At 69.1% G+C, this 56,251-nt stretch carries 54 protein-coding genes and 1 pseudogene (1 of these 55 only partly in view); 38 read left to right on the plus strand and 17 right to left on the minus strand.

Annotated features, from left to right (window positions below; genetic code table 11):
- On the plus strand, positions 1-821 hold the 3' portion of the coding sequence (locus Q0V34_RS05635) for an MFS transporter (protein ID WP_297509022.1). 370 nt of this gene lie to the left of the window's left edge; the window shows 821 of its 1,191 coding nt (coding positions 371-1,191); its start codon lies beyond the left edge, outside the window; the stop codon is at positions 819-821.
- Here the strand turns inward: Q0V34_RS05635 and Q0V34_RS05640 are convergent.
- From Q0V34_RS05640 to Q0V34_RS05655, 4 genes are all read right to left on the minus strand, one after another.
- Positions 811-1,221, minus strand: a complete 411-nt coding sequence (locus tag Q0V34_RS05640) for a hypothetical protein (protein WP_297509025.1) — start codon at positions 1,219-1,221, stop codon at positions 811-813. The two genes, Q0V34_RS05635 and Q0V34_RS05640, sit on opposite strands and share 11 nt — an antisense overlap.
- Positions 1,222-1,465: 244 nt before the next feature.
- The gene (locus Q0V34_RS05645) at positions 1,466-1,951 is read right to left on the minus strand and encodes a RidA family protein (protein WP_297509028.1); all 486 of its coding nucleotides are present in this window, start codon (positions 1,949-1,951) and stop codon (positions 1,466-1,468) included.
- A gap of 27 nt (positions 1,952-1,978) precedes the next feature.
- Positions 1,979-2,371 (minus strand): cytochrome c, encoded by a 393-nt coding sequence (locus Q0V34_RS05650; RefSeq protein ID WP_297509031.1) that lies wholly within the window; start codon positions 2,369-2,371, stop codon positions 1,979-1,981.
- A 25-nt stretch (positions 2,372-2,396) separates the two neighbouring features.
- Entirely contained in the window at positions 2,397-3,998 is a 1,602-nt protein-coding gene (locus Q0V34_RS05655; protein WP_297509034.1) for a flavin monoamine oxidase family protein, read from the minus strand.
- 259 nt (positions 3,999-4,257) lie between these two features.
- Between Q0V34_RS05655 and Q0V34_RS05660 the strand changes: the two genes are divergently transcribed.
- Entirely contained in the window at positions 4,258-4,797 is a 540-nt protein-coding gene (locus Q0V34_RS05660) for a GNAT family N-acetyltransferase (RefSeq protein ID WP_297509037.1), read from the plus strand.
- A gap of 62 nt (positions 4,798-4,859) precedes the next feature.
- On the opposite strand, the gene Q0V34_RS05665 is transcribed toward Q0V34_RS05660, so the two are convergent.
- Positions 4,860-7,382, minus strand: coding sequence for a TonB-dependent receptor (locus Q0V34_RS05665; RefSeq protein WP_297509040.1), 2,523 nt, complete (start codon positions 7,380-7,382; stop codon positions 4,860-4,862).
- Positions 7,383-7,662: 280 nt separating this feature from the next.
- Complete coding sequence (locus Q0V34_RS05670) at positions 7,663-8,013, minus strand: hypothetical protein (protein ID WP_297509236.1); 351 nt, start codon at positions 8,011-8,013, stop codon at positions 7,663-7,665.
- 81 nt (positions 8,014-8,094) lie between these two features.
- Between Q0V34_RS05670 and Q0V34_RS05675 the strand changes: the two genes are divergently transcribed.
- The 4 genes from Q0V34_RS05675 (at position 8,095) to phaH (ending at position 12,047) form a co-directional block, all read left to right on the plus strand.
- Positions 8,095-9,078: a YafY family protein gene (locus Q0V34_RS05675; RefSeq protein WP_297509043.1), complete on the plus strand. Its 984-nt coding sequence runs from the start codon at positions 8,095-8,097 to the stop codon at positions 9,076-9,078.
- Positions 9,079-9,087: 9 nt separating this feature from the next.
- Positions 9,088-9,909 (plus strand): 23S rRNA (adenine(2030)-N(6))-methyltransferase RlmJ, encoded by an 822-nt coding sequence (gene rlmJ / locus Q0V34_RS05680; RefSeq protein WP_297509046.1) that lies wholly within the window; start codon positions 9,088-9,090, stop codon positions 9,907-9,909.
- Complete coding sequence (gene chrA / locus Q0V34_RS05685; RefSeq protein ID WP_297509049.1) at positions 9,906-11,189, plus strand: chromate efflux transporter; 1,284 nt, start codon at positions 9,906-9,908, stop codon at positions 11,187-11,189. Before rlmJ ends, chrA begins: the two co-directional genes overlap by 4 nt.
- A gap of 90 nt (positions 11,190-11,279) precedes the next feature.
- Positions 11,280-12,047, plus strand: coding sequence for a phasin PhaH (gene phaH / locus Q0V34_RS05690; protein WP_297509053.1), 768 nt, complete (start codon positions 11,280-11,282; stop codon positions 12,045-12,047).
- Here the strand turns inward: phaH and meaB are convergent.
- On the minus strand, positions 12,044-13,021 hold the full coding sequence (gene meaB / locus Q0V34_RS05695) for a methylmalonyl Co-A mutase-associated GTPase MeaB (protein WP_297509057.1): 978 nt from the start codon (positions 13,019-13,021) through the stop codon (positions 12,044-12,046). The two genes, phaH and meaB, sit on opposite strands and share 4 nt — an antisense overlap.
- Before the next feature lies 1 nt (position 13,022).
- Entirely contained in the window at positions 13,023-13,343 is a 321-nt protein-coding gene (locus tag Q0V34_RS05700; RefSeq protein ID WP_297509060.1) for a YbjQ family protein, read from the minus strand.
- 183 nt (positions 13,344-13,526) lie between these two features.
- On the opposite strand from Q0V34_RS05700, the gene Q0V34_RS05705 reads away from it, so the two are divergent.
- Positions 13,527-13,991 (plus strand): DUF4112 domain-containing protein, encoded by a 465-nt coding sequence (locus Q0V34_RS05705; RefSeq protein ID WP_297509239.1) that lies wholly within the window; start codon positions 13,527-13,529, stop codon positions 13,989-13,991.
- 36 nt (positions 13,992-14,027) lie between these two features.
- Complete coding sequence (locus tag Q0V34_RS05710; RefSeq protein ID WP_297509063.1) at positions 14,028-14,492, plus strand: DUF4112 domain-containing protein; 465 nt, start codon at positions 14,028-14,030, stop codon at positions 14,490-14,492.
- 102 nt (positions 14,493-14,594) lie between these two features.
- On the opposite strand, the gene scpA is transcribed toward Q0V34_RS05710, so the two are convergent.
- Together scpA and Q0V34_RS05720 are read right to left on the minus strand one after the other, a co-directional pair.
- A complete protein-coding gene (scpA, locus tag Q0V34_RS05715; RefSeq protein ID WP_297509067.1) occupies positions 14,595-16,745 on the minus strand; it encodes a methylmalonyl-CoA mutase in 2,151 nt (716 codons plus the stop codon).
- A 3-nt stretch (positions 16,746-16,748) separates the two neighbouring features.
- On the minus strand, positions 16,749-18,140 hold the full coding sequence (locus Q0V34_RS05720) for a methylmalonyl-CoA mutase family protein (RefSeq protein WP_297509242.1): 1,392 nt from the start codon (positions 18,138-18,140) through the stop codon (positions 16,749-16,751).
- A 230-nt stretch (positions 18,141-18,370) separates the two neighbouring features.
- On the opposite strand from Q0V34_RS05720, the gene Q0V34_RS05725 reads away from it, so the two are divergent.
- The 6 genes and pseudogenes from Q0V34_RS05725 (at position 18,371) to Q0V34_RS05750 (ending at position 25,389) form a co-directional block, all read left to right on the plus strand.
- Positions 18,371-19,378, plus strand: a complete 1,008-nt coding sequence (locus tag Q0V34_RS05725; protein WP_297509070.1) for a nitronate monooxygenase family protein — start codon at positions 18,371-18,373, stop codon at positions 19,376-19,378.
- Positions 19,379-19,471: 93 nt separating this feature from the next.
- The gene (locus tag Q0V34_RS05730; protein ID WP_297509073.1) at positions 19,472-20,209 is read left to right on the plus strand and encodes a DUF2793 domain-containing protein; all 738 of its coding nucleotides are present in this window, start codon (positions 19,472-19,474) and stop codon (positions 20,207-20,209) included.
- Between the two features lie 349 nt (positions 20,210-20,558).
- Positions 20,559-21,134 carry a TMEM165/GDT1 family protein gene (locus Q0V34_RS05735; RefSeq protein WP_297509077.1) on the plus strand — a complete coding sequence of 192 codons (576 nt, stop codon included), beginning with the start codon at positions 20,559-20,561 and terminating at the stop codon, positions 21,132-21,134.
- A gap of 3 nt (positions 21,135-21,137) precedes the next feature.
- Positions 21,138-21,224, plus strand: a pseudogene (locus Q0V34_RS05740) (hypothetical protein); the annotation flags it as partial.
- 77 nt (positions 21,225-21,301) lie between these two features.
- Positions 21,302-24,901, plus strand: coding sequence for a hydantoinase B/oxoprolinase family protein (locus Q0V34_RS05745; protein ID WP_297509080.1), 3,600 nt, complete (start codon positions 21,302-21,304; stop codon positions 24,899-24,901).
- An 8-nt stretch (positions 24,902-24,909) separates the two neighbouring features.
- Positions 24,910-25,389: a low molecular weight protein-tyrosine-phosphatase gene (locus Q0V34_RS05750; protein WP_297509083.1), complete on the plus strand. Its 480-nt coding sequence runs from the start codon at positions 24,910-24,912 to the stop codon at positions 25,387-25,389.
- Here the strand turns inward: Q0V34_RS05750 and Q0V34_RS05755 are convergent.
- From Q0V34_RS05755 to Q0V34_RS05770, 4 genes are all read right to left on the minus strand, one after another.
- The gene (locus Q0V34_RS05755; RefSeq protein WP_297509086.1) at positions 25,386-25,874 is read right to left on the minus strand and encodes a hypothetical protein; all 489 of its coding nucleotides are present in this window, start codon (positions 25,872-25,874) and stop codon (positions 25,386-25,388) included. The genes Q0V34_RS05750 and Q0V34_RS05755 overlap by 4 nt on opposite strands.
- A gap of 144 nt (positions 25,875-26,018) precedes the next feature.
- Positions 26,019-26,645 (minus strand): DUF1190 domain-containing protein, encoded by a 627-nt coding sequence (locus tag Q0V34_RS05760; protein ID WP_297509089.1) that lies wholly within the window; start codon positions 26,643-26,645, stop codon positions 26,019-26,021.
- An 11-nt stretch (positions 26,646-26,656) separates the two neighbouring features.
- Positions 26,657-27,070: a DUF350 domain-containing protein gene (locus tag Q0V34_RS05765; protein ID WP_297509092.1), complete on the minus strand. Its 414-nt coding sequence runs from the start codon at positions 27,068-27,070 to the stop codon at positions 26,657-26,659.
- 15 nt (positions 27,071-27,085) lie between these two features.
- Complete coding sequence (locus Q0V34_RS05770) at positions 27,086-27,733, minus strand: YjfK family protein (protein WP_297509095.1); 648 nt, start codon at positions 27,731-27,733, stop codon at positions 27,086-27,088.
- A 156-nt stretch (positions 27,734-27,889) separates the two neighbouring features.
- On the opposite strand from Q0V34_RS05770, the gene Q0V34_RS05775 reads away from it, so the two are divergent.
- The 5 genes from Q0V34_RS05775 to Q0V34_RS05795 all read left to right on the plus strand — a co-directional run bounded on the left by Q0V34_RS05775 (position 27,890) and on the right by Q0V34_RS05795 (position 32,982).
- Positions 27,890-28,561, plus strand: a complete 672-nt coding sequence (locus tag Q0V34_RS05775) for a YjfI family protein (RefSeq protein ID WP_297509098.1) — start codon at positions 27,890-27,892, stop codon at positions 28,559-28,561.
- Positions 28,562-28,585: 24 nt separating this feature from the next.
- Positions 28,586-29,344 carry a PspA/IM30 family protein gene (locus tag Q0V34_RS05780; protein ID WP_297509101.1) on the plus strand — a complete coding sequence of 253 codons (759 nt, stop codon included), beginning with the start codon at positions 28,586-28,588 and terminating at the stop codon, positions 29,342-29,344.
- Complete coding sequence (locus Q0V34_RS05785) at positions 29,344-30,507, plus strand: glutathionylspermidine synthase family protein (RefSeq protein ID WP_297509104.1); 1,164 nt, start codon at positions 29,344-29,346, stop codon at positions 30,505-30,507. The genes Q0V34_RS05780 and Q0V34_RS05785 overlap by 1 nt, the downstream gene beginning before the upstream one ends.
- 204 nt (positions 30,508-30,711) lie before the next feature.
- A complete protein-coding gene (gene pelA / locus Q0V34_RS05790; protein WP_297509107.1) occupies positions 30,712-32,034 on the plus strand; it encodes a pectate lyase in 1,323 nt (440 codons plus the stop codon).
- Positions 32,035-32,118: 84 nt separating this feature from the next.
- On the plus strand, positions 32,119-32,982 hold the full coding sequence (locus Q0V34_RS05795; protein ID WP_297509110.1) for a dienelactone hydrolase family protein: 864 nt from the start codon (positions 32,119-32,121) through the stop codon (positions 32,980-32,982).
- Between the two features lie 139 nt (positions 32,983-33,121).
- Here the strand turns inward: Q0V34_RS05795 and Q0V34_RS05800 are convergent, their stop codons facing one another.
- Positions 33,122-33,772 carry a Crp/Fnr family transcriptional regulator gene (locus tag Q0V34_RS05800; RefSeq protein WP_297509114.1) on the minus strand — a complete coding sequence of 217 codons (651 nt, stop codon included), beginning with the start codon at positions 33,770-33,772 and terminating at the stop codon, positions 33,122-33,124.
- 128 nt (positions 33,773-33,900) lie between these two features.
- Between Q0V34_RS05800 and Q0V34_RS05805 the strand changes: the two genes are divergently transcribed.
- The 14 genes from Q0V34_RS05805 to Q0V34_RS05870 all read left to right on the plus strand — a co-directional run bounded on the left by Q0V34_RS05805 (position 33,901) and on the right by Q0V34_RS05870 (position 48,484).
- The gene (locus Q0V34_RS05805) at positions 33,901-35,961 is read left to right on the plus strand and encodes a toll/interleukin-1 receptor domain-containing protein (protein WP_297509117.1); all 2,061 of its coding nucleotides are present in this window, start codon (positions 33,901-33,903) and stop codon (positions 35,959-35,961) included.
- Positions 35,958-36,359 carry a hypothetical protein gene (locus Q0V34_RS05810; RefSeq protein WP_297509120.1) on the plus strand — a complete coding sequence of 134 codons (402 nt, stop codon included), beginning with the start codon at positions 35,958-35,960 and terminating at the stop codon, positions 36,357-36,359. The genes Q0V34_RS05805 and Q0V34_RS05810 overlap by 4 nt, the downstream gene beginning before the upstream one ends.
- 4 nt (positions 36,360-36,363) lie before the next feature.
- Positions 36,364-38,163 carry an adenylate cyclase gene (locus Q0V34_RS05815; protein WP_297509123.1) on the plus strand — a complete coding sequence of 600 codons (1,800 nt, stop codon included), beginning with the start codon at positions 36,364-36,366 and terminating at the stop codon, positions 38,161-38,163.
- Between the two features lie 231 nt (positions 38,164-38,394).
- Complete coding sequence (locus Q0V34_RS05820; RefSeq protein ID WP_297509126.1) at positions 38,395-38,586, plus strand: hypothetical protein; 192 nt, start codon at positions 38,395-38,397, stop codon at positions 38,584-38,586.
- Between the two features lie 63 nt (positions 38,587-38,649).
- On the plus strand, positions 38,650-39,000 hold the full coding sequence (locus Q0V34_RS05825) for a hypothetical protein (RefSeq protein ID WP_297509129.1): 351 nt from the start codon (positions 38,650-38,652) through the stop codon (positions 38,998-39,000).
- A gap of 307 nt (positions 39,001-39,307) precedes the next feature.
- Positions 39,308-39,607 carry an STAS domain-containing protein gene (locus Q0V34_RS05830; RefSeq protein WP_297509132.1) on the plus strand — a complete coding sequence of 100 codons (300 nt, stop codon included), beginning with the start codon at positions 39,308-39,310 and terminating at the stop codon, positions 39,605-39,607.
- A complete protein-coding gene (locus Q0V34_RS05835) occupies positions 39,604-39,969 on the plus strand; it encodes a response regulator (RefSeq protein ID WP_297509135.1) in 366 nt (121 codons plus the stop codon). The genes Q0V34_RS05830 and Q0V34_RS05835 overlap by 4 nt, the downstream gene beginning before the upstream one ends.
- Positions 39,966-41,930: a chemotaxis protein CheA gene (locus tag Q0V34_RS05840; protein WP_297509138.1), complete on the plus strand. Its 1,965-nt coding sequence runs from the start codon at positions 39,966-39,968 to the stop codon at positions 41,928-41,930. The genes Q0V34_RS05835 and Q0V34_RS05840 overlap by 4 nt, the downstream gene beginning before the upstream one ends.
- Before the next feature lie 16 nt (positions 41,931-41,946).
- On the plus strand, positions 41,947-42,447 hold the full coding sequence (locus Q0V34_RS05845; RefSeq protein WP_297509141.1) for a chemotaxis protein CheW: 501 nt from the start codon (positions 41,947-41,949) through the stop codon (positions 42,445-42,447).
- A gap of 13 nt (positions 42,448-42,460) precedes the next feature.
- Positions 42,461-44,275, plus strand: a complete 1,815-nt coding sequence (locus tag Q0V34_RS05850) for a methyl-accepting chemotaxis protein (protein ID WP_297509144.1) — start codon at positions 42,461-42,463, stop codon at positions 44,273-44,275.
- Between the two features lie 43 nt (positions 44,276-44,318).
- Positions 44,319-46,010 carry a methyl-accepting chemotaxis protein gene (locus tag Q0V34_RS05855; protein ID WP_297509147.1) on the plus strand — a complete coding sequence of 564 codons (1,692 nt, stop codon included), beginning with the start codon at positions 44,319-44,321 and terminating at the stop codon, positions 46,008-46,010.
- Complete coding sequence (locus tag Q0V34_RS05860) at positions 46,007-46,480, plus strand: chemotaxis protein CheW (RefSeq protein WP_367272038.1); 474 nt, start codon at positions 46,007-46,009, stop codon at positions 46,478-46,480. Before Q0V34_RS05855 ends, Q0V34_RS05860 begins: the two co-directional genes overlap by 4 nt.
- Before the next feature lie 54 nt (positions 46,481-46,534).
- On the plus strand, positions 46,535-47,389 hold the full coding sequence (locus Q0V34_RS05865) for a protein-glutamate O-methyltransferase CheR (protein ID WP_297509150.1): 855 nt from the start codon (positions 46,535-46,537) through the stop codon (positions 47,387-47,389).
- 3 nt (positions 47,390-47,392) lie between these two features.
- A complete protein-coding gene (locus Q0V34_RS05870) occupies positions 47,393-48,484 on the plus strand; it encodes a chemotaxis response regulator protein-glutamate methylesterase (RefSeq protein ID WP_297509152.1) in 1,092 nt (363 codons plus the stop codon).
- Between the two features lie 79 nt (positions 48,485-48,563).
- Here Q0V34_RS05870 and Q0V34_RS05875 read toward each other — a convergent pair whose 3' ends face one another.
- Entirely contained in the window at positions 48,564-50,303 is a 1,740-nt protein-coding gene (locus tag Q0V34_RS05875; protein ID WP_297509154.1) for a hypothetical protein, read from the minus strand.
- A 302-nt stretch (positions 50,304-50,605) separates the two neighbouring features.
- Between Q0V34_RS05875 and Q0V34_RS05880 the strand changes: the two genes are divergently transcribed.
- The 4 genes from Q0V34_RS05880 to Q0V34_RS05895 all read left to right on the plus strand — a co-directional run bounded on the left by Q0V34_RS05880 (position 50,606) and on the right by Q0V34_RS05895 (position 54,329).
- Positions 50,606-51,259, plus strand: a complete 654-nt coding sequence (locus Q0V34_RS05880) for a sugar transferase (protein WP_297509156.1) — start codon at positions 50,606-50,608, stop codon at positions 51,257-51,259.
- 332 nt (positions 51,260-51,591) lie between these two features.
- Positions 51,592-52,155 (plus strand): sigma-70 family RNA polymerase sigma factor, encoded by a 564-nt coding sequence (locus Q0V34_RS05885; RefSeq protein WP_297509159.1) that lies wholly within the window; start codon positions 51,592-51,594, stop codon positions 52,153-52,155.
- Positions 52,152-52,787 carry a ChrR family anti-sigma-E factor gene (locus tag Q0V34_RS05890; RefSeq protein ID WP_297509161.1) on the plus strand — a complete coding sequence of 212 codons (636 nt, stop codon included), beginning with the start codon at positions 52,152-52,154 and terminating at the stop codon, positions 52,785-52,787. The genes Q0V34_RS05885 and Q0V34_RS05890 overlap by 4 nt, the downstream gene beginning before the upstream one ends.
- 3 nt (positions 52,788-52,790) lie before the next feature.
- Positions 52,791-54,329, plus strand: coding sequence for a cryptochrome/photolyase family protein (locus Q0V34_RS05895; RefSeq protein ID WP_297509164.1), 1,539 nt, complete (start codon positions 52,791-52,793; stop codon positions 54,327-54,329).
- 35 nt (positions 54,330-54,364) lie between these two features.
- Here the strand turns inward: Q0V34_RS05895 and Q0V34_RS05900 are convergent, their stop codons facing one another.
- Complete coding sequence (locus tag Q0V34_RS05900; protein ID WP_297509166.1) at positions 54,365-54,727, minus strand: CZB domain-containing protein; 363 nt, start codon at positions 54,725-54,727, stop codon at positions 54,365-54,367.
- Between the two features lie 207 nt (positions 54,728-54,934).
- Between Q0V34_RS05900 and Q0V34_RS05905 the strand changes: the two genes are divergently transcribed.
- Positions 54,935-56,188 (plus strand): YdcF family protein, encoded by a 1,254-nt coding sequence (locus tag Q0V34_RS05905; RefSeq protein ID WP_297509168.1) that lies wholly within the window; start codon positions 54,935-54,937, stop codon positions 56,186-56,188.
- Positions 56,189-56,251 lie beyond the last annotated feature (63 nt).

Consider the following 56,251-nt stretch of genomic DNA (forward strand, 5'->3'; position numbering starts at 1 on the left):
GGGCCCAGGCGGGCAATCTCGGCGGCTCGGGCGTGGGCGGCGGTCTGGCGCTGTTTCTCGTCCAGCACGTGGGTCCGCCCGCCGTTTCGGCGCTGGCGCTCGCGGCGATCTGCCTGGCGTGCGCCCTTCTCGCCTGGCGGCTCCCCGCCCTGCCGCGCGCCCACCAAGCCCTGCGCTATGTGAGTCGGCTGCGCGCCGTGGTCGTCGACGTCTGGGCGGTGGCCCGCTCGCGCACCGGCTATCTCGCCCTGGTCACCATGTTGCTGCCGATCGCCTCGGGCGCGGCGCCCTGGGCGGTGATCGCCGGCGAGTGGCGGGCCGGCGCCGATTTGGTCGCCCTGAGCAGCGGTCTGCTGGGCGGCGTCTGCAGCGCGGTCGGGTCGCTGCTGGGCGGGCGTCTATGCGATCGGCTCATGCCCAGGAGCGCCTACGCTCTCTTCGGCCTCTGCAGCGGCGTGATCGCGGCGGTCATGGCGTTCGCGCCGCGCACGCCGACAGTGTTCGTGGTCTTCACCCTGGCCTACGCCGTGATGATCGGGGGCGGCTACGCGGCCTATTCCGCGACGGTGTTGGAGGCGATCGGCCGGCGCTCGGCCGCCACCAATTTCAACCTGATGGCGGCGATCTCGAACGCGCCGATCGCCTTGATGACCAGCTTCGACGGCTGGATGCACGATCGCGCCGGGACCCGCGCCATGCTGTTCGGCGAGCTGTGGGTGCAGGCGCTGGCGGTCCTGTTCATCGCGGGCCTGGCCTTCGCGACCGCGCCCAGACAGTCGCGCGGCGGGGAGATCCGGGCCGTCGACCCGGTCAGGCCCTAGCGTCGGCCGCCTCCTCGCGGGCGGCTTTCTTGACCTCGCGGGCGGCGTCCAGGTTCATGGCGGCGATGCACGGGCCCACCACGAGGTCGGGCCAGATCGAGCGGGTCGGGATGGTCAGAAGCCCCGCGGCGATGATGCCGATATTGGCGATGGCGTCGTTGCGGGCCGAAAGGAAGGCCGCCTTCGACAGGCTGCCGGCCGCGGCGCGGTGGCGCGCGAGAGCGAAGGCGCAGAACAGGTTGACGGCCAGGGCGACGCCGACCATGGCCCGCCGCGCGGCGCTCCAGTTCAGCGCGGCGAGGATCAGGAAATTGACGGCGGCGTCCTCGAAGAAGTCGGCGCTGTCGGCCAGCAGCGAAACCGAGCCTATGCGCAGGGCCACCGCCAGCTCGACCGCCAAATAGGCGAGGTTCGAATAGCGGCCAGGCGGACGGCGGCGCGGAAGTTACGGGCGAGGGTCACGGCCGACCGGTAGCTCCGGAGTCCGACAAAAGAACGGCCGCCTTCCAGGAGATGAAGGCGGCCGAGTCATCGGGAGGAAACGCCCGAAAGGGCTAAGCTGGATATAGCGCGCCGCGCCGGGTTAGACAACGTTGTCAGGGCGCGTTTTCATCACGCCCTGAAATGCGCGGCGCTGGCGACGGCTACTTCTTCTTGACCGCCTGAACCTCGATTTCGACCAGCATCCCCGGCTGCACCAGCGACACGACCTGGCTGGTGATGCGGGCGGGCTTGTTGGGCTGTTCGGCCGTGCCGAAGAAGGTCTTGTAGGCCTCCATCATGCCGGCGAAGTCCATCTTGCCGTCCTTGGCCGGGTCGCCGACCAGCAGAACGCGCATCATCACGACGTCGGCCATGGTCGCGCCCTGGGTCTTCAGGGTCTCCTGGATGCGGCTGAGGACGCTCAAGGTCTGGACCTTGGTGTCGCCGCCGAACATGGCCGGGCCGGTGGCGTCCTTGTTGACCACCGCCGGCGTCAGACCGCTGACATAGATGGTCTCGTAGCCGGCCGGCACGGTGACGACGCTGGCGATGGCGGCCTTGGGATCGCCGCCGCGGACGATGTCCTGGGCGTGGGCGGCGCCGGCGAGGGCGCAGAGGCCGGCGGCGAGGGCGACGAGGCGTTTCATGATCTTCTCCCCTTGGATGTGAGCGATTTAGTGAGCTTGCAGGCCGCGGCCCTTGGCGACGGCCTTGGCGGCGGCGCGGGCGGCGGCGACGTCGGCGGGTTTGACGGCCGCGGCCTTGTTGCCCCACGACGAGCGGACATAGGTCAGGATGGCCGACAGATCGGCGTCCGACAGGTCGTCCTTGAACGATGGCATGCCGGCGCGACCGTTCAGCACGGTGGTCATCACGATCTTCGGATCGCCTTGCACGAAGGCCGAGCCGGCCAGGGCCGGGAAGGCGCCGGGCACCCCCTTGCCGGTCGGCTGGTGACAGGCCGAGCAATTGTCCAGGAACAGCGACTTGCCGTCGGCGAAGGCGATCGCGGGTGTCAAGGCGGCCATGACGAGGGCCAGGCCGGCGACACGGTGAGCGAAGATCATGAATTTCCCCGAGGTTTTTCTTGTCTTAGGCTTTCGAGACGCGGGCGTGGATCTTGCCGATCTGCTGCCAGGCCGACTCGATCGCCCCCGCCTGCCAGCCGCCCAGATAGGAAAGATGTTCGCCGGCCAGGTACAGCCGGCCGTCCGGCTCGCAGAGGATGGGATAGCTGTCCTTACGGCCGGTCTCGCCCCATTCGGCCCAGCCGCCCAGATTGTACTCGGCCAGGTGCCAGCTGAACGAGAAGGCCTTCTCGAAATTGTCGGCGTATTCGGGGAAGACCTTCTGGCCCGCGGCGACGGCGAAGGCGGCGCGCTCGGCGGGGGTCTTGGCGCTGATCTTGGCGGCCTCGCCCCCGAACGCGTAGTAGCCCAGCAGCACGCCCTTCTCGCCCTGCCAGCCCGTGGACGGCAGCGAGATCGAGTTGATCCCGGCCAGGTCCGTATAGATGTGGCCGCCATAGATGTGGTGCTTCTCTTCCCAGAAGCGGGTCTTCATCTGCAGGCCGATCTTGTTGACCGGGGCGTAGGCCACGCCGCTCATCGCCGCCTTGAACGGGGCCGAGGCGTCGAGGTCGATCTGCTTCAGGACGCTCAAGGGAATGGTGCACAGGCAGTAGTCGGCGGTGACCTCGCCCGGCTTGCCGTCGGCGTCCTTGAACGCGACGGTGACCCCGGACGGCGACTGCTTGATCTTCTGAACGACCGCGCCGTAGCGGATCATCGGGCCGACCCGCTTTTCGAAGGCCTTGGCGATCTGGTCCATGCCGCCGGCCGGCTGCAGCATGGTGCGCTGCTGCTCGTAGCCGGTGACCGAGCTCAGGACCTTCCACGCGCCGCTGTCGAGGACGTCCTTGAAGGCGTAGGGCGGCAGCTCCTTGCCGGGGCCTGGATTGACGCCCGCGCCCGGATTCACCGAGAAGCCGCGCCCCTCGGTGCCCTTGTAGGCCAGGTCCTTGGACAGCCGGCCCTCGTTGACGAGGTAGGCGATGAACTTCTCGCGATCGAGGCCGGTCAGCGGCGCGTCGAGCGCGCCGGCGCTGGCGGCCTTGGCGACCAGCTCGGCGGTGTAGCCGCGGATGTCGGCCGCGATCTCGCCCTTGCGGACCGGCTTGCCCGCCAGCGGTCCCGCGCCCTTCTCGAAATAGACATAGGCCGCGTCATTGTCGTTGACGAAGCTCTCCAGCGGCACGCCGAAGGCCTTGGTGTAGTGCAGGGTCGAGCGGTGGTGATAGGGGATCCGCCAAGGGCCGACATTGATGTAGAGCCCGTCGTCGAAGTCGCAGGTCTGTTCGTGGCCGATCAGGTCGGTGTGCTTGAAGCCCTTGCGCGCGGTCTGGCACCGGCCGCCGGCGAACGCGCGGGCCTCCAGGACCTGGACCTGATAGCCCGCCTTGCTAAGTTCGTAGGCGGCGGTCATGCCCGCCAGGCCCGCGCCCAGGATGACGATCTTGGTGTTCTTGGCCCCGCCGGTCAGTTCCGGCGGCCGCTCGGTCGCCGACGCGATGCCGTAGCCCAGCGCCTCCATGCCGGACAGGACCAGGGACATGCCCCCCACCGACGCCAGGCTTTCGAAGAACCTGCGGCGTGTCAGTACGCCCCCCGCCGCAGACGCGTCCAATCCGCTCATCTTATCCCCGCATGTTTGTCGCCCGGCCCGCGCCGTCGACGGCCCCGACGCGGCCTCGTCGCGCCAGACCTCGTCATCTCGAAACCGGAGCCTTCGCGGCGCAATGCATTTCCGGTTCGTCCCGGTCCTGACATGTTAGACGCCTGGCCATTGGGCGCCGCGAGCGGGCATTGTGCGATCGCTGGGCGGGGGCGGGCGATCGGCGGTGACGGCGCGAAATCGCCTTTCGCGCGCGCGTCGGGATGAGGAAGGAGCAGGCATGACCCAATCGAACCTTCGCCTGCGCCTGGCGCGGCCCGAGGACATGTCCGTCCTGTCGGTCCTGATGGATCGCGCGATCGACGAGCTTCTGCGGGACTTCCTGCCGCCCGAGGGCGTCGCGGCCTCGCACGAGGTCATGGGGCTGGACACCCAGCTGATCGCGGACGGCACCTATTTCGTCGTCGAGGACGCGGGCGAGATCGCCGGCTGCGGCGGCTGGAGCCGGCGCGCCACCCTGTTCGGCGGCGATCACTCGGCGGGCCGCGACGCGGCGCTGCTGGATCCGAGGATCGACGCGGCGCGGGTGCGGGCGATGTACACGCACCCCGAGCATACGCGCAAAGGCGTCGGCAGACTGATTCTGAACGCCTGCGAGGACGCGGCTCGGGCGGAGGGTTTCGCGCGGGTGGAGATGGCCGCGACCATGGGCGGCGCACCCCTCTATCGCGCCTGCGGCTATCACGACATCGAACCTTTCGAGGCGGCGACGTCGACCGGCTATAGGGTGCCCCTGATCCGGATGGGCAAGGCGCTCTGACCGCCAAGCGAAAGGGGCGGACCTTTCGATCCGCCCCTCGACTCTTCAGCGCTGTCTTCGCCTCAGAAGGCGAAGGTCAGTCGGCCGTAGTAGTAGCCGCCGTTGATGCCGTAGGGCGAGAACGACGGGTACTGGGTCACGCAGCCGCTGCCGGAGGCGACGCAGGCGGCCTGGAACGCGGCCGAGAACTTGTCCGGATACTTGTTGAACAGGTTGTTGGCCCCGATCGCGGCGGTGACGCCCATCGGGAACTTGTAGGAGAGCTCGGCGTCGGTGATCGCCGTGGCGCCGGCCACGGTGTTCAGCAGCGGGCCGGTGCCCGGATCGCTGAGCGCCTCGGCCTTGCCGTAGAAGGTCTCCGTCAGGCTGAGCGAGACCTTGCCGTAGGTGTAGAGCCCGTTGAGGCCGACCTTGTACTTCGGCGAGCCCTTCTCGAGCAGCGAAGCGGCGTTGCCGGCGAACAGCAACTGCCCCGTCGGGAAGGCGGTGCTGGGCGTCGCCAGCGCGGCGGGCGGCGCCTTGACCTTGGTGATCTTGGTCTGGCTGAAGTTGCCGCTCAGCGTCCAGTCGATGCGGCCATAGTCGCCCAGGTCGGTCGGATAGGCGATCACGACGTCCAGGCCGCGGGTGCGGGTGTCCAGGCCGTTCGAGAAGATGTTGATGCCGGTGCTGGTCACCGTGCTGTCCAGCACGTTGCCGTTGGCGGCGATGGCGGCGTTGACATTGGCGTTGGTGAGCGCGCCGTTGCGGAAGCCGTAGACCGAGCTGGAGCCGAAGATCCGGTCCTTCAGGGTGATCTGATAGGCGTCGATCGTCGCCGTCATCTTCGGGATCGGGTGCGCGACCAGACCGACGCTGTAGTTGGTCGATTTCTCGGGCTTCAGCTTGTCGATGCCCAGCAGGCGCGCGGCGTTCGAGTTCGGCGCCAGCTGCACGAAGGCGCTGGTCGGCGAGACGTTGGTGGCCGAGTAGAACGATTCCGCCAGGGTCGGGGCGCGGAAGCCGGTCGAGATCGTGCCGCGCAGGGCGACCATCTCGTTGAAGTCATAGCGGCTGGTCAGCTTGGCGACCGTGGTGTCGCCGAAGTCGCTGAACTTCTCGTAGCGGACCGCGGCGTCGATCTTCCACGCCTCGACCGGCGTGGCGGCGACGTCGCCGTACACGGCCCAGCTGGTCCGCGCGTGGCCGCCGGCGTCGGTCTTGGAGAAGCCCGGATAGGACTGCGACCCTTCCTTGTAGGTCGAGGCCGCGTCGCCCTGACCGATGCGATAGGTGTCGCGGCGCTGCTCGTAGCCGACCGCGACGTCCAGCGGGGCCGAGAAGCCGACATCGAAGCCGCGCCGCAGATCGATGTTGTTGGTCCACTGGGTGGTCCGCCAGCTGCCGGCGTGGAACGAGGTCGGGGTGAAGCCCTTGGTCGTCAGGGTCGAGGTGTCGGCGTACAGGCTGGCGTTGGCCGAATTCTCGACGCGGACCTCGATGTCGTCCTTGCCGTAGGTCGACGAGACGTCCAGGTCCCAGCCGGCCAGCTTGCCCGACACGCCCAGGGTCAGGGCGTAATCGGTCTCGATGATCCGCTCGCGGGGCGAGAAGCCCAGCGGGAAGGGCCGATCGGCGGCGCCCTGCTTGCCTTGGATGCGGGTGAAGCGACGATAGTTCTCGTAGGCCGAGGCGTCCTTGTGGCCCAGGGTGCCGAACGAATAGAGCTCGAAGTCGGGCGCGAGCTCCACGCCGCCGTTGAACGCGAGGTTGTTCAGGCGATACTCGGCGTCGCCGGAGATCAGGTTCAGATTCGGATAGCCGGGGATCTGGCTCTCGACAGCGTTGTTGGCGGCCGAATAGCTGGGGCTCGCCGGATTGAAGACGCGCTGGTCGGGCAGGCCGCGGTTGGAGAAGCCGTGATATTTGCTTTCCACCGTCAGGTTCAGATAGCTCTTTTCGGTCGGGGCCAGGCCAAGATTGACGGAGCCGCCGGCGGTCTTGCCGCCGCCGTCGATATACTCGCCGCCCGTCGCCGAGATCGAGCCGCCCGACGTATTCTTCTTCAGGATGATGTTGACGACGCCGGCGATAGCGTCGGTGCCGTACTGGGCGGCGGCGCCGTCGGTCAGCACTTCGATGCGGCCGATGCCGGCCATCGGGATGAAGCCGAGGTCGGCGGCGGCGGCGCCCTGGTAGACGCCGGACAGAACGGCGAGGTTGCCGGTGGTGTGGCGGCGCTTGCCGTTGACCAGCACCAGGGCCTGGTTGGGCGACAGACCGCGCAGGCGGGCCGAAAGGGTCAGGTTGGCGGTGTCGCCGCCGAAGGCCTGGGCGTTGAACGAGGGCACCAGGTTCGCGAGGCCGAGGCGCAGATCCACCGCGCCGGTGCGCTCGAGCGTGCTGGTGTCGACCACTTGAACGGGAGCGGGGCTGTCGATGACACGCAGGCCCGTCTGGCGCGTGCCCGTGACAATGACGGTGTCGACCTCGGTCTTGTCGGACGGCGTCGCGGGCGTCGCCGCGAAGCTTGAAGTTGAGTATCCGAAAGTAACGGATAGTACGGAAATACCCGCCAACAGGGCGGGTTTGAAACGTCGAGTCATGAGTAACCCCCTCTTTCTGTTTATTGACGCATGACGATTCCCTTCTCCATGGCGTTCTTCTCCCCGAAATTATGGTTTTTGACGCAAACGCAGGAATAAATCGGATACTGGCCGATCTATTCATGGGGATCGAAGTCGCTGCGTTCGGCAATGGCGGGCTGTCAGAAAAACGCCACAGCCGCGCCGACGCCCGATGGGCGCCGTTTTGCGCGGCGTCGGATCACGGATTTTGAGCAGAAAGCGCGGTTCGGGCCGCGCGAGCCCCCGATACGGGTTTGGCTCAGGCCACCAGACGCAGGGGCTCGGCCATCTCGTCGGTGTCCTCGGTCTCGAACAGCTCGAAGGCCTCTTCCCAGGCCACCATTCGCGAATCCCTCAGTTCGGCGTCGTCGGTGACGCGGACGATTTGGTCCTCGCGATCGTCCCAGACGAGGCCGACGTCGGTGACCCGTTCGGCGTCGCGGCCCAGCAGCAGGAAGATGTCGGCCCGCGCGGCGCGCTCGTGGCTGATGCGGCGCAGGGTGCGGCCGCCGCCGAGGTCCCGATGGATGTCGCCAAAGTCCAGCACGGCCGAGATCATCGCCTGATTGATCGGCGTGACGGCCCAGGGGGAGCAGGCGAAGCGCGACATCGGGGCCATTGGGGATCTCCAGTCTCGACCCCCGCAGATTGTGCGCGCCTTGCGACAGAAACGGTCGTATATCCTGATCCCATGCGACACGAGAAAGCCACCCGCCTTTTGGACCTCGCCCGGATGCTGGCGGGCTCGGCCGAGGGCATGACCCTGGACGAGATGGCCCGGGCGCTGGGCGTGGGCCGCCGCACGGCCGAGCGGATGCGCGACGCCGTCTGGACCGCCTTCCCGCAGATGGAGGCGATCGACGACCCGCCCACCAAGCGCTTCCGTATCCCCTCGGGGCTCGACGGCGTGTTCCAGACCCCGACGGCCGAGGAGCTGGCCGCGCTGCGCACCGCCGCCGACGGCTACAAGGCGTCGGGCGCCGACGCGCGCGCCGCCTCGCTCTACGCCCTAGAGGCCAAGCTCTTGTCGGCGCTGCGCGGCTCGGCGCGTCGGCGGGTGGCGCCGGACGTCGAGGCTCTGGTCCAGGCCGAGACCATCGCCGTCCACGCCGGTCCCAGGCCCTTCGAGGACCAGGCGGTGCTGGCGGCGATCCGCACGGCCATCAAGGGGCTCTCGGCCCTGTCGTTCCGCTACGAGGGCGGCAGCACGCCCGGGCGCACGCGCGAGGTGACGCCGCTTGGGGTGCTGTTCGGCCGCAGCAACTATCTGGTGGCGCTGGAGGGCGAGGGCGGCAAGCCGCGTTCTTGGCGGCTGGATCGGATGAGCGACCTGAAGGTGCTGGATCGTCCCGCGTCCCCGCCGGAGGACTTTTCTCTGCAGGCCTTCGCCGATGAGAGCTTCGGCATCTATCACGACGAGATCCAGGACGTGGTGCTGCGCATCAAGAAGAGCCGCGCCGAGGACGCCCTGCGCTGGCGGTTCCACGCGACGCAGGCGGTGACTCAGGAGGCCGACGGCTCTGTGCTGGTCACCTTCCGCGCCGGCGGCATGCGCGAGCTGTCGTGGCACCTCTTCACCTGGGGCGGCGACATCGAGATCGTCGGGCCTCAGGTCCTCAAGGAGATGATGGTCGCCGAGCTGCGCGAGGCTGGCCGCGCGCACGGGGCGTGGTAGGGACGAGGCATGAACTACCGCCACGCCTTCCACGCCGGCAATTTCGCCGACCTGCACAAGCACGCGATCCTGCTGGCGCTGCTGGCGGCTCTGCGGGCGGAGAGCCCGGCGGTGGCGGTGATCGACACCCACGCGGGTGCCGGGGCCTATGACCTGGCCGGCGAGATGGCGCGGCGGTCCGGCGAGGCCGAGGCCGGCGTCGTCCGCCTGAAGGCGGCCGCCGACGCGCCGTCGGTGTTCGGGCCTCTGCTGGACGCGATCGAAGCTCTGAACAAGGGCGCCTCTGGGAATCTCTACCCCGGCTCGCCTTTGCTGATCGCCCGCGCTCTGCGGGCGCCCGACCGCTACACGGGCTGCGAGCTGCGGTCGGACGATGCTGGCCTGTTGCGCCAGAGCTTGGCGCCGTTCGCGAACGCCCGGGCGCTGGAGGCCGACGGCTTCGGGACCGCCGCCGATCAGGCCGGCAAGGGCGGCCGCGCCGTCGTGGTCATCGATCCGCCGTTCGAGCGGCCGGACGACTACGACCGCATCGTGGCGACGACCCGCGCCGTGCTGGCCCGCGCGCCGGACGCGGCCCTGGCGATCTGGCTGCCGATCAAGGACCTGGAGACCTTCGACGCGTTCGTGCGCGGCATGGAAGCCGTGACCGACAAGCTCGTGATCGCCGAGCTTCGCCTGCGCCCGCTGACCGACCCGATGAAGATGAACGGTTGCGCCATGGCCCTGATCGGCGCGCCGTCCGCGGTCGAGACCGCCGCCGCCGAGGCCGGCGACTGGATCGCGGCACGGCTGGGCGAGCCCGGCGGGCGCTCGCGCGTCTGGCGGCCGTGACCCGCGCGCGCCCCACCTTCGGCGAGGCCCTTGGCGTCTGGCTGAAGGTCGGCCTGCTGGGCTTTGGCGGCCCGGCGGGACAGATCGCGCTGCTGCACAAGGAGGTGGTCGAGCGGCGCGCCTGGGTCGACGAGGACGACTTCGCCCGGGCGCTGGGCTTCTGCATGCTGTTGCCGGGTCCCGAGGCGCAGCAGCTGGCGACCTGGCTGGGCTGGCGCCTGCACGGCGTCCGCGGCGGCGTCGCGGCGGGGCTTCTGTTCGTGCTGCCGGGCCTTGCCGTGATGCTGGGCCTGTCGGCGCTCTATGTCGTTCACGGCCGGTCGGACTGGGCCGCGCCGGTGCTGCTGGGTCTGAAGGCGACGGTGGTCGCGCTGGTTGTGCAGGCGCTGATCAAGATCGGCGGCCGGGCGATCAAGGATCGGCTGACCGCCGGGGCGGCGGCCCTGGCGTTCGTCCTCCTGGCTTTCACGACCGCGCCATTCCCGCTGGTGATCCTCGGCGCGGGCCTGTGGGGCTGGCTCGCGGCGAAGGGGGGCGGCCAAGCGCCTGCCGCGCGGCCCGCGCCTCTGAAGGGGCAAGGCCGCACGGCGCTGATCTGCCTGGCGCTCTGGCTCGCGCCGATCGGCCTGGTCTGGCTGCTGGCGCCGAACTCGACCCTGGCCTGGCTGGGCCTGACCGCGGGCGGCCTGGCGGCGATCAGCTTCGGCGGCGCCTACGCGGCCCTGGCCTATATGGGACGGGCGGCCTCGACGTTCGGCTGGCTGTCGGCGACCCAGATGCTGGACGGCCTGGGCCTGGCCGAGACGACGCCGGGGCCGTTGATCCTGGTCTTCGTATTCATCGGCTTCGTCGGCGCCTTTCAGACCGCGCCGCCGGAGTGGGCTTGGGTGCTGGGCCTGGCCGGCGGCTTAATGGCGGCCTGGACGACCTTCGCGCCGTCGTTCCTGTGGATCTTCGCCGGCGGGCCGTTGTTCGAGCGCTGGGGCCGCGAGCCGAGACCCGCCAAGGCGCTGGGCCTGATCTCGGCCGCCGCCGTCGGCGTGATCGGCCAGCTGGCCCTGTGGTTCGCGATCCATCTCTTGTTTCGCTCTGGCCAGACGATGGAGGTGGCGGGCGCGCTCAGCGTGATGCTGCCCGATGTGGCGAGCCTGGATGTCGCGGCGGCGGGGCTGACGATCCTGGCCCTGATGCTGACCTTCGCCACTCGCTTGCCGATGCTGGCGAGCCTGGCCGTCGTGGTGCTCGCCGGCGTCTTGCTGAAGGTCGCCGGACTAAGTTGACCTCGGGGTAACTTTTTGCGGTTGCGAACGCATTTTCCGTGCTATGCTGCGGTGCAATAAATCGCGGTTGCCAGCCCGACGGAGCGCGCCATGGTTTCCCTGTTCTCCTTTCTTCCCGATTACGCGGCCGACAAGGTCGAGCCCGAGACCGCCCCCCGCGTGGTCGTGGGCGCGGCTTCGCCCCTGTGGCTGATGTTCGGCGGCGCGGCGGCGGCCGGCGCCACCTATTGGTGGTGGGCCAACCGCTGGCGCGAGGCGGTCAATGTCGAGGCGCTGATGGCGCTGGCGCCCGAGCCCGTGTCGCCCGCGATCGAGGATCAGGCGGTGCTCGACGCGCCGCCCGAGCCGATGATCGAGGCGGCGGTCGAACCGGTTCTGGAAACCGTCGTCGAGGCGGCGGGCCAGGCCGAGGCGGCGATGGACACGGCCGAGGAGATCATCGAGGCGACGGCCGATGTCGCGGTCGAGACGGTGATCGCCGCCAACGAGGACATCGCCGAAGCCCTGGTCGAGATCTCGGCCGAGGTCGAACCCAGCGACGTCGCGCCCGTTGAGGCGGCGCCCGTGGAGGCCGTGTCCGAAGAGGCTCCCGTCGAGGCGGTGGTCGAAGCCGCGCCGGCGATCGAGGCCGAGGCGGTGGTCGAAGCGGTTGTCGACGATCTGACCAAGCTGGTGGGCGTGGGGCCCAAGCTCGCCGCCTCGCTGGCCGAGCTGGGCGTCACCAAGTTCAGCCAGATCGCCGCCTGGACGCCGGACGAGCTGGCCTCCTACGACCAGCTGCTGAACCTGAAGGGCCGCGCCGAACGCGACGCCTGGGTCGCCCAGGCCAAGCGCTTCGCGGCGGCTGTCGAAGCCTAGATCCCGAACGCCGCCAGCAGGCGATCGGCGGCCGCCGAGGCTGGGACCTGCCCGGCCCGGACGGCCGCCTCCAACTCGGGCGCCAGCGCCGCCACGGCCGGCGCGGCCTTGAACGCGTCTTCAAGGCGGTCGCGGACCATGGCCCACATCCAGCGGGCGTCCTGATCGGCGCGCCGGGCGGCGCGGGCGCCGTTGGCGGTCATGATCTCGCGGTGACGCTGGATCTGGCTCCAGAGCGCGTCCAGGCCCTGGCCGGTCAAGCCCGAGGCGGTCAGCACCGGCGGCGTCCAGTCCGGATGGGCGGGCGTCAGGATGTGCAGGGCGTTGCGATAGTCCCGCGCCGAGCGCTCGGCCCTGGCCGGGTCGGCGTCGGCCTTGTTGATGACCAGGAGATCGGCCAGTTCGATCAGGCCCTTCTTGATGCCCTGCAGCTCGTCGCCGCCCCCCGGGATCAGGACGGCCAGGAAGATGTCGACCATGTCGGCCACGACGGTCTCGGACTGGCCGACGCCGACGGTTTCGACGATCACGATGTCGAAGCCGGCGGCCTCGCACAGCAGCATGGCCTCGCGGGTCTTGCGCGCCACGCCGCCCAGCGCGCCGCCGGAGGGCGAGGGGCGGATATAGGCGTCGGCCAGGACGCTGAGCCGCTCCATCCGCGTCTTGTCGCCCAGGATCGAGCCGCCGTGACGGCCCGACGAGGGGTCGACCGCCAGCACCGCCACCTTGTGACCGGCCTCGACCAGATCGCAGCCGAAGCGCTCGATGGTGGTCGACTTGCCGGCGCCCGGCACGCCGGTGATCCCGATCCGCTGGGCGCGGCCGGTCAGCGGCATCAGGCGCGACAGCAGCGCGCGGGCGGCGGCCTGGTGGTCGGTCCTGCGGCTCTCGACCAGGGTGATGGCGCGGGCCAGCGCGGCCCGGTCGCCGGCGACCAGGCGTGGCTCCAGGGTGTCGATGTCGAGATTGGCCAAACTAGGACAGGACGACGGCCGTCCCGGAAACCGACACCATCATCATCTGGGCGTTCGGCCCGACGGTGTTGTAGTCGAGATCGACGGCCAAGATGGCGTTGGCGCCCAGCTTCTCGGCTTCCTTGACCAGGTTCTTCATCGCGTCCTCGCGGGCGCGGGCCAGCACGCGCTCATACGACTTCGAATGCCCGCCGATGAAGTCGCGGATGGCCGCCAGCAGGTCGAGCACGACGTTCGCGCCCAGGATCGACTGGGCGTAGATCGCGCCCTTGTACTCCTGAACGGGGCGGCCCTCGATGAAGGGCGTGGTGGTGATCAGCATCCGGGAATCCTGGCGGACAACACGGTTAACTTAGGCGCAAACGCCGCCGTTCGCGAGGGGCTCCCTCGAAACGCGAGACTTTGGATCGGCGTGTTCGCTCGGCGCGGGAATCTGGCCTCCCGGCCCTTTCGGCCCGGCCTGGCTTAAGGCAGATTGGCCGCGTTTACCGCGTTCCGGAGCCGCCTGGTGATCTTCGCGAAGTCGCATGTCGAGCTGCACAACATCCGCAACAATGTCGAGCGGGTGAAGAAGCTGTCGGACAACATCGTGGGCGTCGGGCCGCTGGGCGTCGGGCTGGACGGCCTGCTGACCTGGATCCCCGGCGCGGGGGAACTCTACAGCCTGGGCGCCGGCGGGCTGATCGTGCTGGACGCCGTGCGGGCCCGCGCCGCGCCGATGGTCGTCATCCAGATCGTGGCGATCATCCTCATCGACACCGTGGCCGGCTCGATCCCGGTGGCGGGCAAGGCGATCGACGTGCTGTTCACCGGTCACAAGTGGTCGGCCGACATGCTGACCAAGCACATGGACGACACGATCTATTTCGAAGGCGCCCGCAAGGACGTGCAGGGCACGCAGGAGTATCGGGATCTGCTGGCGCGTATTCAGGCCGGCAAGGAAAAGCGCCGAGTGGTGTTCCTCGGCTGATCGCAACGACGTTAGGGCGGAGGCGTTGAGCAGGGCATGACCGACGACATCTCCGTCTCCTCCGACTACGCGGACCTTCATGCCGATCGTCGCGCCAAGGCCCACCGCGCCTGGCGCTCGGCCGAAACCGTCAAGCGGGTTTCGGACCGGCTGATCGGGATCGGACCGATCGGTCTGGGCCTCGACGGCGTGCTGGCCTGGGTGCCGGGCGCGGGCCTTGTCTATGGCCTCGGGGCCGGGGCGCTGCTGATGGTCCACGGCTTTCAGGGCGGCGCGTCGGCGGCGACGCTGCTGCGCATGGCGGCCTATCTGGCGATCGACAACGCGTCCGACACCGTGCCCGTCGTGGGCTGGGCGATCGACACGGTGTTCCCGGGCCACCTGATGGCCGCCAAGGCCCTCCAGAAGGACATCGAGGCGCGTCACGGCCTCCCCGAGGAGGTCGCCTTCGAGCGGTCTAGGAAGAAACGCGGGTTCTTCGGCCGGAAGCGGGCCGGCTAGCGGATCGGCGGCAACTCGGCGAGGCAGAGCGAGGCGGCCGGGAGGACGAGGGCGTTCATGGCGCGGAACCTGCCACGCGGCGCCCTCACCCGACAGATGATCCTAAGCCGCCGCCTGCGTGTACCCCAGCTGCCGGTTCAGCTGATCCAGGAGCTCGATCGCCGCCTCCGCGATGACCGTGCCCGGCGGGAAGATCGCCGCGGCGCCGGCGTCGCGCAGGGCCTGGAAGTCCTGGGGCGGGATGACCCCGCCCACGACCATCAGGATGTCGTCGCGGCCCTGCTTGGCGAGTTCCGCCTTCAGCTCGGGCGCCAGGGTCAGGTGACCGGCGGCCAGGGATGACGCGCCGACCACGTGGACGTCGTTCTCCACCGCCTGACGGGCGGCCTCGGCCGGGGTCTGGAACAGCGGGCCGATATCGACGTCGAAGCCCAGGTCGGCGAAGGCGGTGGCGATCACCTTCTGGCCCCGATCGTGGCCGTCCTGGCCCATCTTGGCGATCAGGATGCGCGGGCGACGGCCGTCGGCCTGCTCGAACGCCTCGACCATGGCCTTGGCGCGGGCGGTGGTCGGATCGTTCCCGGCCTCCTTCATGTAGACTCCCTGGATCGACTTGATCTCGGCGCGGTGGCGGCCGAACACCTTCTCCAGCGCGTAGCTGATCTCGCCGACCGTCGCCTTGGCCCGGGCGGCGTCGACGGCGAGAGCGAGCAGGTTGCCGTTACCGCGCGCGCCGTCCTCCAGCGCCTGCAGGGCCGCCTCCGTCGCGGCCGGATCGCGCTCGGCCTTCAGACGGGCCAGCTTCTCCAGCTGCGCGGCGCGCACGGCGCTATTGTCGACCTTCAGGACCGGGATGTCGTCGGCGACCTCGGGCTTGTAGCGGTTGACGCCGACCACGCTCTGCTTGCCGCTGTCGATGCGGGCCTGGGTGCGGGCGGCGGCCTCCTCGATGCGCAGCTTGGGCAGGCCCTGCTCGATCGCCTTGGCCATGCCGCCCAGGGCCTCGACCTCCTCGATGTGGGCCAAGGCCTTGACCGCCAGGTCGTGGGTCAGCCGCTCGACATAGTAGCTGCCGCCCCAAGGGTCGGCGACGCGGGTCGTGCCGCTCTCCATCTGCAGGAAGAGCTGGGTGTTGCGGCTGATCCGGGCCGAGAAGTCGGTCGGCAGGGCCAGGGCTTCGTCCAGGCTGTTGGTGTGCAGGCTCTGGGTCTGGCCGTTAACGGCGGCCATGGCCTCGACGCAGGTGCGGGCCACGTTGTTGAACACGTCCTGGGCCGCCAGCGACCAGCCGGAGGTCTGGCTGTGGGTGCGCAGGGAGAGCGAGCGGTCGTCCTTGGGATCGAACTCGCGCTTCATCAGGCGGGCCCAGAGCAGGCGCGCGGCGCGCATCTTGGCCACTTCCATGAAGTAGTTCATGCCGATCGCCCAGAAGAACGACAGGCGCGGCGCGAACTGGTCGATGCTCATGCCGGCCGCGACGCCGGCGCGGGCGTATTCGATGCCGTCGGCCAGCGTATAGGCCAGTTCCAGGTCGGCCGTCGCGCCGGCCTCCTGCATGTGGTAGCCGCTGATCGAGATCGAGTTGAACTTGGGCATGTTCGCCGAGGTGAAGGCGAAGATGTCCGAGATGATCCGCATCGAGGGCGCGGGCGGATAGATGTAGGTGTTCCGCACCATGAACTCTTTGAGGATGTCGTTCTGGATCGTCCCCGAGAGCTTGTCGGGGCTGACGCCCTGCTCCTCGGCCGCGACGATATAGAGCGCCAGGATCGGCAGCACCGCCCCGTTCATGGTCATCGACACGCTCATCTTGTCGAGCGGGATGCCGCTGAAAAGCGTGCGCATGTCGAGGATCGAGTCGATGGCGACTCCGGCCATGCCGACGTCGCCCTTCACCCGCTCGTGGTCGCTGTCATAGCCGCGGTGGGTGGCGAGGTCGAAGGCCACCGACAAACCCATCTGACCGGCCGCCAGGTTGCGGCGGTAGAAGGCGTTGGAGTCCTCGGCCGTCGAGAAGCCGGCGTACTGCCGCACCGTCCACGGGTTGGTGACGTACATCGTCGGGTAGGGGCCGCGCACGAACGGCGCGACGCCGGGATAGCCGCCGGTGAAGTCGAGACCCTTGATGTCGTCGGCGTCGAAGGCCGGCGCGACCGCGACGCCCTCGGGCGTGGCCCAGGCTTCGCCGTCGGGGGCGGGAGCGGCGGGAGTTTCGACGAAGTCGATCGTGGTGAAGTCGGGAAACTGGCCCATGGCTCAGGCCTCCTCGAAGGCGGCGGCGAAGCGCACCGGGGTCAGGGCGGGGCAGTGGCTGTCCGGGCCGGGCAGGCGGACGTCGGGGCCAGCGACCGCGAAGGCGGCGGGATCGGGCGTCTCGACCTCGGGCGGCTTGTCGTCGGCGTTGGGGAAGGCGGTGACCCCCAGGATCTTGCGCGACTTGTCGGCGAAGGCGGCTTCCTGCGCCGCGCGGGTCTTGGCGACGGTGTCGGCCACATGGCCGCTCTCCAGGGCCTTGATGATCCCGCCGGCCGCCTCGATGGCCTGGAAAGCGGCCCAGGCCGCGCGGGCCAGCTGATCGGTCAGGCTGTCGAGGTACCAGGCGCCGCCGGCCGGATCGGCGACGCGGCCCAGGTGGCTCTCCTCCATCAGGACCAGTTGGGTGTTGCGGGCCTGGCGGCGGGCGAAGGCGGTGGGCAGGCCGATGGCGTCGGTGAAGGCGTCCAGCACGATCGCGTCGGCCCCGCCGACCGCGCCCGCGAACCCGGCCGAGGTCAGGCGCAACAGGTTCGTCCAGGCGTCGGCCTTGGCCAGCATCCGCCGCGACGAGCGCGCCTCGATCCGGGCGAGGACGGAGACGCCGCAGGCCTCGGTCAGCCGCGCCCAAAGCGCCTTGGCGGCGCGCAGCTTGGCGACGCCAGTGAAGTATTCGCCGTCCAGGCTGACGCCGAGGACGATGCGGCTGAAGGCTTCTTCCGTCGACAGGCCCGACCGTGTCAGGGCCTTGGCGTAGGCGAGGGCGCTGGCGGTCATCACCGCCAGTTCCTCGACGTTGGAGCCGCCGGCCTCGTGGGCGGCGCGACCGGTCGCCAGGAAGAGGCTGGCCTTGGCGTAGGTTCCGGCCAGACGCGCGCCGACGGTCGCGGCGTTGAAGACATGGCTCTCGATCGGACCGGGGCTGGCGCCGGACTGGGCGAAGGCGCTCAGCGGGTCCAGGTGGAAGGCCAGCGGCGCGTTCGGCGCGGCCTTGGCCAGCGTTCCCAGCCAGTCGGCGGCCTTGGGACCCAGGAAGCCGGCGTCCAGGGCGACCGGCGCGAGATCGAGCAGCACGCCGGACAAGGCCTTCGCCAGGTCCTCGGCCGAGCCCACGGCGATCCCGTTCGCGCCGGTCGGGTCCAGGACCAGCAGCGCCGAGGCCGCGCCGCCTTCCAGGTCGGTCAGGATGTCCTTGGCCGCGCGGGCCGGATCGGGATGGGCGGCGCGCACGCGCAGGTCCCAGGGGCGGTCCGGGTCGCGCGGGCGCAGGTCGCGGGCCACGGCGACTCCGTCCTGGGCGGTGTAGAGCGGCTGGATCGTCAGGCCGTCGGGCGTCATGACCGTCAGCGCCGCCTCGAAGCTTTGGCCCTTGAGGGTCTTCTCGACCAGGGCCATCCAGCGGGCGCGCGTCGCGTCGTCGCCTTGCGGACCAAAATCCTCGGCCAGGGGCGTGGTCGCCTCGGTCAAAGCGTCTCTCTCCTGCACTGCAGCATTATTGTTTTTGATCGTGATGCGCCCCTGCCGCTAGGGCCGTCAAGCCTTGCGCCGGCGCCAAACGAGCGTTTAAGCTGAACGGTGATCATATATTCGGCGACACAAGCCGATCTCCAAAGGGGAGCACTTCCATGGCCCTGCCGCCGATCCTGCGCGACCGCCTGCGCCTGCCCGTCATCGCCTCGCCGCTGTTCATCATCAGCAATCCCGACCTCGTCATCGCCCAGTGCAAGGCCGGGATCGTCGGCTCGTTCCCGTCGCTGAACGCCCGTCCGATCTCGCAGCTGGACGAGTGGCTGCACCGCATCACCGAGGAACTGGCGGCGCACGACAAGGCCCATCCCGAAGCGCCCAGCGCGCCGTTCGCGGTGAACCAGATCGTCCACAAGACCAACAACCGCCTCGAGGAAGACATCGCCCTGTGCGTCAAGCACAAGGTGCCGGTGGTCATCACCTCGCTGGGGGCGCGCGAGGACGTCAACCAGGCGATCCAGTCGTACGGCGGCATCACCCTGCACGACGTCATCACCGACCGCTTCGCTCGCAAGGCCATCGAGAAAGGCGCGACCGGCCTGATCCCGGTCGCGGCCGGCGCGGGCGGCCACGCCGGCACCCTGTCGCCGTTCGCCCTGGTCCAGGAAATCCGCCAGTGGTTCGACGGGCCGGTGGCGCTGTCGGGCTCGATCGCCTCGGGCCGCTCGATCCTGGCCGCCCAGGCCATGGGCGCGGACCTGGCCTATATCGGCTCGGCCTTCATCGCGACCGAGGAGGCCAACGCGGTCGAGGCCTACAAGCAGGGCATCGTCGAGGGCCGCGCCGACGGCATCGTCTATTCGAACCTGTTCACCGGCGTGCACGGCAACTATCTGCGCTCGTCGATCGTGGCGGCGGGCCTGGACCCCGACAACCTGCCGGAAAGCGATCCCTCCAAGATGAGCTTCGGCTCGGGCGGCAACCAGGAAGCCAAGGCCTGGCGCGACATCTGGGGTTCGGGCCAGGGGATCGGCGCGATCGACAAGGTGGTGCCGGCCGCCGAACTCATCGCGCGGTTCGCGCAAGAGTACGAGCAGGCCAAGGCCGAACTAGCGGCCAAGACCGCCCTAACCGCCGGCAATCACTTGGCTTTCGCCGCCGAATAGGCGGGCGGGCCACGGGGACGGCGGCATCTCCGTCCCCGACCTTGGCGGCGCGCCGATGCTGGGAGCGACCTCAAACCCGCTCCCGGAGCCGCCATGTTCGACGACGTCACGCCTCGCCTGGGCCTGCCCTATGTGGCGGCCGCCCAGGCCCAGAAGCATATCCCGATCAACGAGAGCCTGGCCCGGCTCGACGGCCTGGTGCAGCTGGCCGTCGAGAGCCGCGCGGTCTCGGCCCAGCCCGCCGCGCCGTCGAGCGGCGGCGTCTGGATCCTGCCCGCCGCCGCGACCGGCGACGCCTGGGCCGGCCAGCCCGCCGGAACCTTGATGCGCTTCGAGGCCGGGGCCTGGGAAGCGCTCGCCCCGGCCGAGGGCGTGCTGGCCTGGCTGAAGGACGAGAACCAGATGGTCGTCTTCGACGGCGCGGCCTGGACGCCGCTGTCGGCGACGTTCCGGAGCTTGACGGCCGCCGCCTCGCCGGGTCTGGCGACCACGCGGCTGGAGATCCTGGAGCAGGAGGTGTCCCTGTCGGGCGCCTCGACGGCGACCAGTATCGCGATCCCGAGCCGTGCGATCGTGCTGGCGGTCTCGACCCGGACCACGATCGCGGTGACGGGCGCGAGCGCCTACAACTGCGGCGTCGCGGGGGACGCGAGCAAGTTCGGCGGCGCGCTGGGCGTCGCCAAGAACGCCAGCAATATCGGGGTGATCGGGCCGACGGCCTATTACAGCGACACGCCGGTGGTGCTGACAGCCGTCGGCGGCAATTTCGTGGGCGGCAAGGTGCGGGTGGCGATCCACCTGCTCCGCTTCGACGCGCCGGCTTCCATTTAGAGTCTCCTCCCCTTTTTGGGGAGGTGGCCCGGAGGGCCGGAGGGGGCTAGCGCCGAGGCGGCCGCGCTGCCCCCTCCGTCGGCTTCGCCGACACCTCCCCCAGGAGGGGAGGAGAGACGCTCGCTTGACCCAGGCCGTCCCCTCCGCTACACGCCGCGCACCTTTGGGGAGTAGCCGCCCGCGCCTATCAGCGGGCCCCGCCGTCAACATACTTGCTTCTCCGGAAGCATGGCGCGGGGAAGGGAAGCGGACTTGAGCTTCCTTGGCGAGACCAATGGCGCCGATCTCCATCCGGGCCGGGTGGGGCATCGACGCTATTGGCATGCGCCCGGCCCGGAGGATTATTTCAGTGGAAGCTCTGCTCGCCTCGACGCTGGTCGTGGCCATCGCCGAGATCGGCGACAAGACCCAGCTGCTGGCCATCATCCTGGCCACCCGGTTCAAGAAGCCCGTCCCGATCATTCTCGGCATTCTGGCCGCGACGCTGCTGAACCACGCCCTGGCCGCCACGGTGGGCTATTGGGTGTCGGATTTCCTGAGCGGCGCCTGGTTCAAGTGGGCCATCGCCGTCTCGTTCATCGCCATGGCCGGCTGGGCGCTGATCCCGGACAAGGCCGACGACGATGACCAGAAGGAGCCCGGCCGCTATGGCGTGTTCGTCACCACGGCCGTCGCCTTCTTCCTGGTCGAGATGGGCGACAAGACCCAGATCGCCACGGTCGCCCTCGGCGCCAAGTTCCACTCGATCGCCTGGGTCGCCGCCGGCACCACCCTGGGCATGATGCTGGCCAATGTCCCGGCGGTGTATCTGGGCGAGGCGGCGACCAAGATCGTGCCGCTGAAGTACGTGCGGATGGGCGCGGCGTTGATCTTCCTGCTGCTGGGCGTCTGGCAGGCGGCGGAGCTGCTCGGGCTGTTTAAGTAGCTTTCCAGGTGTCATCCCGGCCGTAGCGAAGCGAAGAGCCGGGACCCAGGGGCGGCGCGCACATCGCTTCGTCACCCCCTGGGTCCCGGATAGCCTCTGCGAGGCTTCCGGGATGACACGGATGATAGAGGCGTTATGACGGGTGCGCGAAGGGAGCCGCTCACCTCATGACCGCCACCGACCAACAGCCGCGCGGCTGGGAGTTCTGGATCGATCGCGGCGGCACCTTCACCGACATCGTCGCGCGGCGGCCGGACGGGTCTCTGGTCACCCACAAGCTGCTGTCCGAGAACCCCGAACACTATGCCGACGCCGCGGTCGCCGGCGTGCGGGCCCTGCTGCCAGCGGGCGCGGCGATCGACGCGGTCAAGATGGGCACCACGGTCGCGACCAACGCCCTGCTCGAGCGCAAGGGCGAACCGACGGTGCTGGCCATCACCAAGGGCCACGCCGACGCCTTGCGGATCGGCTACCAGGCCAGGCCCAAGCTGTTCGACCTGCATATCGTCAAGCCCGAGGCGCTCTACGACCGCGTGGTCGAGATCGACGAGCGGGTCAGCGTCGAGGGCGAGATGCTGCGGCCGCTGGACGAAGAGGCCGCGCGGGCGGGGCTTCAGGCCGCGTTCGACGCGGGCTACCGCGCGGTGGCGATCGTTCTGCTGCACGGCTTCCGGTTCACCGATCACGAGGCCCGCGTGGCGGCGATCGCGCGCGAGATCGGCTTCACCCAGGTTTCGGTCAGCCACGAGGTCAGCCCGCTGATGAAGCTGGTCGGGCGGGGCGATACGACCGTGGTCGACGCCTATCTGTCGCCGATCCTGCGCCGGTATGTGGACCAGGTGTCCGGGGCGCTGGGTCACGACACCCGGCTGCTATTCATGCAGAGCAACGGCGGCCTGACCGACGCCCGCGCCTTCCGGGGCAAGGACGCCATCCTGTCCGGTCCGGCCGGCGGCGTGGTCGGCATGGCGCGGACCGCCGCCGAAGCGGGCTTCGAGCGGGTGATCGGCTTCGACATGGGCGGCACGTCCACCGATGTCTGCCACTATGCCGGCCAGTACGAGCGGGCCTTCGAGACCGTGGTGGCGGGCGTGCGCATGCGCGCGCCGATGATGAACATCCACACCGTGGCGGCGGGCGGCGGCTCGATCTGTTCGTTCGACGGCGCGCGCCTGCGGGTCGGGCCGGCCTCGGCCGGGGCGGTTCCCGGGCCGGCGGCCTATCGCCGGGGCGGACCGCTGACCGTCACCGACTGCAACGTGATGCTGGGCAAGCTGCGGCCCGAGTTCTTCCCCAAGGTCTTCGGACCCAACGCCGATCAGCCGCTGGACGTCGAGGCCGTAACGCGCGGCTTTACGGCCATGGCGGCCGAGATCGCGGCGGCGACCGGCAAGGCGATGACCCCGCAAGAGGTCGCCGAGGGCTTCGTCACCATCGCCGTCGAGAACATGGCCAAGGCCGTGCGGCAAATCTCGATCCAGCGCGGCTATGACGTCACCCGCTACGTCCTGGCCTGCTTCGGCGGCGCGGGCGGGCAGCACGCCTGCCTGGTCGCCGACGCGCTGGGCATGACCAAGGTGATGATCCATCCGTTCGCCGGCGTGCTGTCGGCTTATGGGATGGGTCTGGCCGACCTGCGTCTGATCCGCGAGGAGACCGTCGAGCGGCCCCTGGACGCGGCGGACGACCTCGCCGAGCGCGCCAAGGCTCTCGCCGCCGAGGCCGAAGCCGCCTTGCGCGCGCAGGACGTACCGATGGCCTCGATCGAGACCGTCGTCAGCCTGCGCGTGAAGTACGCCGGCACGGACACGCCGCTCGTCGTTCCGCTGGGCGAGCCCGTCGCCGTGCGCGCGATGTTCGAGGACCTGCATCAGCGCCGGTTCGGCTTCATCTCGCCCACGACACCACTGGTGATCGAGACCCTGTCGGTCGAAGCGATCGGACATTCCGACGCCGGTTCGGAACCGGATTTCGAGTCCGGCGCGTCTCGCGGCGCCGCGCCGCTGGCGACCGTCGAGACCCGGATGGCCCGCGCGGTTCATGCGACGCCCGTCTTCGACCGCGAGGCCCTGGCGATCGGCGCCGAGATCCTGGGTCCCGCCATCATCCGCGAGACCACCGGCACCACGGTCGTCGAGCCAGGCTGGCGCGCCGGCGTCGACGGGCGGCTGAACCTGATCCTCGACCGCGTGGTCGCGCTGCCGGCTCGCACTGCGATCGGGACGGAGGCCGATCCGGTGATGCTGGAGGTGTTCAACAACCTCTTCATGGCCGTGGCCGAGGAGATGGGCTTCGCCCTGCAGAACACCGCCTATTCGGTCAATATCAAGGAGCGGCTGGACTTTTCCTGCGCCCTGTTCGACCGCGACGGGAACCTGATCGCCAACGCTCCGCACATGCCGGTGCACCTGGGCTCGATGGGCGACAGCGTACGGGCGATCCGCGAGGCGCGGGCGGGCGATGGCCGGGGGATGAAACCCGGCGACGTTTACATGCTGAACGCCCCCTACAACGGCGGCACCCACCTGCCGGACGTGACGGTGGTCATGCCGGTGTTCGACGCGGCCGGCGCTCTCTTGTTCTACGTCGCCGCGCGCGGCCACCAGGGCGACATCGGCGGGATCACGCCGGGCTCCATGCCGCCGACCAGCCGCACGGTCGAGGAGGAGGGCGTTCTGATCGAGAACTTCCTGCTGGTCGAGGGGGGGCGGTTCCGCGAGGCCGAGACCCGCGCCCTGCTGGCCTCGGGCCGGTGGCCGGCGCGCAATCCCGACCAGAACATCGGCGACCTCAAGGCCCAGATCGCCGCCTGCGCGCGCGGGGCCGAGGCGCTGACCGGCATGGTCGCCGAGTTCGGCCAGGAGGTCGTCGAGGCCTATATGGCCCACGTCCAGGACAATGCGGAGGAGGCGGTGCGCCGAGTCCTGGCGACGATGAAGAGCGGGGCTTTCGCCTATGAGCTCGACGACGGCGCGGTGGTCCGCGTCGCGATCGAGGTCGACCAGGACGCCCGCAAAGCGCGGGTCGACTTCACGGGGACCAGCGGCCAGGTCCCCACCAACTTCAACGCCCCGGCCTCGATCTGCCGGGCGGCGGCCCTGTACGTGTTCCGCACCCTGGTCGACGACGAGATCCCGATGAACGACGGCTGCCTGCGGCCGGTCGAGTTGGTGATCCCGGAGGGCTCGATGCTGCGGCCGCGCTATCCGGCGGCGGTGGTGGCGGGCAATGTCGAGACCAGCCAGGTGGTGGTCGACGCCCTCTATGGCGCGCTGGGGGTGATGGCGGCGGCGCAGGGGACGATGAACAACTTCACGTTCGGGGACGACCGCCGCCAGTACTACGAGACCATCTGCGGCGGCTCGGGCGCGGGGCCGGACTTCGACGGGACCGACGCGGTGCAGACCCACATGACCAACAGCCGCCTGACCGATCCCGAGGTGCTGGAGGCCCGCTATCCGGTGCTGGTCGAGGCCTTCTCGATCCGCCGCGGGTCGGGCGGGGCGGGCGCGCATCGCGGCGGCGACGGGGTGGTCCGCAACATCAGCTTCCGCGAGCCGATGACCGCCACCCTGCTGTCCAACCGCCGCCGCGTGCCGCCGTTTGGCCTGGCCGGCGGCGAGGTGGGCGCTTTGGGCGCAGCGCGGGTCGAACGGGCCGATGGTAGCGTACGGGACCTCCGCGCCACGGACCTCGTGGATGTCGGCGTCGGCGACGTCATCGTCATCGAGACGCCGGGCGGAGGGGGTTGGGGTAGCGTAGCGTAGGTGGCGTGATGGGCGTGGCTTCGGTTCTCTTCGTCTGCATGGGCAATATCTGTCGATCGCCCTTGGCCGAGGGCGCGTTTCGGGCGGAGGCTGACCGGCTGGGCCTGGACGTCGTGGCCGACAGCGCCGGCACCGGCGACTGGCACGTCGGCCACGCGCCCGACCCGCGCGCCGTCGCGGTGGCGCGGCGCAACGGCGTCGACATCAGCGGTCTGCGGGCCCGCCAGGTCTCGCCGCAGGACTTTCGCCGGTTCACCCATATCTACGCCCTGGACCACGACAACCTGCGCGGCCTGCTTCGGATCGCGCCGCCGGACGCCACGGCCGAGGTGGGGCTGCTGCTGAACCTGGTGGAAGGTCACGCGGGACGCGCGGTCGCCGATCCCTATTATGGCGATGACTCCGACTTCGACGTCGCCTGGGCCGACGTGGCGATGGCGGCCCGGGCGCTCGCGCGGCGCCTGGTCGACGAGGGCTGGAGCGCCTAGTGCAGGGTTGGTCGCGACCGAACGGGAGCGGTCGAGGGCTCTTGCGCGTCGAACCGTACCGGCAAGGCCATGCCGTCGTGGGCCAGGGCGGCGTTCAGGAAGCGCGCCATGACCGTGACCGCCTCGGGCGTCACCACCAGGTCCTCCAGCAGCCGGTCCGCGCGGTCGGGCGCGGCGGGGCATAGGCCGCAGGCGACGATTACCCGCTGTTCGTCATCGCCATAGCCGCCGCAGCACGGCGGGGAGACGCACAGGGGCCGCCGCACCTGTCCCTCGATCGCGGTCATCATCAGGATGAAGGCCGTGGCGACGCGCGGCGAGACCAGGGCGCCGGCGCTACGCGACAGCCGCGCGCCGGGCTCCTCGCCCAGCACCCGCGCCGTCACCCACTGACGGAGCATCCACAGCAGGATCCGCTCGCCGTCGGCCAGGCTGACTGGCCCGCACTGGTCCAGGGGCGCGTGGAGGAAGGGGTCGGGTCGCACGCCGGAAATCTCCTCGCCCGGCAGGGGGCCGACACCCGCCGTGAGCGAACCGATCTCGGTGAGCGGCCCGACGCGTTCTTGCGAACACCTCGCAACTAGACGGGAGATCTAGTTGCGAGTCAATCGCAAAATATCGGGTCGCGGCTAGCCCCCGAAGCCGCCCTTGAACCCGCCGCCGTGGGCATAGGCGCGGCCGCCGCCGAAACCGCCGCGCGATACGACCGAGGTGCGGGTCTGGATCTTGGGCGGCGCGCTGCGGATCGCGTCGGGCGGATCGATGCTCTCGCGGGTGATGACCGTGCGGCCGCTGCCATAGTCGCGGCCTAGCCGTCCGCCCCAGGTCGAGTAGTAACCATCGTCGCGGTGATAGAGGCCGGTGCCGCGATAGTAGCCGCCGCCGCCGTCCAGCATCCGACCGATCACGAACCCGGCCAGCAGCGGCCCGAAGACGCTGTGCCCGTCCGATCCGGTGCGCGGCACGCAGTTGCCGACGCCGTAGACGTCCTCGCAGGTCGAGCGGGCCTCGAAGCGGGGGGCGTTCTTCTCGTCGTCCTTCTGGGCGGCGGCGTACGAGGTCTCGCACTGCTGGTCGGAGACCTCGTTGGCGTCCTTGCACTCCTGCAAGGTCTTGTAGCTGAAGGCCTGGACCTGTTCGCCGCGATTGGGATCCCAGCTGGCCTGGCCGCCATGATCCTCGCAGCCGGCCAGGGTGATCGCCGTGGCGCCGGCCAGCATGGTGGTCAGTTGCAGGGACGCGGAACGCTTGCGCATGGCTTTGACCCTCAGGCGGTCATGCAGGCGGCGTTGAGCACGCCGACCGCGATGGAGATGCCGGCCAGATAAACGCCGATCGAGGTCTCGCCGTTCTCGATGCGCGTCTTGACGTCGGGCAGGGCGACCAGGCGCACGCCGGTGAAGGCGGCGATCTGGATGACGCCGGCCAGGGCGGCCCAGGCGGCGAACTCCGGCAGGCTGACCGTGTGGCTGAGCGCCGAAGCCAGGGGCAGGACATAGCCGATCAGGGCCCCGGCCAGGGCGATCGCCGCGGCGACATTGCCCTGCCGGATCAGCGCCTTTTCGTTATAGGGCGTGACCCACTGATAGATGTACTTGAACGCGATGGTGAACAGGCCGGCCACGACGAAGGCCAGCAGGAAAGCGGTCGCGCCGTCCTGAAAGCTGCTGAAGTCGAACATTCCCTTGTTTCCCCCTTAGGCCCTGAACTCGGCCACCGACAGCGGCAGGCCGATCATCGTCTCGTGGCTGACATCCTGGCTGTCCTCGGGTTCAAGGGTCAGGGCCAGCAGCAGTTCCCGCCCGTCGCCGCCGGCGAGGTCGCGGTGGAACAGCATGGTGGTCTGGAACAGGCGGCGGTCCGGCTGGCGGGCGTCGCGCGTGTAGTAGACGTCCTCCCACAGCGTCACCGGATCCTGCTCGGCGGCCTCGTCGCCGAACCACAGGCGGGTGAAGGGCGGCAGGCCCTCGGCCTGGAACGTGCGGGCGCGCAGGCGCTGGGCCCACAGCTCGCGATCGGCCTGGCCCGACGGATAGTCGCTGGACCACGGGACAAAAACGGTGAAGTCGTTGGCCTTCTGGCCCTCGCGGTCGTCCGAGACGACCTGGAAGAGGATTTCGTCGTCCGTGTAGAAGCGGTGCACGAAGGCGCCGTCGTTCAGCTGGATCAGGCCCTGGGCGGTGATCTCCAGCGTGTCGCGGTCGAGCGCGAAGCGGGTCTCGGACCCGAACCGCCGCCAGGCCAGGGGATCCAGGATCACCGTGCGGCCGATCGTGACATTGCGGATGACGGGCAGGGCGGGTCGCGAAGCGTCTTCCTTGCCGCCGAAAAGTTTGCCGAACATCGGGTGTGGCGAGCCCTCGAAAACCTGACCGGACCGCCTATTTGCAGGCGAGGCGGCCGAGCGCCAAAGGCCATGCTTGCCCTTGGAAAACAACGGCCGCAGGATGACGCCGAACCAAGCCTTGTCAAGCGTACATGTTATGCGTACATGTAACGCATGCCCGCTAAGCCCTCGAGAAGCGCCCAGGCCGCCGAAAGAACCCGCGCGTGGCGCGAGGCGCGTCGCAGCGCCGGCTTCGTGAAGATCGAGGTCTGGGCCCCGGCCGCGTGCAAGCCCGACATTCTTTCCGCTGTTCAAGCGATCGTCGTCGAGTCGGTGCGCGGCCCGGCCTTGCAGGCCAATCCCCTTCCTCCAAAAGGCGTCAGACACATGGATTCCGTTATCGACACCGCCTGGACGATCCACTCGCTGCGCGACGCGCTGGCGGAAAGCAGCCTGGTCCGACCCGGCGAGATGACCGCCACCGTCGTGGAGGGCGTCGAGCCGGTGCTGCTGGTGGTGATGCACGAGTTCGGCGACCTGCCGGTCTATGTCAGCGGCGGCTCGCTGCAGCTGGTCGTCTCGACCATCCTGTGGCCTTGCGACGAGCAGCACGACCGGGCGGCGTTCAACGAGTTCCTGCTCAAGGCCCAGAAGATCGTGCCGCTGTCGAACTTCGGCATCACCACGGTGGACGGCCGTGACTATTACGAGCTGATGGGCGAGATTTCGTCCAAGACCACCCTGCAGACGCTGGTGATCGAGCTGCGCACCCTGGCGGCCAACGCCATCGCCGCCGCCAGCGATCTGCGCGACTCCTTCGAGAAAAGCCGCGTCGCGGCCGCCTAAGACCAAGAGACCGGAGACCTATCGATGTCGATCTGGAGCAAGCTGTCGGCCCTGTTCCGCGGCGCCGCGCACGATGGCGCGCAGACCGTGGTGGACGCCAATGCCCTGCGCATCCTGGACCAGGAGATCCGCGACGCCGACAGCGCCCAGGCCAAGGCCCGCGACGAGCTGGCCAAGATGGTCGCCCGTCGCCGCAGCCTGGAGACCGAGGTCGGCCAGCTGACCGATCAGGTCCGCAAGTACGAGTCCTCGGCCCGCGCGGCCATGGCCAAGGGCGATCAGACCCTGGCGCTGGAAGTCGCCCAGCGGATCGCCGACCTCGAAAAGGAAGCGGGGCAGAAGGGCGGTCAGATGACCGAGCTGCGCGCGTCCGAAGAGAAGATGCGGACGATCATCACCCAGACCGACTCCAAGATCGAGGCGCTCCGCCGCGAGATCGAGATGGTCAAGGTCAATGAGAGCGTCCAGAAGGCCCAGGCCGCCGTGATCTCGCGCTCGGGCTCGGCCAGCGGCGTCGTGGGTTCCGCCGCCGACAGCCTCAAGCGCATCAAGGAGCGCCAGTCGGTTCGCGAGGAGCAGTTCCGCCTGCACAACGAGGCCGAGGAGCGCCGCACCGGCGCCGATCTCGACGCCAAGCTGGCCGCGGCCGGCATCCTGCCGGGCGGCGGCGGCGCCGAGGACGTGCTGGCCCGCCTGATGGCGCCGAAGGACGAGGCGCTGCCCGCGCCGATGCTGGCCATCGAGGACAAGGCCAAGGTCGCCAAGGACGGCTCGGACGCCTGATGCGCCGCCTGACCCTGACGCCTCGGCCCGACTGGAAATCCAAGGCCGAGGCGGTCGGCTTCACCTGGCATCACGCCGACGGCCGCCGCTATTGGGACGAGCGCGCCGCCTACGCCTTCACGCTCGAGGAGGTCGAGGGGCATCTCGAGCCCGCGACCGAGGCGCTGCACAAGCTCTGCCTGGACTTGGTCGAGGAGGCGGTCGGCAGCGACGCGCTGATGGCCAGGCTCCAGATCCCGGAAACGGCTCGCGACCTCGTCGCCGCGTCGTGGAAGGCGCGGCATCCGTCGCTCTATGGCCGGTTCGACTTCTTCTACGATGGGGAAGGGCCGCCCAAGCTCTACGAGTACAACGCCGACACCCCGACCAGCGTCTACGAGGCCGCCGTCTTCCAGTGGCTGTGGCTCGAGGACATGCTCCAGCAGGGCCGGCTGCCGGAGACCACGGACCAGTTCAACAGCCTGCACGACAAGCTGGCCGAACGCTTCCGGGAGATTTTCCCGAACGGCGGCTTCGTCCATTTCGCCAGCGATCCCGACTTCGTCGAGGACCGCCAGACGGTGCGGTTCCTGGAGGACATGGCCAGGCTCGCGGGCCTGGAGCCGAAGTTCGCGCCGATGACCGAGATCGGCCTTGACGCCGATGGCCGGTTCGTCGACCAGGACAACTATCTGATCGGCGCGATCTTCAAGCTCTATCCCTGGGAAGACATGCTGCGCGAGCCCTACGCGGCCAATATCGCGGGCTCCAACACGCTGTTCCTGGAGCCGCCGTGGAAGGCGGTGCTGTCGAACAAGGCCCTGCTGCCGCTCTTGTGGGAGCGCCATCCCGGCCACCCGAACCTGCTGGAGACCTATTTCGACGACGACCCCAAGGTCGAGCGCCTGGGTTCCAGCTATGCCCGCAAGCCTCTGTTCAGCCGCGAAGGGGCCAATGTCGAGCTCTGGAAAGACGGCCGCCGGGGCCGGGTGCTGGATCAGGGCTACGGCGCGGAGGGCTGGATCCGCCAGGAACTGAAGCCGCCGCCGAGGTTCGGGACCAACTATCCCGTGGTGGGCTCCTGGGTGGTCGGCGACCAGCCGGCCGGCGTGGGCGTGCGCGAGGACCGCGGCCGGGTGACGCGCGACCGCTCCCGGTTCGTGCCGCATATCATCGAGGGCTGAGGGACCGAGACCCTGACCCTTCGACAGGCTCAGGGTGAGGGTCTCTACTGGCGCCGGCTATCCTTGATCCTCACCCTGAGCTTGTCGAAGGGCGAGGATCACGCGCTGCGGCGAACGACCTGTTTCACTCCCGTAGGAAACCGGTATCATTCCGGCGCTATCAAGGGCCCAACCACCAAGACGCCCCCGGGGAGAGACGTCCAGATGACCCGCAAAGCCGCCATGCTCGGCCTCCTTCTGTCCGCCAGCCTGCTCTCAGGGTCTTTGGCCCCGCCCGCCTTCGCCGGGGTGATCGGCCAGAACACGCCGGCCCTGCCGATCACCGCCGAGCGGATCGCCCAGCTGCCCGCCGCCCAACAGCCGGCGTGGAAGGCCTATCTCGAACGCTCCCAGGCCCAGATGAAGGCCGACCGCGCCGCCCTGGCGGCCGAGCTGAAGCCGGGGCAGACCCCGCCGCCGCCACCTCCGACCGCCCACGGCGAGGGCGAGAGCATGCCGCTGACCAAGGACGCGGCTTGGTACGCAACGCCCGAGGCGCGGCACATCGCCGATGTCATCGTCAGCTTCCAGACCCCCGCCGGCGGCTGGAGCAAGAACCTCGATCGCCGCGGCGCCCTGCGCCTGCCCGGGCAGCCGTGGTTCGCCGACAACAATTCCAAGTATCTGAGCGAGAAAGACTTCGACGCCGCCCGCGACCCCAAGTGGGGCTATGTCGGCACGCTGGACAACAACGCCACCATCACCGAGATGCGCTTCCTGGCCAAGGTGGCGCGGCAAGTCCCGGGACCCGAGGGCGAGGCCTATCGCCAGAGCTTTCTGAAGGGCGTGAACTACCTGCTCGCCGCGCAGTTCCCGAACGGCGGCTGGCCGCAGGTCTGGCCGCTGGAGGGCGGCTATCACGACGCCGTCACCTTCAACGACAACGCCGTCTCCGAGGCCGCCTATCTGCTGACCGAGGTGTCGGAAGCCAAGCCCGACTTCGCCTTCGTGCCCGCCGATCTGCGCGCCAAGGCCGCTCTCGCCGCCAAGCACGGCCGCGAGGTCATCGTCGCGGCCCAGATCCGCATCGACGGCCAGCCGACCATCTGGGGCCAGCAGGCCGACCCGTTCACCCTGGAGCCGGTCGCCGGCCGCAATTTCGAGCCGCCGGCCCTGTCAACCGGCGAGAGCGCCGACCTGCTGTTCTATCTGATGCAACTGCCCGACCCGACGCCCGCCGAGGTCGCCGCCGTGCACGCCGGGATCGCCTGGATGAAGAAGGCCGCGATCGTCGGCTTCGAATGGACCGGCAAGGGCGAGCCGGATGGCCGTCATCTGATCGAGAAGCCCGGCGCCGGCCCGATCTGGGCCCGCTACTACAGCCGCGAGACCCAGAAGCCGGTGTTCGGCGAGCGCGACAAGACCTTGCGCGACAACGTCAACGAGCTCTCGCGCGAGCGCCGCGACGGCTATTCGTGGTTCGGAACCCAGCCCTCGAAGGTGATCCGGCTGTACGCGACGTGGGCCAAGACCCATCCGCTGAACTAGCCGGCGCCGCCGGGCGCAAAGTGGGTAGGCGAACCGATAACGCGGTTATAGCGTGCAGGGCAAAATGCTCAGGAGGAAGCCGCCATGTGCGATGACGAAATCCATCCCGGTCTGATCCAGGACCCCACGATCTCGCGCCGCCGCTTCGGCCTGCTCAGCGTCGCCGTCACGGGGCTCGCCACCGTCGCCCGCGCCGACGAGGCCGTCGAGGAGAAGGACGTCACGGTCAAGACGCCGGACGGCCTGGCCGACGCGGCGCTGTTCCATCCCAAGGGCAAGGGCAAGTGGCCCGCGGTGCTGGTCTGGCCGGACATCTGGAGCCTGCGGCCGGTATTCCGCCAGATGGCGCGGCGCCTGGCGGCGTCCGGCTATGTCGTGCTGGTCCCCAACCTCTACTACCGCGCCAAGAAGGCGCCGGTGATGGAGGGGCCGATGAACTTCGCCGATCCCAAGGATCGCGAGACGATCATGGGTCTGGCCAAGACCGTGACGCCCGCCACCGCCGTCACCGACGCCGTGGCCTTCGTCGCCTTCCTCGACGCCCAGCCCCAGACCGACAAGGCCAAGAAGATCGGCACGCAGGGGTACTGCATGGGCGGGCCGCTGGCGTTCCGGACCGCCGGCTCGAACCCGGGTCGCGTCGGCGCGGTGGCCAGCTTCCACGGCGGCGGCCTGACGGCCGAAGGGCCTGACAGCCCCTACCTGCTGATCCCCAAGACCAAGGCCGACTACCTGGTCGCCATCGCCGACAACGACGACCAGCGCGATCCGTCGTCGAAGGACAAGCTGAAGACCGCGTTCGCCGACGCCAAGCTGAGCGCGACGGTCGAGGTCTATGGCGGGGCCAACCACGGTTGGACCGTGCCCGGCAGCCAGGCCTACAACGAGGCCGCCGCCGAGAAGGCCTGGAGCGGCCTCTTGGCGCTCTACAAGAAGGCGCTCGGCTAGAGCGTGATGGCCGAAAGCGTGAGCGGCTTCGGGGCCAACACGCTCTAAATATTTGAAATCGAGGCTGTTTATCCGTTTCGAAGGATTCCATTCGAAACGGACGGGCTCTAAGCGGATGGTCTCCGAAGGCGGCGGGCCGCTACAGCTCGCCGCCGATCCGCTCGACCTCGGCGGCCAGGGCCGGCAGGTCGAGCACGTGCAGCGTCCGGCCGGTCTGGCGGACAATCTCGAGGCTGGCCAGGCGATTGAGCTCGCGCGTCACCGGCTCGCGCTGGCTGCCCAGCAGGGCGGCGAGCTCGGCGTGGGTGGGGCAGGGGTGGATCGTCGCCTGTCGCCCGTCGCCGCCGGCGGCGGCCGCCATGCGCAGCAGCTCGATGCCGACGCGGCACGCCACCGGCACCGCCGTGGCCTCGAACAACCGATCGGTCAGGCCGCGGGCCAGGGCGGCCATGTCCTCCAGCAGCGCCCGCATGAAGCGCGGCGAATCGTCGAAGAGCCGGCGCACGAGGCTCTGCGGCAGCCGCGCCAGGCGAGAGTCCTCCAGGGCGACGACGTTCACCGAACGCGGCAGGCCGTCGATCGCCGCGATTTCTCCGAAATAGCCGCCGGGGGTGATCCGCCGGTAGCCGACCTCGCGGCCGGACTTGGCGTACTGGTTGGCCAGCAGCACGCCGTCCAGCAGCAGATAGATGCCGCCCTCCTGGTCCCGGCGCTGCAGGATCATCTCGCCCTTGCCATAGCGCAGATGGTCGATCGACGGGGCCAAGCGCTCGATTTCGTCGGGTCGCATGTGTCGAAAAATCTTGTTGTCGCGATAGTCTTTGGATCGCGGCTCGGACGGCGTATGGCTGGATGCGCGCGGGGGCGATGAGGGAATCAGTGTCATCGGGTACGCTCCTGCCGTCGATGGGGCGACGCATGACGAGTCGACAGCGATACAGGGCTTTTATCAGCTACAGCCATCGCGATCGCAAAATCGCCGAGTGGCTGCACCGCGCGCTGGAAACCTATCGCGCGCCGCGCGATCTGGCGAGCGCGGCCGGCGGCGCTTCGACGCACACGCTGCGACCGATCTTTCGCGATCGCGACGAGCTGAGCGCTTCGGGCAATCTCAACCAGGCCATTCGCGACGCGCTGGACCAGTCCGACGCGATGATCGTCCTGTGCTCGCCGGCCTCGGTCGCCTCGCGCTGGGTGGACCAGGAGGTCGCCTATTTCGTGAACGCCGGCGGGGCCGAGCGGGTCATCTGCGTGATCGCCCCGGAGACCGACGCCCGGACCCCGTTGGCCGAGGTTCTGCCGCCCTCGCTGCGCGCGGCCCTGCCGCCGGGCGTCGAGCCCTTGGCGGTGGATCTGCGCCGCGACGCCGACGGCAAGCGGTTGGCGCGCCTGAAGATCGCCGCCCGGCTTCTGGGCGTGAATCTCGACCGGTTGGTCCAGCGCGACGCGCGTCGTCGCGTGCGCCTCATGACCGCCTTCACCGCCGCGGCCTTGCTGATCGCCGCCGGCATGGGCGCGATGACGGTCGAGACCCTCAAGTCCCGACAGATCGCCCGCCAGCAGCGGGACGAGACCGAGGCGCTGGTCGCCTACATGCTCGGCGACCTGCGCGAACAGCTCGAGCCGGTCGGGCGCCTCGACGTGCTCGACGGCGTCGGCGCCCGGGTGCTGGCCTACTACGCCAAGCCCCGAACCGATCGCCTGGACGACAAGGCGCTGGCCCAGCGCGCCAAGGCCCAGACCCTGCTCGGAACGATCCGGGAGCAGCGCGGCGATCTGGCCGGCGCTCAAGCCGCTTTCGGCCAGGCGGCGGCGACGACCCAGGCCCTGGTCGAGCGCGATCCTCGCAACGGCGAGCGGATCTTCGACGAGGCCCAGAACGTCTTCTGGCTGGGTTACGTGGAATGGCGGCGGGGCGACGTGGCGGCGGCCGAGCGCCGTTTCAAGCGCTACGAGGCGCTGGCGCTGCAGCTGGTCAAGCTCGATGCGAACCGGGCCGACTGGCGGGTGGAGGTGGCCTACGCCAACAACAATCTGGGCACCTTGCTCTTCGAACAGGGCCGTCCGGAAGAGGCGGTCGCCGCGTTCCGCCGGGCGCTGGCCGTGTTCGAGGCCGAGGTCGCGCGCGCCCCGACCAAGAAGAACGTGACCGGCGCGGCCAATTCGAGGGCCTGGCTCGCCGACGCCCTGGTCCGCCAGGGCCGGATGCGCGACGCCCTGGTCGAACGCGAAACGGTGTCGACGGTTCTGGCCCGGGCGTCGGCCCAGGCGCCCGACGACAAGCGCTTGCTGGCGCGCGCCCTGGGCGCCGAGCTGGCGCTGGCCAGGCTGGAGCGTGACCTGGGGCGCAAGGCCGCCTCGCAGACCCGGTTCGAGGCGGCGCAACGGCGTCTGGACGATCTGACCAAGCTCGACCCGACCAACGCCCGTTGGCGCGAATATCTGGTCGGCGCCCAGATCGACCAGGCCGATCGTCTCGCGTGGGCGGGCCAAGCCGGGGCGGCGAGGGCGCGGCAGGCCGCCGCCGTGGCGGCCCTCGCCAAGCTGCGGGCCAGCGGCGACTCCAAGGTCTGGACGCCCGACCTGGACGGCCGAACGCTTCGAGAATCGATCATCCTGGCGCAACTGAGCGGGGACCAGGTCCAGGCCCGGCGGCTGGCGGAGTCGCTGCTGGCCAAGCTGAAGACTCTGGAAAGCGATCACGAGGGCGCGGCGGACCGATCGGCCTTGCGCGGCTTCGCCCAGCTCGCGGCCGGTGACCCGCAAGGCGCGATCGCGACCCTGGAGCCGCGGCGGCGGGCGCTGGCGCCCGCCGGGCTCGACACCCTGGCGCGGGCGTATCTGGCGAGCGGACAGCGGGATCGGGCGGGCGAGCTCGTGACGGGCCTCCGGAAAGATGGCTACGCCAACCCCGCCTTTCTTGAGTTCTGGAGAGATTCGCCTCCAGGTGGAGCGACCAGTCGGGAGGTAAATCAATGACGGAACCCAGACCCGCCGAGGTCATCGAGGTGGTGATCGGCCTGCGTGACGATCTCAATTTCATGAACGTCTTCGATCCGGCGAAGCCGAAGCGATTGACGATGAACCTGACGAAACGTTCGGAGCTGATCTTCACGCTGAGCGACCAGTTGATCGCGGCGGGTTGGAAGTTCCAGCAACGCCCGATCGAGGTTCGCCGCGACTTCGGCGTCAATTTCTCGAGCTACGCTTGGCTGCGGCACGCCTACGACGGCGAGCTGGCGCCCTTCACGCGGTTCAAGATCATCTACGAGTGCGCTCGGCTCGGGAACTACGAGTACAGCCTGATGATGACGGACTCGCACGGCCAGAAGATCACGCTGGATCCGGACGTCGAGAACGGCGACGGCCACGGCTGAGGCCTTGGCCAAGGCCATGGTCGCTGATCCGCTTTCCGCCACGACGCCCGCTTGGTCCGAGACTCTCGCGGCGCTGATCCGGCGCGGCGAGATTCTCACCGCCTACGATCAGGCGCGGGCGGCGATCGAGGCCGGCGACAGGTCTCCCGCCGTCGCCTATGCGGCGGTCCTTTGTCTGGCGCGAGCCGGGGCGGCGGACTTCGCGCGGGCCGAATATGTCCGCCTTGGCCTGGCCGATCTGCGGGACGACGCCGATGCGGTGGCGCTCGGCGCCCGCCTGCTCAAGGACGTGGCGCTGGCGTCGCGAGGGCCGCGCCGGATGGCGTTCGCTCGGGCGTCTCTGCGGCGCTACGAAGCCCTGTCCCGACGCTTCGGCGGGCTCTACGGCGCGATCAACGCCGCGACCATGACGCTGGTGGCGGGCGACCAGGACGGCGCCCGGGCCCGCGCCGCCGAACTGCTGAAGATCCCGCCGTCGCCGGGGCTGACCGGCGAGGCGGCCTATTACGAGGGCGCGAGCCGCGCGGAGGCCTGGTTCCTGGCCGGCGACATCGAGGCCGCCCGCGACACCCTGCGGTCGGCCCTCGCCGAGGCGCCCCTGGCCTACGCCGCCCACGCCTCGACGCTTCGACAACTGGAGATGCTGTGCCGCGAGACCGGGCGAGACCTGGATTGGCTGGCGTCCTTCCGACCGCCCGCCTGCGCGCACTTCACCGGTCACATCCTCGACGCGTCCGGCGCGGCGGCCCTGGACGGCGAGGCGCTTCGTGGCCGGATCGCGGCGGTCGTGCGCGAGCGACGCATCGGCTTCGCCTATGGGGGCCTGGCCGCGGGCGCGGACATTCTGTTCGCCGAGGCCCTGCTGGACGCCGGCGCGGAGCTCCACGCGGTGCTGCCGGTGAGCCTGGACTCGTTCATCGAGGTCTCGGTCGCGCCATTTGGCGTGGACTGGGTCGAACGATTTCACCGCTGCCTCTCGCGGGCGACCTCGGTCCGTTACGCCGCCCAGGATCCTTATCGCGGCGACGAGCAGGTGTTCGCCTATTCCAGCCAGTTCGCCATGGGCTGCGCGGTGCTGCGCGCCCAGACCCTGTCGGCCGAGGCCGTGCAACTGGCCGTGTGGGACGGACATGCCGCGCCCGGGCCATGCGGCGTCAGCGCCGACCTTGATCATTGGGCGCTCGGCGGCCGTTCCCAGGCGATCATCCCCGTGAGCCGCCCGGCCCCTCGGACGGTCGCCGAGGCGAGCGCGGAGCGCCGGGCCGGCCAGCGGGCCATGAAGGCGATGCTGTTCGCCGACGTGCAGGGCTTCGGCGCGCTGCGCGACGATCAGATCCCGGCCTTCATCGAGGGCGTCATGGGGCGCATGGCCGACACCGTCGGCGGCTTGGACGGGCCTCCGCGACATGTCGAGACCTGGGGCGACGGCCTCTTTCTGGTCTTCGATCAGCCGATCGACGCGGCGTTGGCGGCGCTCGCGCTGCTCGAGTCCCACCGGACGCTGGACCTTCGCGCCTTGGGTCTTCCCCGCAACCTTGGCCTGCGCATCAGCGGGCACTACGGCCCGGTGCACCTCAGAACCAACCCCTTGACCAAAGCCCCGGCGGTGATGGGCGCCCATGTCGTGGTCGCCGCGCGGATCGAGCCCGATGTCGCGCCGGGATCGGCCTATGTCAGCGAGGCGCTGGCCGGCGCGTTGGCCACGCTCCATGGCGAGCGCGTGCGCTGCGGCTATGTCGGACGGACCCAGGCGCGCAAGGGCTTCGCCGCGACGCCGGTCTTCAGCCTCTCCCGCGCGCGCTGAGGCATCGCCTAAACCCTTGCGGTAGAAGCCTTCGCGCGTCTCGATGTGAAAATCCGCACATCCAAAACGGCCCTCGCCGAACAAGGTTGGACCGTCGACCGCGACGGGCGCCCGCTTCCTGGAACAGCCCATCGCCGGCCGCGTGAACCGACTGGGGACCTGGCCACCCGCCGGCCAGGTCCTCCCTTTCAACTCGAGGTCGGCCCGACCGACCAGATCAGGAGCCGCGCCGTGCCTTTCGACGATATTCTCACCGACGGCGCGAGCGCGACGCCGGAAGTCAGCAAGACCTTTCTGCGCCACGCCCTCAACGTCTGGGCTCGGGAGAACGGCGTCGCCGAGGATCACCTCGCCGGCCTTGTGCATCAGATCCTGGACTTCGCTCAGGACTCCATTCGGGACGTGAGCCGTCTCGACGCCTGACCCGCCGCGTTTGGGGCCGCGCGCCCGCTTTCGCGCCGACGGTTCGGTCTAGCGGAGACAAGTATGCTTACGGTTCTGAGCGTGTTCGATAACCCGTTCATCCGGCTTCTGGCCGAGATCCTGGCGGTGGCTCTGGTCCCCGCCTTCGTTTTCCTGACCCTGCGGCTACTGGACGCGGAGGCGCGTCTGGGGCGCGCGCGTAGCCAGGCGGCCGAACTGACGACCGATCGCGACCGGATCCTGGCCGAGCTGGCCCTGAGCCGCGAGCGCCTGGCCGAGGCCCGTCAGGCCGCCGGACGCGCCCAGGCCGAGGCGGCCGAGCGGGAGATCCGCCTCAAGGCCCTTCTGGTCCAGGATCGCGCCGTCGGCGAGACGCGCTCGATCCTCGCTTCGCCGCGCAATCCCGGCCACTGACGCACGACGTCCGCCGAGGCGCGGACGCGAGCAAAGAGCGCCGGCGCCCGCGCGGCGCGGCCGGCCTATCGTCTAGAAAACCCATAGCTTGATCGCCGTGAGGAGCGGGTTCGAAAGAGCCTCGCGCGCCGTGGCGAAATGTCGCGATCTATAGGTCCCCCAGGGACGGAATGTCGCAGGTCGGAGACCGCAATTTTTACCTGAATTTAATCGCCAAAATCGCACGCTCAGGGCGAGATATAATTTCGAATTTCCAAAACTATATCTTCTTTGGGGCGGTGTAGTGTCGAAAAATTCAAAATTATACTTGAAATTCTCTGACGACGTGACCGTCGCCAATATAGCGGTTGCGTATGACAGGATCTGCTCGGTATTCGAGTGTGACGGCGACGTCGAGATCGACGTCGACGAGCTCGGCGAAGCGGATCTGACCTTCGTTCAACTGCTCGAGTCCGCCCGGCGCGCCGCCGCCGAAGAAGGCCGCCGGCTCGATCTGAGCCGTCCCGCGCACGGCGCCCTACTGCAAGTCCTTCAACGGGGCGGCTTCCTGGATCCCGAGGACCGGGATCGATCCGAATTCTGGCTTCACGGGGCGAACTCACAATGACCGCGATCCTTACCGTCGACGACTCGGCCAGCATCCGCGCGGCCATCAAGATCGCCCTCACCGGCGAAGGCTATAACGTGTCCGAGGCGTCTCATGGCGCGGAGGGCCTCGATAAGGCCTCCGCCGGCGGCTTCGACCTAATCGTCACCGACCTGAACATGCCGGTCATGGACGGCCTGACCATGATCCGGGAACTGCGGCGGCGTCCCGCCGGCGCGGGCGTGCCGATCCTGTTCCTGACCACCGAATCCGACGGCGAGGTCAAGGCCCAGGCCAAGGCCGCCGGCGCCACGGGTTGGCTGACCAAGCCGTTCGATCCCGACCAGCTCGTGCGCGTCGTTCAGAAGGTCCTGGCCAAATGAGCGGCCTCGATCCCATCGAGACATTCCGCCAGGAAGCCCAGGATCTGCTGGAACAGGTCGAGCAGGGTCTGCTCGACCTGGCGCGTCGTCCCGGGGATCGAGGGCTGATCGACGCGGTGTTCCGCGGGCTGCACACCCTGAAGGGCTCCGGCGCCATGTTCGGCTTCGACGCCCTGGCGGCCTTCACCCACCATTGCGAAACCGCCTTCGACCGCGTCCGCAAGGGCGAGGTCCCGGCCTCGCCACGACTGGTCGCCGCGGTGCTGGCGGCGCAGGACCACATGCGGGCCCTGGCCGAGAGCCGTCCGGTCGTCGACGGCGCCGGCGAGGCGCTGCTGGCCGAACTGCGCGCGGCGGTGGAGGGCGGCGAGGCCGAGAGCGCCGCTCCCGCGCCGGTCGCTCCGGGTCTCAACACCTTCCGGATCCGCTTCAGCCTGCCGGCCGACGCCCTGGTCAACGGCGCGCGTCCGCTGCCCTTGCTGGACGAGCTGCGGGACCTGGGCGAGGCCCGCGTGCGGGCCATCACCGATCAGGTGCCGCCGCTGGGCCAGTTGGTCCCCACCGAGTGCCGGCTGGCGTGGGAGGTCCTGCTGACGACTCAGCACGGCCGCGACGCGATCGACGACGTCTTCATCTTCGTGATCGACGAGATGACCCTGGAGGTCGAGGACCTGACCCCGGTCGCGGTCGTGGCCGAGGACGCGCCCGTCCTGGAGGCCGGCGTCGCCAGTCCCGACATGCCGCCAGCCGCCAACGCCGCGGGCGAGACCGGCCGCGCGCAGAAGTCCGGCGACACCGTGCGGGTGCCGGCCGAGCGGCTCGACGAGATGATGGACCGGGTCGGCGAGCTGGTCATCGCCCAGTCCCGCCTGAAGCAGCTGGCGGCCTCCAGCAGCGACGTCGCCCTGCGCGCCGTGGCCGAGGAGATCGAGCGCCTGGCCTCTGAGATGCGCGACACGATGATGATCGTGCGCATGGTGCCGATCGCCCAGCTGTTCGGTCGCTTCCGCCGCCTGATCCACGACCTGGAACGCGACACCGGCAAGCAGATCGAGCTGCTCACCGAGGGCGAGACGACCGAGCTGGACAAGACGGTGATCGAGCGTCTCGCCGATCCGCTGATCCACCTGATCCGCAATTCCGCCGACCACGGCCTCGAAGGCGCCGAGCAGCGGCTGGCCGCCGGCAAGCCGGCCGTCGGCAAGATCATGCTGGCCGCGCGCCAGTCGGGCGCCGAGGTGGTGATCACCATCACCGACGACGGCCGGGGCGTGGATCGCGCCCGCGTCCGCGCCAAGGCCGAGGAGAACGGCCTGATCCAACCGGGTCAGACGCTGAGCGACAACGAGCTGCTGCAGTTGATCTTCGCGCCGGGCTTCTCGACCGCGGCGGCGATCACCAACCTGTCCGGCCGTGGCGTCGGCATGGACGTCGTCAAGAAGACCATCGAGGGCCTGCGCGGGTCGATCGAGATCAGCAGCACCCCCGGCGAGGGCTCGGTGGTCTCGCTGCGCATCCCGCTTACCCTGGCGATCATCGACGGCCTGCTGGTTCGCGTGGGCGCCGGTCGCTACGTGATCCCGCTGGGCACGGTCGAGGAGTGCGTCGAGCTGACGCCCGCCCAGGACGCCCGCTCCACCGGCCGCAGCCTGATCACCCTGCGCGACGAACTGGTGCCGTTCATCCGCCTGCGCGAACAGTTCGCGACAGGCACGCCGCCCGATCCGCATCAGAAGATCGTGGTGGTCTCAACCGGCCGCGAACGCGTGGGTCTGGTCGTCGACCAGATCCTCGGCGACCACCAGACCGTCATCAAGCCGCTGTCCAGCTTCCACGCCGACATCGGCGCCTTCTCGGGCGCGACGATCCTCGGCGACGGCGGCGTGGCTCTGATCATGGACATCCCCGCCCTGGTGGCCGCCGGTCAACGCCAGGACGCGCAACTGCGCGCCGCAAGCTGATCGGGGAGCAAGGACAATGATCGCCGATATGTCCCAACAGTCGATCGAGGCCCTGACCTTCGACCTGCGCGGCGAGACCTTCGCGCTCGAGGCGGGTCTCGTACGCGAGGTGCTGGACCTGTTGCCGGAGACCGTGGTGCCCGGCGCGCCGAGCTTCGTGAGTTCCGTGATCAACTTTCGAGGTCGAGTCATTCCGTTGGTCGATCTGCGTGTCGCCTTCGAAATGGACGTCGCCGCCCCGACCATCGACAGCCGTATCGTGGTCATCGAGTACGACGTCGCCGGAGAGCCGATGCTGATCGGCCTGCGCGCGGACAAGGTCCACGAGGTTACCTCGATCGACCGCGCGATCACCGAGGATGTCCCGCGCGTCGGCCTCAGGTGGCGCTCCGAGTTCATCCAACTGCTGGCGAGGCGGGACGGCGACGTGATCATCATCCCCGACCTGGATCGCATCTTCGCGGTCGGGGCGCAGGTCTCCAGCGTTGTGGCGTCTCCCCTTCCATCCTTAGCTTGAGCCGAGGTTCACCGTGCGCTTGACGATCAAGTTAAAGCTTATCGCGACTTTCGCCGTGCTCATCGCGATGATGGGGGCCGTGGTCTTCGTCGGCATCAGTCGAATGTCGACGCTTAACAGCGCGATCTCTGACTTAATCGCCGGGCCGGTCGTCAGTTTGAGCGCGGCGCAGACCCTCGATGGCGATCTCGGCCGCATGCTGCGCTACGAGAAGAACATGGCCCTCACCGAGGACCTGGAGCTGACTCGCAAGTTCGACGCCCAGTCGACTGAAATGGCGGCCAAGATCGACGAGGCGGTTCGCAGGGAGAGCGCCCGCGCCGAAGGCGAGGCGAAGGCCGACTGGAGCGACGTCGCGGCGAAATGGGCGGAATACAAGGCGATCAACGCCCAGGTGCGGCAACTCGGCCTAGCCAACCGCAACGCCGAGGCCGGCGCGCTGTCGATCAACCGGTCGCGCGTCGTCGCCAACAGCCTGACAGAGTCCCTGGTCAAGATCGTCGACCTGAACAAGGCGGCGATGAAGAAGGCCGACCAGGACACCAACTTCATCTACGCCAACGCGCGAAACACGCTGATCGCCACCGCCGTCTTGGCTTTGCTGATCGCCTTCGCGGGCGCGGCCTGGATCTCGCTGATCATCACCCGAGGCTTCAAGCAGATCACCGAAGCCTTGGACGCGGTCGCCATCGGCGACCTGAACCAGGAGGTTCGCGTCGCGGCCGACGACGAGATCCGCGACCTCGTCAATACGGTCAACAGAATGACCGCCAACCTGCGCGCCTCGGCGGAGCTGGCCGACAAGGTGTCGGAGGGCGATCTCACGGTTCAGCCCAAGCCGCTCTCCGATAAGGACACGCTGGGCCTGGCGCTGGAACGGATGGTCGAGCGTCTGCGCGGCGTCGTCGCCGATGCGATCTCGGCCTCCGAAAACGTCTCTTCCGGCAGCCAGGAACTGTCGGCGACCGCCGAGCAGATGAGCCAGGGCGCCAGCGAGCAGGCCTCGGCCGCCGAGCAGGCCAGCGCCTCGATGGAAGAGATGGCGGCCAACATCAAACAGAACGCCGACAACGCCAGCCAAACCGAAACCATCGCCCGCAAATCGGCGATAGACGCGGAAACGTCGGGTCAGGCGGTCGGCAGCGCGGTCGACGCCATGCGGACCATCGCCGAGAAGATCTCAATCGTTCAGGAGATCGCACGTCAGACGGATCTGCTGGCCCTGAACGCCGCCGTCGAAGCCGCTCGCGCTGGCGAGCATGGCCGGGGTTTCGCGGTGGTCGCCTCCGAAGTCCGCAAGCTGGCCGAGCGTTCGCAGGCCGCCGCCACCGAGATCAGCACGGTGTCGTCCGACACTGTAAAGGCGGCGCAGTCGGCCGGCGAGATGCTGACCGCGCTGGTGCCGAATATCCGCAGGACCGCCGAACTGGTCTCGGAGATCAGCGCCGCGTGCCGGGAGCAGGACATCGGCGCAAGCCAGATCAACCAAGCCATTCAGCAGCTGGACAAGGTCACTCAGCAGAACGCTTCGGCCTCCGAGCAGATGTCCACGACGTCCGAGGAACTCGCCGCTCAGGCCGAGGAGCTGCAGACCTCGATCGGCTACTTCCGCCTATCGAACACCGCGCAACTCGCGCGCAGGCCAGCGCCGGCGGTCGCCCCCGTCGTCCGGCTGCCCGCCAAGGCCGCCAAGCCGGCTAGCGCCAAGCCAACGCGCAAGACCGCGCCCCGCGCCGTGGCCGCCCAACAGGCTCGCGCCCAGGGTTTCGCGCTGGATCTGAGCCAGGGCGGCCCCGACGCCGACGACCAAGACTTCACCGGATACTGATCGGCGGGACGCCGAACGCGGACCACGAGAAGGGAAGAGAACCATGCGCTTCACGATCAAACTGCAGCTCGGCCTCGCTTTTGGGCTGATCATAGCGTTGTTGGTTACCTCCACCCTGTTCAGCCTCGGAAGCCTTTCGACGGCCAATCGCGAGATGAACGCCATGGTCGAGGGGCCGGCCGTCCGTCTGCAGGTGGCGCAGCAGATGAACATTCACATGCTGAACGTGGTCCGGTTCGAGAAGAACATGGTCCTGGTCGACGACCCTGAGCAGGTGAAGAGCTTCGAAGCCTCGATCGAAAAGGAAAAGACCGCCTTCCAGGCGCTGTTGACCAAGGTCGAGGGCATATCCACAGCGGAGGATAAGGCGAAGTGGCAGGCGCTCGGCGGCGCCTGGGAACGCCTGCTCGCCGCGCACGCGCAGGTTTACGACTTGGCGCTCGCCAACAAGGACGCTGCGGCGACGGCGGTCTCGATGAACGATGGGCGCAAGGCCGTGACCGACGCTTCCAGCCTGGTGCAGGAATTGGTCGATATGTCCCAGGCTCAGCTCAATGGCGCCACTGACAGGGCCGAGAGTCAGTTCGCTCAGATCCGCAACAGCTTGATCGGACTGGCGATCGTGTCGCTGCTGGTCGCTGTCGCCGCCGCGATCTATATCGCCAGGGTCGTCGGCAAGGGCCTCCATCGCGCGACCGAGGCGGTGCGCGCCGTCGCGGACGGCGACCTCAACAACACGATCGCCATCGAAACGCGCGACGAGATTGGCGAGCTTCTAGGCCACCTGAACATGATGATCGAGCGCCTGCGGGGCGTGGTCGGCGACGCCGTCGCGGCCTCGAACAACGTCTCGACCGGCAGTCAGCAGCTCTCGGCGACCGCCGAGCAGATGAGCCAGGGCGTCTCCGAGCAGGCCGCCGCCGCCGAACAGGTTTCGGCCTCGATGGAAGAGATGGCCGCCAACATCAAGCAGAACGCCGACAACGCCAGCCAGACCGAGAAGATCGCCCGTCAATCGGCTCGCGACGCCGAGGTCTCGGGCCAGGCGGTCGGCAACGCGGTCGAGGCGATGCGGACCATCGCCGAGAAGATCTCGATCGTGCAGGAGATCGCGCGCCAGACCGACCTTCTGGCCTTGAACGCCGCGGTCGAGGCGGCCCGGGCCGGCGAGCACGGCCGCGGCTTCGCGGTCGTCGCCTCGGAGGTGCGCAAGCTCGCCGAGCGTTCGCAGGCCGCCGCCACCGAGATCAGCGCGGTGTCCTCCGACACCGTGAAGGCGGCCCAGCAGGCCGGCGAGATGCTGACCGGCCTCGTGCCGAACATCCGCCGGACGGCCGAGCTGGTCGCCGAGATCAGCGCCGCCTGCCGCGAGCAGGACATCGGCTCCAGCCAGATCAACGAGGCCATCCAGCAGCTCGACAAGGTGACCCAGCAGAACGCCAGCGCCTCGGAAGAGATGTCGGCGACCTCCGAGGAACTGGCCGCCCAGGCCGAGGAGATGCAGGCCTCGATCGCCTATTTCCGCACCGAGGCGGCGGCGACGCATCGTCCGCCGGCGCGCAAGCCCGCGCCGCCGGTCAAGCGCGCGCCGCCGGCGGCGGGGACGAGCGCCCGCAAGCCGATGGCGCGAACCCCCGTCGCCGCCCAGCAGGCGCGCGCCGCCGGTTTCGCTCTCGACCTGACCAGCGGCGGCCCCGACTCCGCCGACGCCGACTTCAAGGAGTACGCCTCGTGATCGGCTCGTCCGAAAACCAATTCGTCACCCTGGGCCTCGGCGCCGAGGTCTTCGCGGTCCCCGTCGCCTACGTCCGCGAGATCCTGGACTACGCCAAGCCCTTCGGGATCCCCGATGGCCCCGCCTATTTGCTGGGCCTGACCGATGTTCGCGGGCGCGGCGCCCCGACCCTGGACCTGCGCCTCAAGCTGGGCCTGCCCGCGGTTCCGCCGGACGGCGCGACGCGGATCCTGGTGGTGGACGTGCCGGTCGAGGAGCGGACCTTGTCGCTGGGCCTCGTCGCCGATCGCGTGATCGAGGTCATCGCCATCGCGGACGAGCAGATCGAGGCCGCGCCGGACATCGGCGTGCCCTGGCGCTCGGACTACATCCGGGGCGTGGTGCGCCGCGACAGCGGGTTCGTGGTGATCTTCGACCTGGGCCGGCTGCTGACCAGCCAGGACGCCGCCTACATCGCCCAAGCCGCCTGATCGCCCAAGCCTCGCGGTCGCTAAGATCGCCGAGGATCCAAGTCGAGGATTTCCGTGTCGCAAGCCGCTCTCGCCCTGCAGCCGGTCGCCCCCGGCGACCCCCTCAGCGCGCGAAACTTCGCCCGTCTGGCGGAGTTCATCCACAGCTACAGCGGCATCAAGATGCCCTCCAACAAGCAGACGATGCTGGAGGGCCGCCTGCGCCGTCGCATGCGGGCGCACGGCATGGACGACGTCAACGCGTACTGCCGATTCCTGTTCGAAGAGGGCGGCCTGGACGGCGAGACGACGTATCTGATCGACGCGGTCACGACGAACAAGACCGAGTTCTTCCGGGAGCCCGTCCACTTCACCTTCATGGAGAAGACGGCCCTGCCTCGGCTGGCCAAAAGCCGTGGGCACATCAATGTCTGGAGCGCCGCGGCGTCGACCGGCGCCGAGGCCTACACCCTGGCCATGGTGCTGGACGAGTTCCGTCACGCGCATCGCGTCGACTATTCGATCCTGGCCACCGACATCTGCACCGAGGTGCTGGACCAAGCCATCGCGGGTCGCTATCCGGAAGCGATGATCGAGCCGGTGTCGACGTCGCGTCGCCAACGTTACGTGATGCGCGCCAAGGACCCGGGTCGCGGCGAGGTCCGGATCGTTCCGGGGCTCCGCAGCAAGGTCGCCTTCGGCCGTCTCAACCTGATGGACGAGACCTATCCCGTGGAGCGGGAGATGGACATCATCTTCTGTCGCAACATCCTGATCTATTTCGATAAGCCCACCCAGGCCAAGGTCCTGACGCGCCTTTGCCGTCACCTCGCGCCCGACGGCTATCTGTTCCTGGGGCACTCGGAGTCGATCGTCGGGATCGACCTGCCGGTTCGACAGGTCGCCAACACCATCTTTCAGAAGGGTTAGGCCTTGGCGGCGAAAGTACGCGTCCTGATCATCGACGACTCCGCCACGGTCCGGCAGACCCTGGCGTCGGTGCTGGAGTCCGATCCGCTGATCGAGGTCATCGGCGTCGCCTCCGATCCGTTCGTGGCCGCCCGCCGGATCCGCGACGAGATTCCCGACGTCATCACCCTCGACGTCGAGATGCCGCGCATGGACGGGATCACCTTCCTGCGCAAGCTCATGGCCCAGCATCCCATTCCGGTGGTGATGTGCTCTTCGCTGGTCGAGGCCGGGTCCGAGACCCTGCTGCAGGCTCTGGAAGCCGGCGCGGTCGACATCGTCCTCAAGCCGAAGATGGACGTCGCCGAACACCTGCTGGAGTCGCGGATCCGCATCTGCGACGCCGTCAAGGCCGCCGCCAGCGCGCGCGTCACGGGGGCGCGCCGCGCGCCTATTCCCGTCCCCCGCGTCGGACGCGACCCCGAGAAGAAGCTGACGGCGGACGCCATGCTGCCGCCGCCCACGGGCAGGGCGATGGCGCGGACGACCGAGACGATCGTCTGCATCGGCGCCTCGACCGGCGGCACCGAGGCCTTGCGCGCGGTCCTGGAGCAATTGCCCCCCGACTCGCCCGGCATCGTCATCGTGCAGCACATGCCCGAGAAGTTCACCGCCTCGTTCGCCAAGCGGCTGGACAGCCTCTGCGCCGTATCGGTCAAGGAGGCCGAGGACGGCGACACCGTGCTTCGCGGCCGCGTGCTGATCGCGCCGGGCAACAAGCACACGCTGCTCGAGCGCAGCGGCGCGCGCTACTTCGTGTCGGTGAAGGACGGCCCGCTGGTCACGCGCCACCGGCCGTCGGTGGACGTGCTGTTCCGTTCGGCGGCGAAGTCCGCGGGCTCGAACGCGGTCGGCGTCATCATGACCGGCATGGGCGACGACGGGGCGCGCGGCATGAACGAGATGAAGCAGGCCGGGGCCTTCACGATCGCGCAGGATGAAGCTACCTCGATCGTGTTCGGCATGCCCAAGGAGGCCATCGCCATGGGCTGCGTCGATCGCGTCGCGCCCCTGCAAGCCCTGGCCAAGGAAATCATCAAGGCCTCGTCGCGCTAAGCGGCTGGGCCCCGCCGGGGCCCGCCCCGCGCGCCCCTAAAACTAGCCAGCGTTACAGCCTCGGCGGGTTATCGGCGGGTCAGAAGAGGACGTCTTCGTCCTGGGCGGCCTCGGCGGCGTCGGACGCTTTGGTCGTGGGGACCTGGCTCAGCCCGGCCGTCACGGCGGCGTGGACGTCGCGCTCCTGGACCATGGTGTAGCTGCGGGCCAAGGTCGCCAGCATCGGCGACAGGACCGGCATCAGATCGTCAACGTCGGCCTCGGAGGCCGATCGCTCAAGCTCGGCGACCGCGTGGTCCAGGTGATCGCCGACCTGCCGTTGGAAATCGAACCGCGCGGCGGCGCGCTTCAGCATGTCGATGACCTCGGCGCCTTGCCGGGCGGCGTCGACGAGATCGCCCTCGACGGCGTCGCCGGTGGCGCGGATGCGGTCGACGGCGTCGCGCAGCGCGCGGGCCGCGGCCGTCGCCCCGGCCTGTCCGGCCGTATCGGAAGGCGCGTCGGCGGCGGCGCGGACCGACTCCAGCGTCGTCAGCGTGCGCGCGGCCGAGGTCTCCAGGTGCCCGGCGTGCGCGCGAAGCTCGACGGCGATGACCCCCAGGGGCTTGCCGGTCTCGCCGATGCGGGCGCATTTCAGCGTCGTGTTGAGCGCCATCATCTGCACGTCGGCGCGCATGTTCTGGATCGCCTCGACCTGGACCACTAGGTCGCGGGCCGAGTCCGAGGCGGTTCGGCTGGCGGCCTCGGCCTGGCGCGCGCCGGCGTCGATGTCGTCGACCAGGGTGAACGCCTCGCCGACGCTGGTCTCCAGGTCGCGCAGGAAGCTGCCGCCGCCCTTCTCGCCGCCGCCCTGGGCGTGATCGCGCAGGCGCAGGATCTCGCTGGCGTCGCCGGAAATCGCGGCGACCGCGCCGCCGATGCGCGTCACGTCGCGGTGGAAGTCCTCGGCCGTCGAGGCCAGTTGGGCGGCGAGCAGCTTGTGCCAGAAGCCGGTCAGGCGCTCCCGGGCCTCGTCCGACAAGCCGCGCGCCTCGTCGGCGCCGGCCAGCAGGTCCAGGCCGTGCTGCACGTGCTCGATCCGCTGGCGGGTGATGTCGCCGATCTGGAGGGCGGCCAAGGCGCCGCCGATCTTCTTGCGGACGTCTCGCGTCAGTTCGCTGACCCGAGCCGTGATCCGCGCGATATTCGCCTGGTGTTCGGCGATCGAGGCGCTCTGCGCTACCAAGGCGTCCGGCACGGCCGGCAGCAGGCCGTCGCAGCGGCGGCGCAGTTCGTCCTCGTTCGTCAGCGCCGCGCGCAGCGCCCCGTCCAGCGCGCCGAGATCCGCCCGGAAGGCGTCCAGCTGCGTGCGGCCCAACTCGATGCAGTCGCAGATTTCCTGCGCGAAGATCGCGAACTCCGGCCCGGCGGCGGCGATCCCGCCCGACGTGATCTTGATGTTGACCCCGAAGACACGCAGGTAGGCCAGGTGCTGGCGCATGTCCTCGATGCAGCCCGCGAGCTCGTCCCCGGTCCGCACCAGCGCGGCGAGGTGGTCGCGACGCTCGACGAGCGCGGCGGGCAGGTCGCGCAGGCGCGCCGAGGCCTCGCCCAGCTGACGGGTGGCGGCCGCCACCTCCTGGCCTTCCAAGCCCTCGCGCATCCGATCCAGCGCGCCGATCAGCGCGCTCGCGCCGTCCACCACGCGCGAGAGCACGTCGCCGACCTCGAGAAACCGTCCTTCGATCGCGCCGCGCGCGGCCTCCAGGCGGGCGCGCGCGCCGTCGCGCTCGGCCGACGAAGAGGGCGTCGTGGAATAAGCCAGGGACGAAAGGGCCATGGAGCCGCCTGAGATCATGGACCCGCACGATGATCTCGAATGTGCGAATTTCACGTAAAGACGCCCCGAAACCATCGGTGCGGCGGCCGTCGCCTTCAGAACATTGACAGGGCGCGCGATAAGATTAGGCCGCGAAGGATCCAGAAAATAGGCCGGCTCGTCGATGTGACGATCAAGAAACGGCCTTCTCGAGAAAAAGAAGGGTTAACGACATTGTCCCGCGGTTGTGCGGTCGCGAGCTTTTAGGTAAAGGCTTTGTAAACATCGGGGCCACCCGATGGGCATAGAATGGTGGGGACCCTGTGCTTGTTGTTTCCAATCCGTCGGCGGATCAGCCGAGCGGTACGCTGAGCGTGTCGCCCGTCGCGCAAGATCCGCTGAAGCGAGCGCTGGACATACTGGTCGCGGGGGGCGCGCTGCTCTTCTTCGCGCCCTTGCTGCTGCTCGTCGCCGTGTTGATCAAGTTGGAGACGCCGGGTCCGGTGTTGTTCCGACAGACGCGCGGGGGACTGAACGGTAATCCGTTCACGATCTACAAGTTTCGCTCGATGCGCTGCCAGGAGAACGGGGCGCGAGTCGTTCAGGCGCGCCGCGACGACGACCGGATCACGCCGATCGGTCGGGTTCTTCGCAAGACCAGCATCGACGAGCTGCCGCAGCTTCTGAACGTGCTGCGCGGCGATATGTCGCTGGTCGGGCCGCGCCCTCACGCGCTGGCGCACGATGAGCAGTACGGGGCCATCATCGCGAACTATCGCCTGCGCTTCCGCGCGCGGCCGGGACTGACGGGCCTGGCCCAGATCAGGGGCCTGCGCGGCGGCACGAGCGCGCTGGAGGCGATGGCCGCGCGGGTCGAGGCGGACAACGCCTATATCGAGCAGTGGACCCTGGGCGGCGACGTCAAGATCCTGCTCCTGACCCTGCCGCACCTGCTTCTGGCCGAGAACGCCTACTAGATCGCGCGGCGCTCGGTCGCGGACCCCCGAGCCCGGCGTCTCGACGGGATCGAGGCCGGGCCGGTGGCGTTCCGTAACCAAGAAGCCCTGAATTTCGCGCGCCGACAGTGCGACCGCCGAAAGCGTCAAAAGGCTCGCGGCGCGCCCGCCCGCGCCGACGGTCGGTCCTACCGCCGACCAAGGCGCGCGCGGGGACGAAAGGTCTGCGACGCCCCGCGACATATTTTTCGCCAAGGCGAAGCTTCGAAATCCATCCACCGGCCAACCAGAGCCGTATAGTGGTCATGCATGCGACTCGACAGGCCAATGCTAAACGCCAAGGTTCTCCGCCGGTGAGCCTGACCCCCGCCGCCTGTAACGCCTTGCTGCTGCGCGTCGGGCGTGAGCGAGACCGCGACGCCTTCGCGGCGCTCTTCCAACACTACGCGCCGCGCGTGAAGACGTTGCTGATCAAGAGCGGCTCCGCGCCGTCGGCGGCCGAGGAGCTCGCCCAGGAGGCCATGCTGGCCGTCTGGCGCAAGGCCCACCTCTATGACCCGGCGCGGGCCTCCGCCGCCGCCTGGATCTTCACGATCGCCCGCAATCTCAGGATCGACAGCCTGAGGCGCGGGTCGTCCACCCTTTATGAAATGGACCTGGCCTTCGGCGCCGAGGATCCGCCGCAGCCTGACGCCATCCTCAGCGGCGCGCAGGACGCCCAGACCGTCCGCGCGGCGATGCGGACGTTAAATCCGGAGCAGGCTTTAGCAATTGAAATGGCGTTCTTCCAGGAACAGACCCACTCACAGATATCGGAGACCCTCGGTGTACCGCTGGGCACCATCAAGGCTAGGATTCGGTTCGGTATGATGAAGCTTCGCGCCATCATTGAACGGGAGATGGGAGGCGCCGCATGAGCGCCCGCCGTCAGCCCAGCGAGGAGCGTCTGCTCGCCTTCGCCGCTGGGACGCTGAGCGCGCCGGAGTCGGTGGTCGTGGCCACCCACCTGGCCCTGCGGCCCGAGACCCGCGCCTGGACCGAGCTGGGCCAGGCCGTCGGCGGGGCGGTGCTCGATGATCTCGAGCCCAGCGTTCTGGGCCTTGAGGCGCTCGACAACACCCTGGCGCGTCTCGACACCCCTCCGCCCGCCGCGACGCCGGCCCCGCGCAACGCCGATCCGAGCCTGCCCGCGCCCCTGCGCGGCTTCGAGCTTGGCCCCTGGCGGTGGATGGGTCCGGGCGTGCATGTGCGCAACGTGCTGGGGCCGCGCGACGGCGCCTGCCGCGTGATCCTGCTGCGCATCGCTCCCGGCCAGTCGACCCCGCTCCACACGCACGGCGGCGTCGAGCTGACCTGCGTGATCGAAGGCGCCTACGCCACCGAGGAGGGCGTGTTCGAGCCGGGCGACTTCGAGGAAGCCGATCCCAACATCACCCACCAGCCGCGCGTGGTCTCGGACAAGCCTTGCCTCTGCGTCGCCGCCCTGGATGGCGAGATCGTCCTGCCCGGGCGCTTGGGCAAGCTGCTCGCCCCCTTCGTGCGGCTCTAGGGCGTGGTCCGGCCCGAACCGGGCGCGCTGCGCCTGGTGCTGGGCGATCAGCTCTCCGACGCCTTGTCGGCCTTGAGCGACCTCGACCCCGCGCGCGACGTCGTGCTGATGGTCGAGAGCCGCGCCGAGGCCACGGCTTGGAAGCACCACAAGCAGAAGCTGGTGCTGGTCTGGTCGGCGATGCGGCAGTTCGCCGAGCGCCTGCGGGCGCGCGGCGTTTCTGTGCGCTATGTCGCGCTGGAAGACCCGGCCAATACGGGCTCGATCGACGGTGAACTGCGCCGAGCGCTCGCCGATCGGCCCTTTGCTCGCGTGGTGCGCACCGCTTGCGGCAAGTGGGGCCTGGAACAGAAGCTGCTGACCCTGGACCTGCCGGTCCCGATCGAGACGCGCGAGGACGACCGCTTCATATGCTCGCGCGCCGAGTTCGCGCGCTGGGCCGCCGACCGGCGCGAGCTGCGGATGGAGTTCTTCTACCGCGAGATGCGGCGCAAGACCGGCCTGCTGATGGACGGCGACCAGCCGGCCGGCGGCCGTTGGAACTTCGACGCCGAGAACCGCCGCAAGCTGCCGCCGGGCCTGCGTCCGCCGGAGCGCCTGCGCATCCCGCCCAATCCGACCACGCGAGCCGTGCTGGACCAGGTCGCGCGCGGCTTCGACGATCATTTCGGCGATGTCGAGGGCTTCGGCTGGCCGACCAACCCCGAGGAAGCCCGGGCCGCGCTGGACCATTTCCTGGCCGACATGCTGGCGGGCTTCGGCGACTGGCAGGACGCCATGAGCTGGCAGCGGCCGTTCCTGTGGCACGCCCTGATCTCGCCGGCCTTGAACATCGGCTTGCTCGATCCGCTGGAGACCTGCCGCCGCGCCGAGGCCGCCTGGCGCGAAGGCCACGCGCCGTTGAACGCGGTCGAGGGCTTCATTCGCCAGATCCTCGGGTGGCGCGAGTTCGTGCGCGGCGTCTATTGGCTGAAGATGCCCGAATATGGCCAGCGCAACGCGCTGGACGCCCAGGGCCAGCTGCCCTGGTTCTACTGGACCGGCGAGACCGACATGGCCTGCGTCGCCGACACCGTCCGCGCCGCCCGCGACCACGCCTACGCCCACCACATCCAGCGGCTGATGGTGACCGGCAATCTGGCCATGCTGCTGGGCGTGCATCCCGACGCGGTCGACGACTGGTACATGGTGGTGTTCGCCGACGCCTATGAATGGGTGGAGATGCCCAACACCCGGGGCATGGCCACCTTCGCGGACGGCGGCATCGTCGGCTCCAAGCCCTACGCCGCCAGCGGCGCCTATATCGACCGGATGAGCGACTATTGCCGGGGGTGCCGCTACGACGTGAAGGCGCGCCTAGGCGACGAGGCCTGCCCGTTCAACGCCCTCTATTGGGATTTCATCGACCGCCACGCCAAGACCCTGGCGGGCAACGGTCGGATGATGATGCCGCTGCGCACCCTGGAGAAGATCGGCGAGGCCGACCGCGAGGCGTTCCGGCGCAGGGCGCGGAACCTGCGCCGGGCCATGGGCGTCACCTAGAACGTGATAGCCGAAAGCGTGAGCGGTTTCGGCGGCTAGGCCGCGAGCGAGGTCGCGGCGGCCTTCATGCGGCGATAGGTCGACGACAGGGTCGTCAGCGCCAGGGCGAAGGCCGACCCCGAACGCAGCGCGCGTTGGGCCTCGAAGAACTGCCCGCGGTTGATCAGTTCCGCCACCTCGCCGGCGCGCGCGTGAAAGTCGCGGTGCGCTTCCAGCAGGCCCATGAACGCATGGTTCCCGGCCCAGCGCCGCGCGCCCTCGCCGTGCAGCCAGCAGCCGGTCGCGCAGAGGCGATCGGACTTGAAGAGCTTCGGATCGACGGACCGTTGCTCGGAAATGGCCGCGCCGAGCGTCTCGCGGATTTCGGTGTGTTGGAGTGCTTCGTCCTGAAAATCCATGACCAAACCCCTCTGGTTCAATCCCGCTGAGATTGTGGCGCAAGAGGGTTTCCGATCGGTTGTCGAACGGTGTTCATCCACAGCGAATATGGCTGACGCGATGAGGCCGCGAGGCGCGCGTCCCGCCGTCCGCGGCTTCCACCAGGCGTCGACCTTGACGTAGTAGAGCGGGGAATCCGCCCGCTCCAGGAAACGGGATTTCTCTGAATGTCGCGAACCCTTCTCGTGGCCCTCGCTCTGCTGCTGACGCCGTTGGCGGCGGCGGCCGAGACTTCCGTCGCGCCGTCGACGACCTATCGCGCCGTCTCCAGCGGCGACGCCGTCCAGGACCGCCTGTTCTATCTCTTCACCCTGATCCAGGCCGAGCCGAAGCTTGCCGCTCAGTTGGACCAAGATCCGGCGCTCGCGGCCCTCGCCGCCGAACGGCGCTCGCGCTTCTCGCGTCAGCCGGACTGCGCCACGACGCCGGCCTGCTTCATGGCGGCGTACCAATGGACCGACGCCGACATCGAGGCCGTCGCCAAGGTCTTCAAGGCCCGCGCCGGCGAGGCGCTCTGGCGCGCGAAGCTGGTCGCGCCGATGCGCGCGTCCGGCTACTTCATCCGCTACGCCGACCGCGACGACGGCGAGCTGCTGGCCTTGGCCTGGCGCGACGCGGCCAACGGCATGAACCAGATCATCCGCGTCTACGGCCAGGGCGAGACGCCGCGCTATCCGGCGATCGACTCGATCAATTTCGACGTCAAGTCGCCCTCGTTCGCCAGTCTGGTCGCCTCGCTGCACGCGGTGACGGCCGAGGTGACCGATCCTTCGCTCGCCGGCCCCAGCCTGCGCTTCGCCCGCGGCCTGCTGTACGTCAACGCGCGTGAGGACGCCGGCCGGTTCTCGCCGGCGGAGGATCCGGAGAACCGCGAGACGGCGCGTTTCCTCAAGCACGTCAATTTCCGCAAGTACCGCTACTCGGCGCTCCTGGTGCTGGGCGACGGGCCCGACACGCCCGAAAGTCGGCTGGGCGCGTTCGGCAAGCTGCGGGTGATGACGGCGGTCCGGCGCTGGCGCGAGGGCCTGGCCCCGGTGATCATCGTCTCCGGCGGCAACGTCCATCCGGCCAATACGCCCTATAACGAGGCCATCGAGATGCGCCGCGAGCTCATGGAGCGTTACGGCGTCCCGGCCAAGGCCATCCTGGTCGAGCCGCACGCCCGGCACACCACGACCAATTTCCGCAACGCCGCGCGCCTGATGCATCGCTATGGCGTGCCTTTCGACAAGGACGCTCTGGTCGTCACCAGCGAGAGCCATAGCCTCTATGTCGAGGGACCCGCCTTCGCCGAACGCTGCCAGAAGGAGCTCGGCTACATGCCTTTCCGCTTCGTCGCCCGCGTCTCGCCGTTCGACGTGGCCTTCCGGCCGCTGGCGGAGTCGTTGCAACTGGACGCTCAGGACCCGCTCGATCCGTGAGGCGTGCTGCGGCGCGGGGCGTTCGCCAGTCACGACGGCCTGACGAGGACGGGGCCGTGGCGT

Origin of the sequence: uncultured Caulobacter sp. (genome assembly GCF_947036865.1) — a bacterium.
Classification (GTDB): Bacteria; Pseudomonadota; Alphaproteobacteria; order Caulobacterales; family Caulobacteraceae; genus Caulobacter.

Coding starts and splice junctions, on each gene's coding strand:
- Q0V34_RS05645 (WP_297509028.1), bottom strand. CDS start 1,951: ATGAAACGCCTCGTCGCCCTCGCCGCCGGCCTCTGCGCCCTCGCCGGC.
- Q0V34_RS05650 (WP_297509031.1), bottom strand. CDS start 2,371: ATGATCTTCGCTCACCGTGTCGCCGGCCTGGCCCTCGTCATGGCCGCC.
- Q0V34_RS05655 (WP_297509034.1), bottom strand. CDS start 3,998: ATGAGCGGATTGGACGCGTCTGCGGCGGGGGGCGTACTGACACGCCGC.
- Q0V34_RS05660 (WP_297509037.1), top strand. CDS start 4,258: ATGACCCAATCGAACCTTCGCCTGCGCCTGGCGCGGCCCGAGGACATG.
- Q0V34_RS05665 (WP_297509040.1), bottom strand. CDS start 7,382: ATGACTCGACGTTTCAAACCCGCCCTGTTGGCGGGTATTTCCGTACTA.
- Q0V34_RS05670 (WP_297509236.1), bottom strand. CDS start 8,013: ATGTCGCGCTTCGCCTGCTCCCCCTGGGCCGTCACGCCGATCAATCAG.
- Q0V34_RS05675 (WP_297509043.1), top strand. CDS start 8,095: ATGCGACACGAGAAAGCCACCCGCCTTTTGGACCTCGCCCGGATGCTG.
- rlmJ (WP_297509046.1), top strand. CDS start 9,088: ATGAACTACCGCCACGCCTTCCACGCCGGCAATTTCGCCGACCTGCAC.
- phaH (WP_297509053.1), top strand. CDS start 11,280: ATGGTTTCCCTGTTCTCCTTTCTTCCCGATTACGCGGCCGACAAGGTC.
- Q0V34_RS05700 (WP_297509060.1), bottom strand. CDS start 13,343: ATGCTGATCACCACCACGCCCTTCATCGAGGGCCGCCCCGTTCAGGAG.
- Q0V34_RS05710 (WP_297509063.1), top strand. CDS start 14,028: ATGACCGACGACATCTCCGTCTCCTCCGACTACGCGGACCTTCATGCC.
- scpA (WP_297509067.1), bottom strand. CDS start 16,745: ATGGGCCAGTTTCCCGACTTCACCACGATCGACTTCGTCGAAACTCCC.
- Q0V34_RS05720 (WP_297509242.1), bottom strand. CDS start 18,140: ATGGCCCTGGTCGAGAAGACCCTCAAGGGCCAAAGCTTCGAGGCGGCG.
- Q0V34_RS05725 (WP_297509070.1), top strand. CDS start 18,371: ATGGCCCTGCCGCCGATCCTGCGCGACCGCCTGCGCCTGCCCGTCATC.
- Q0V34_RS05730 (WP_297509073.1), top strand. CDS start 19,472: ATGTTCGACGACGTCACGCCTCGCCTGGGCCTGCCCTATGTGGCGGCC.
- Q0V34_RS05745 (WP_297509080.1), top strand. CDS start 21,302: ATGACCGCCACCGACCAACAGCCGCGCGGCTGGGAGTTCTGGATCGAT.
- Q0V34_RS05750 (WP_297509083.1), top strand. CDS start 24,910: ATGGGCGTGGCTTCGGTTCTCTTCGTCTGCATGGGCAATATCTGTCGA.
- Q0V34_RS05760 (WP_297509089.1), bottom strand. CDS start 26,645: ATGCGCAAGCGTTCCGCGTCCCTGCAACTGACCACCATGCTGGCCGGC.
- Q0V34_RS05765 (WP_297509092.1), bottom strand. CDS start 27,070: ATGTTCGACTTCAGCAGCTTTCAGGACGGCGCGACCGCTTTCCTGCTG.
- Q0V34_RS05770 (WP_297509095.1), bottom strand. CDS start 27,733: ATGTTCGGCAAACTTTTCGGCGGCAAGGAAGACGCTTCGCGACCCGCC.
- Q0V34_RS05775 (WP_297509098.1), top strand. CDS start 27,890: ATGCCCGCTAAGCCCTCGAGAAGCGCCCAGGCCGCCGAAAGAACCCGC.
- Q0V34_RS05780 (WP_297509101.1), top strand. CDS start 28,586: ATGTCGATCTGGAGCAAGCTGTCGGCCCTGTTCCGCGGCGCCGCGCAC.
- Q0V34_RS05785 (WP_297509104.1), top strand. CDS start 29,344: ATGCGCCGCCTGACCCTGACGCCTCGGCCCGACTGGAAATCCAAGGCC.
- pelA (WP_297509107.1), top strand. CDS start 30,712: ATGACCCGCAAAGCCGCCATGCTCGGCCTCCTTCTGTCCGCCAGCCTG.
- Q0V34_RS05795 (WP_297509110.1), top strand. CDS start 32,119: ATGTGCGATGACGAAATCCATCCCGGTCTGATCCAGGACCCCACGATC.
- Q0V34_RS05800 (WP_297509114.1), bottom strand. CDS start 33,772: ATGCGACCCGACGAAATCGAGCGCTTGGCCCCGTCGATCGACCATCTG.
- Q0V34_RS05805 (WP_297509117.1), top strand. CDS start 33,901: ATGACGAGTCGACAGCGATACAGGGCTTTTATCAGCTACAGCCATCGC.
- Q0V34_RS05810 (WP_297509120.1), top strand. CDS start 35,958: ATGACGGAACCCAGACCCGCCGAGGTCATCGAGGTGGTGATCGGCCTG.
- Q0V34_RS05825 (WP_297509129.1), top strand. CDS start 38,650: ATGCTTACGGTTCTGAGCGTGTTCGATAACCCGTTCATCCGGCTTCTG.
- Q0V34_RS05835 (WP_297509135.1), top strand. CDS start 39,604: ATGACCGCGATCCTTACCGTCGACGACTCGGCCAGCATCCGCGCGGCC.
- Q0V34_RS05840 (WP_297509138.1), top strand. CDS start 39,966: ATGAGCGGCCTCGATCCCATCGAGACATTCCGCCAGGAAGCCCAGGAT.
- Q0V34_RS05845 (WP_297509141.1), top strand. CDS start 41,947: ATGATCGCCGATATGTCCCAACAGTCGATCGAGGCCCTGACCTTCGAC.
- Q0V34_RS05855 (WP_297509147.1), top strand. CDS start 44,319: ATGCGCTTCACGATCAAACTGCAGCTCGGCCTCGCTTTTGGGCTGATC.
- Q0V34_RS05875 (WP_297509154.1), bottom strand. CDS start 50,303: ATGGCCCTTTCGTCCCTGGCTTATTCCACGACGCCCTCTTCGTCGGCC.
- Q0V34_RS05890 (WP_297509161.1), top strand. CDS start 52,152: ATGAGCGCCCGCCGTCAGCCCAGCGAGGAGCGTCTGCTCGCCTTCGCC.
- Q0V34_RS05900 (WP_297509166.1), bottom strand. CDS start 54,727: ATGGATTTTCAGGACGAAGCACTCCAACACACCGAAATCCGCGAGACG.
- Q0V34_RS05905 (WP_297509168.1), top strand. CDS start 54,935: ATGTCGCGAACCCTTCTCGTGGCCCTCGCTCTGCTGCTGACGCCGTTG.